At 63.3% G+C, this 56488-nt stretch carries 55 protein-coding genes and 1 pseudogene (1 of these 56 cut by a window edge); 19 read left to right on the top strand and 37 right to left on the bottom strand.

Translation table 11 applies throughout. The features are described from left to right. The 4 genes and pseudogenes from HV796_RS27005 to HV796_RS26990 all read right to left on the bottom strand — a co-directional run. Positions 1 to 106, bottom strand: a pseudogene (locus HV796_RS27005) (carboxymuconolactone decarboxylase family protein); its annotated part reaches 131 nt to the left of the window's first position; the annotation flags it as partial. 125 nt (positions 107 to 231) lie between these two features. Then, on the bottom strand, positions 232 to 726 hold the full coding sequence (locus HV796_RS27000; protein ID WP_246356059.1) for a GNAT family N-acetyltransferase: 495 nt from the start codon (positions 724 to 726) through the stop codon (positions 232 to 234). 150 nt (positions 727 to 876) lie between these two features. After that, on the bottom strand, positions 877 to 1455 hold the full coding sequence (locus tag HV796_RS26995; RefSeq protein WP_175229553.1) for a TetR/AcrR family transcriptional regulator: 579 nt from the start codon (positions 1453 to 1455) through the stop codon (positions 877 to 879). Between the two features lie 115 nt (positions 1456 to 1570). After that, a complete protein-coding gene (locus HV796_RS26990; protein ID WP_175229552.1) occupies positions 1571 to 2146 on the bottom strand; it encodes a helix-turn-helix domain-containing protein in 576 nt (191 codons plus the stop codon). Between the two features lie 278 nt (positions 2147 to 2424). On the opposite strand from HV796_RS26990, the gene HV796_RS26985 reads away from it, so the two are divergent. Together HV796_RS26985 and HV796_RS26980 are read left to right on the top strand one after the other, a co-directional pair. Then, a complete protein-coding gene (locus tag HV796_RS26985) occupies positions 2425 to 3570 on the top strand; it encodes a trans-sulfuration enzyme family protein (RefSeq protein ID WP_175229551.1) in 1146 nt (381 codons plus the stop codon). 30 nt (positions 3571 to 3600) lie between these two features. Then, positions 3601 to 4845, top strand: a complete 1245-nt coding sequence (locus HV796_RS26980; protein WP_175229550.1) for an MFS transporter — start codon at positions 3601 to 3603, stop codon at positions 4843 to 4845. Between the two features lie 51 nt (positions 4846 to 4896). On the opposite strand, the gene HV796_RS26975 is transcribed toward HV796_RS26980, so the two are convergent. Together HV796_RS26975 and HV796_RS26970 are read right to left on the bottom strand one after the other, a co-directional pair. Then, positions 4897 to 5835, bottom strand: coding sequence for a homocysteine S-methyltransferase family protein (locus HV796_RS26975; RefSeq protein ID WP_175229549.1), 939 nt, complete (start codon positions 5833 to 5835; stop codon positions 4897 to 4899). A gap of 188 nt (positions 5836 to 6023) precedes the next feature. Beyond that, a complete protein-coding gene (locus HV796_RS26970) occupies positions 6024 to 6311 on the bottom strand; it encodes a DUF4148 domain-containing protein (protein ID WP_175229548.1) in 288 nt (95 codons plus the stop codon). Positions 6312 to 6713: 402 nt separating this feature from the next. Here HV796_RS26970 and HV796_RS26965 point away from each other — a divergent pair, with 402 nt between their 5' ends. Beyond that, positions 6714 to 6938, top strand: a complete 225-nt coding sequence (locus HV796_RS26965; RefSeq protein WP_175229547.1) for a DUF2798 domain-containing protein — start codon at positions 6714 to 6716, stop codon at positions 6936 to 6938. A gap of 141 nt (positions 6939 to 7079) precedes the next feature. On the opposite strand, the gene HV796_RS26960 is transcribed toward HV796_RS26965, so the two are convergent. From HV796_RS26960 to HV796_RS26940, 5 genes are all read right to left on the bottom strand, one after another. Then, positions 7080 to 7511 (bottom strand): hypothetical protein, encoded by a 432-nt coding sequence (locus tag HV796_RS26960; protein WP_175229546.1) that lies wholly within the window; start codon positions 7509 to 7511, stop codon positions 7080 to 7082. Between the two features lie 607 nt (positions 7512 to 8118). Beyond that, positions 8119 to 8931, bottom strand: coding sequence for an isocitrate lyase/PEP mutase family protein (locus HV796_RS26955; RefSeq protein ID WP_246356058.1), 813 nt, complete (start codon positions 8929 to 8931; stop codon positions 8119 to 8121). Positions 8932 to 8994: 63 nt separating this feature from the next. Then, the gene (locus tag HV796_RS26950; RefSeq protein WP_175229544.1) at positions 8995 to 9519 is read right to left on the bottom strand and encodes a 3-isopropylmalate dehydratase small subunit; all 525 of its coding nucleotides are present in this window, start codon (positions 9517 to 9519) and stop codon (positions 8995 to 8997) included. 7 nt (positions 9520 to 9526) lie between these two features. Beyond that, positions 9527 to 10783, bottom strand: coding sequence for a 3-isopropylmalate dehydratase large subunit (locus tag HV796_RS26945; protein WP_175229543.1), 1257 nt, complete (start codon positions 10781 to 10783; stop codon positions 9527 to 9529). Between the two features lie 223 nt (positions 10784 to 11006). Further along, entirely contained in the window at positions 11007 to 11903 is an 897-nt protein-coding gene (locus HV796_RS26940; protein WP_175229542.1) for a LysR substrate-binding domain-containing protein, read from the bottom strand. Positions 11904 to 12058: 155 nt separating this feature from the next. Here HV796_RS26940 and HV796_RS26935 point away from each other — a divergent pair, with 155 nt between their 5' ends. Together HV796_RS26935 and HV796_RS26930 are read left to right on the top strand one after the other, a co-directional pair. Beyond that, positions 12059 to 12475 carry an ester cyclase gene (locus tag HV796_RS26935; protein WP_175229541.1) on the top strand — a complete coding sequence of 139 codons (417 nt, stop codon included), beginning with the start codon at positions 12059 to 12061 and terminating at the stop codon, positions 12473 to 12475. 174 nt (positions 12476 to 12649) lie between these two features. Then, entirely contained in the window at positions 12650 to 13507 is an 858-nt protein-coding gene (locus HV796_RS26930; RefSeq protein ID WP_175229540.1) for an SMP-30/gluconolactonase/LRE family protein, read from the top strand. Between the two features lie 192 nt (positions 13508 to 13699). Here the strand turns inward: HV796_RS26930 and HV796_RS26925 are convergent, their stop codons facing one another. Continuing rightward, positions 13700 to 14602 (bottom strand): SDR family NAD(P)-dependent oxidoreductase, encoded by a 903-nt coding sequence (locus HV796_RS26925; protein ID WP_175229539.1) that lies wholly within the window; start codon positions 14600 to 14602, stop codon positions 13700 to 13702. Between the two features lie 250 nt (positions 14603 to 14852). On the opposite strand from HV796_RS26925, the gene HV796_RS26920 reads away from it, so the two are divergent. After that, positions 14853 to 15134, top strand: coding sequence for a hypothetical protein (locus HV796_RS26920; protein WP_175229538.1), 282 nt, complete (start codon positions 14853 to 14855; stop codon positions 15132 to 15134). A 5-nt stretch (positions 15135 to 15139) separates the two neighbouring features. On the opposite strand, the gene HV796_RS26915 is transcribed toward HV796_RS26920, so the two are convergent. Then, on the bottom strand, positions 15140 to 15580 hold the full coding sequence (locus tag HV796_RS26915; protein ID WP_217478005.1) for an MAPEG family protein: 441 nt from the start codon (positions 15578 to 15580) through the stop codon (positions 15140 to 15142). Between the two features lie 326 nt (positions 15581 to 15906). Beyond that, complete coding sequence (locus tag HV796_RS26910) at positions 15907 to 16839, bottom strand: LysR family transcriptional regulator (protein ID WP_175229537.1); 933 nt, start codon at positions 16837 to 16839, stop codon at positions 15907 to 15909. Positions 16840 to 17222: 383 nt separating this feature from the next. Here HV796_RS26910 and HV796_RS26905 point away from each other — a divergent pair, with 383 nt between their 5' ends. The 6 genes from HV796_RS26905 (at position 17223) to HV796_RS26880 (ending at position 23532) form a co-directional block, all read left to right on the top strand. Further along, positions 17223 to 18659 (top strand): NAD-dependent succinate-semialdehyde dehydrogenase, encoded by a 1437-nt coding sequence (locus HV796_RS26905; protein WP_175229536.1) that lies wholly within the window; start codon positions 17223 to 17225, stop codon positions 18657 to 18659. 9 nt (positions 18660 to 18668) lie between these two features. Next, a complete protein-coding gene (locus HV796_RS44275) occupies positions 18669 to 19055 on the top strand; it encodes a carboxymuconolactone decarboxylase family protein (protein WP_343052987.1) in 387 nt (128 codons plus the stop codon). Next, a complete protein-coding gene (locus HV796_RS26895) occupies positions 19052 to 20065 on the top strand; it encodes an NAD(P)H-quinone oxidoreductase (protein WP_175229535.1) in 1014 nt (337 codons plus the stop codon). The genes HV796_RS44275 and HV796_RS26895 overlap by 4 nt, the downstream gene beginning before the upstream one ends. A gap of 137 nt (positions 20066 to 20202) precedes the next feature. Further along, positions 20203 to 21087 carry a 2-hydroxy-3-oxopropionate reductase gene (locus HV796_RS26890; RefSeq protein WP_175229534.1) on the top strand — a complete coding sequence of 295 codons (885 nt, stop codon included), beginning with the start codon at positions 20203 to 20205 and terminating at the stop codon, positions 21085 to 21087. A gap of 222 nt (positions 21088 to 21309) precedes the next feature. Then, positions 21310 to 22686 carry a GntT/GntP/DsdX family permease gene (locus HV796_RS26885; RefSeq protein WP_175229533.1) on the top strand — a complete coding sequence of 459 codons (1377 nt, stop codon included), beginning with the start codon at positions 21310 to 21312 and terminating at the stop codon, positions 22684 to 22686. Between the two features lie 228 nt (positions 22687 to 22914). Then, complete coding sequence (locus tag HV796_RS26880; protein ID WP_175229532.1) at positions 22915 to 23532, top strand: MORN repeat-containing protein; 618 nt, start codon at positions 22915 to 22917, stop codon at positions 23530 to 23532. Positions 23533 to 23587: 55 nt separating this feature from the next. On the opposite strand, the gene HV796_RS26875 is transcribed toward HV796_RS26880, so the two are convergent. The 3 genes from HV796_RS26875 to nthA are packed head-to-tail and all read right to left on the bottom strand — an operon-like array spanning position 23588 to position 25342. Beyond that, entirely contained in the window at positions 23588 to 23965 is a 378-nt protein-coding gene (locus HV796_RS26875) for a nitrile hydratase accessory protein (protein WP_175229531.1), read from the bottom strand. 16 nt (positions 23966 to 23981) lie between these two features. Beyond that, on the bottom strand, positions 23982 to 24647 hold the full coding sequence (nthB, locus tag HV796_RS26870) for a nitrile hydratase subunit beta (protein WP_175229530.1): 666 nt from the start codon (positions 24645 to 24647) through the stop codon (positions 23982 to 23984). Continuing rightward, positions 24644 to 25342, bottom strand: coding sequence for a nitrile hydratase subunit alpha (gene nthA / locus HV796_RS26865; protein ID WP_175229529.1), 699 nt, complete (start codon positions 25340 to 25342; stop codon positions 24644 to 24646). The genes nthB and nthA overlap by 4 nt, the downstream gene beginning before the upstream one ends. Before the next feature lie 625 nt (positions 25343 to 25967). On the opposite strand from nthA, the gene HV796_RS26860 reads away from it, so the two are divergent. The 3 genes from HV796_RS26860 (at position 25968) to HV796_RS26850 (ending at position 31125) form a co-directional block, all read left to right on the top strand. Then, a complete protein-coding gene (locus HV796_RS26860) occupies positions 25968 to 27908 on the top strand; it encodes an ABC transporter ATP-binding protein (RefSeq protein WP_175229528.1) in 1941 nt (646 codons plus the stop codon). A 264-nt stretch (positions 27909 to 28172) separates the two neighbouring features. After that, positions 28173 to 29558 (top strand): FAD-dependent oxidoreductase, encoded by a 1386-nt coding sequence (locus HV796_RS26855; RefSeq protein ID WP_175229527.1) that lies wholly within the window; start codon positions 28173 to 28175, stop codon positions 29556 to 29558. Between the two features lie 148 nt (positions 29559 to 29706). Beyond that, a complete protein-coding gene (locus tag HV796_RS26850; RefSeq protein ID WP_246356056.1) occupies positions 29707 to 31125 on the top strand; it encodes an MFS transporter in 1419 nt (472 codons plus the stop codon). 39 nt (positions 31126 to 31164) lie between these two features. Here HV796_RS26850 and HV796_RS26845 read toward each other — a convergent pair whose 3' ends face one another. From HV796_RS26845 to HV796_RS26780, 14 genes are all read right to left on the bottom strand, one after another. Further along, complete coding sequence (locus HV796_RS26845; RefSeq protein WP_175229526.1) at positions 31165 to 31836, bottom strand: HAD family hydrolase; 672 nt, start codon at positions 31834 to 31836, stop codon at positions 31165 to 31167. Then, positions 31833 to 33092 carry an MFS transporter gene (locus tag HV796_RS26840; protein WP_246356055.1) on the bottom strand — a complete coding sequence of 420 codons (1260 nt, stop codon included), beginning with the start codon at positions 33090 to 33092 and terminating at the stop codon, positions 31833 to 31835. The genes HV796_RS26845 and HV796_RS26840 overlap by 4 nt, the downstream gene beginning before the upstream one ends. Next, positions 33076 to 33993: an ABC transporter substrate-binding protein gene (locus HV796_RS26835; protein ID WP_175229525.1), complete on the bottom strand. Its 918-nt coding sequence runs from the start codon at positions 33991 to 33993 to the stop codon at positions 33076 to 33078. Before HV796_RS26835 ends, HV796_RS26840 begins: the two co-directional genes overlap by 17 nt. Before the next feature lie 5 nt (positions 33994 to 33998). Beyond that, positions 33999 to 34595 carry a GDP-mannose pyrophosphatase NudK gene (gene nudK / locus HV796_RS26830; protein ID WP_175229524.1) on the bottom strand — a complete coding sequence of 199 codons (597 nt, stop codon included), beginning with the start codon at positions 34593 to 34595 and terminating at the stop codon, positions 33999 to 34001. After that, the gene (gene mtnP / locus HV796_RS26825; RefSeq protein WP_246356054.1) at positions 34592 to 35515 is read right to left on the bottom strand and encodes an S-methyl-5'-thioadenosine phosphorylase; all 924 of its coding nucleotides are present in this window, start codon (positions 35513 to 35515) and stop codon (positions 34592 to 34594) included. Before mtnP ends, nudK begins: the two co-directional genes overlap by 4 nt. Continuing rightward, positions 35512 to 36627: a fatty acid desaturase family protein gene (locus HV796_RS26820; RefSeq protein ID WP_175229523.1), complete on the bottom strand. Its 1116-nt coding sequence runs from the start codon at positions 36625 to 36627 to the stop codon at positions 35512 to 35514. The genes mtnP and HV796_RS26820 overlap by 4 nt, the downstream gene beginning before the upstream one ends. Continuing rightward, the gene (locus HV796_RS26815) at positions 36620 to 37339 is read right to left on the bottom strand and encodes an HAD family hydrolase (protein WP_175229522.1); all 720 of its coding nucleotides are present in this window, start codon (positions 37337 to 37339) and stop codon (positions 36620 to 36622) included. The genes HV796_RS26820 and HV796_RS26815 overlap by 8 nt, the downstream gene beginning before the upstream one ends. After that, a complete protein-coding gene (locus HV796_RS26810; protein ID WP_217478003.1) occupies positions 37336 to 38709 on the bottom strand; it encodes an NAD(P)/FAD-dependent oxidoreductase in 1374 nt (457 codons plus the stop codon). The genes HV796_RS26815 and HV796_RS26810 overlap by 4 nt, the downstream gene beginning before the upstream one ends. After that, the gene (locus HV796_RS26805; RefSeq protein ID WP_217478001.1) at positions 38690 to 39796 is read right to left on the bottom strand and encodes a DegT/DnrJ/EryC1/StrS family aminotransferase; all 1107 of its coding nucleotides are present in this window, start codon (positions 39794 to 39796) and stop codon (positions 38690 to 38692) included. Before HV796_RS26805 ends, HV796_RS26810 begins: the two co-directional genes overlap by 20 nt. Then, positions 39793 to 40305, bottom strand: a complete 513-nt coding sequence (locus HV796_RS26800; protein ID WP_217478000.1) for an NUDIX hydrolase — start codon at positions 40303 to 40305, stop codon at positions 39793 to 39795. The genes HV796_RS26805 and HV796_RS26800 overlap by 4 nt, the downstream gene beginning before the upstream one ends. Positions 40306 to 40307: 2 nt before the next feature. Beyond that, positions 40308 to 41429: a DegT/DnrJ/EryC1/StrS family aminotransferase gene (locus tag HV796_RS26795; RefSeq protein WP_175229521.1), complete on the bottom strand. Its 1122-nt coding sequence runs from the start codon at positions 41427 to 41429 to the stop codon at positions 40308 to 40310. Next, positions 41419 to 42519: a Gfo/Idh/MocA family protein gene (locus tag HV796_RS26790; RefSeq protein WP_175229520.1), complete on the bottom strand. Its 1101-nt coding sequence runs from the start codon at positions 42517 to 42519 to the stop codon at positions 41419 to 41421. Before HV796_RS26790 ends, HV796_RS26795 begins: the two co-directional genes overlap by 11 nt. A gap of 808 nt (positions 42520 to 43327) precedes the next feature. Beyond that, positions 43328 to 45298: an ABC transporter ATP-binding protein/permease gene (locus HV796_RS26785; RefSeq protein WP_175229519.1), complete on the bottom strand. Its 1971-nt coding sequence runs from the start codon at positions 45296 to 45298 to the stop codon at positions 43328 to 43330. 144 nt (positions 45299 to 45442) lie between these two features. Next, complete coding sequence (locus tag HV796_RS26780) at positions 45443 to 46321, bottom strand: extracellular solute-binding protein (RefSeq protein ID WP_175229518.1); 879 nt, start codon at positions 46319 to 46321, stop codon at positions 45443 to 45445. A gap of 255 nt (positions 46322 to 46576) precedes the next feature. Here HV796_RS26780 and HV796_RS26775 point away from each other — a divergent pair, with 255 nt between their 5' ends. Next, complete coding sequence (locus tag HV796_RS26775) at positions 46577 to 47005, top strand: TOBE domain-containing protein (protein ID WP_175229517.1); 429 nt, start codon at positions 46577 to 46579, stop codon at positions 47003 to 47005. A gap of 25 nt (positions 47006 to 47030) precedes the next feature. On the opposite strand, the gene HV796_RS26770 is transcribed toward HV796_RS26775, so the two are convergent. Next, positions 47031 to 48041: an NHL repeat-containing protein gene (locus HV796_RS26770; protein ID WP_175229516.1), complete on the bottom strand. Its 1011-nt coding sequence runs from the start codon at positions 48039 to 48041 to the stop codon at positions 47031 to 47033. Between the two features lie 299 nt (positions 48042 to 48340). On the opposite strand from HV796_RS26770, the gene HV796_RS26765 reads away from it, so the two are divergent. Beyond that, positions 48341 to 48862 carry a molybdopterin-dependent oxidoreductase gene (locus HV796_RS26765; protein WP_175229515.1) on the top strand — a complete coding sequence of 174 codons (522 nt, stop codon included), beginning with the start codon at positions 48341 to 48343 and terminating at the stop codon, positions 48860 to 48862. Positions 48863 to 48897: 35 nt separating this feature from the next. Here the strand turns inward: HV796_RS26765 and HV796_RS26760 are convergent, their stop codons facing one another. Then, positions 48898 to 50079 carry a porin gene (locus HV796_RS26760; RefSeq protein WP_175229514.1) on the bottom strand — a complete coding sequence of 394 codons (1182 nt, stop codon included), beginning with the start codon at positions 50077 to 50079 and terminating at the stop codon, positions 48898 to 48900. 34 nt (positions 50080 to 50113) lie between these two features. Between HV796_RS26760 and HV796_RS26755 the strand changes: the two genes are divergently transcribed. Beyond that, a complete protein-coding gene (locus tag HV796_RS26755) occupies positions 50114 to 50332 on the top strand; it encodes a hypothetical protein (RefSeq protein ID WP_175229513.1) in 219 nt (72 codons plus the stop codon). 342 nt (positions 50333 to 50674) lie between these two features. After that, positions 50675 to 51040: a winged helix-turn-helix domain-containing protein gene (locus HV796_RS26750; protein ID WP_246356053.1), complete on the top strand. Its 366-nt coding sequence runs from the start codon at positions 50675 to 50677 to the stop codon at positions 51038 to 51040. Positions 51041 to 51073: 33 nt separating this feature from the next. On the opposite strand, the gene HV796_RS26745 is transcribed toward HV796_RS26750, so the two are convergent. The 4 genes from HV796_RS26745 to HV796_RS26730 form a co-directional block, all read right to left on the bottom strand. Continuing rightward, on the bottom strand, positions 51074 to 52408 hold the full coding sequence (locus HV796_RS26745) for a DUF2325 domain-containing protein (RefSeq protein ID WP_175229512.1): 1335 nt from the start codon (positions 52406 to 52408) through the stop codon (positions 51074 to 51076). Between the two features lie 153 nt (positions 52409 to 52561). Continuing rightward, positions 52562 to 53131 (bottom strand): hypothetical protein, encoded by a 570-nt coding sequence (locus HV796_RS26740; RefSeq protein ID WP_175229511.1) that lies wholly within the window; start codon positions 53129 to 53131, stop codon positions 52562 to 52564. Between the two features lie 171 nt (positions 53132 to 53302). Further along, the gene (locus tag HV796_RS26735) at positions 53303 to 53761 is read right to left on the bottom strand and encodes a (2Fe-2S)-binding protein (protein ID WP_175229510.1); all 459 of its coding nucleotides are present in this window, start codon (positions 53759 to 53761) and stop codon (positions 53303 to 53305) included. 113 nt (positions 53762 to 53874) lie between these two features. Continuing rightward, the gene (locus HV796_RS26730; protein ID WP_175229509.1) at positions 53875 to 56181 is read right to left on the bottom strand and encodes a xanthine dehydrogenase family protein molybdopterin-binding subunit; all 2307 of its coding nucleotides are present in this window, start codon (positions 56179 to 56181) and stop codon (positions 53875 to 53877) included. Positions 56182 to 56488: the final 307 nt, after the last annotated feature.

Raw genomic sequence — 56488 nt, 5'->3', positions numbered from 1 at the left:
TGACCTCTGCTGCGTCGATGGTGCCGCTTGTTTTGATCAGCGTGCGCACGAAGCGCACCAATGCGTCACGTTTGGCATCGCCGGTCGGGTCGCCCGCGCGGATTTTACGCATGGTTTCCGGCGTGAGGCCGACCATCTGGGGTTGCACTCGAAGCTTCGTCAGCGGCGGGAGCGTTGCAATGAAGCGAAACGACACGGCGACGAGTCCGCAAGGAACAAACTCGCGGACTGTCAGACCAGTCGCTTTTCGAACCAGTGATCGGCATAGGGTTCTGCGTTAAACGCATCGACTTCAACGTATCCAGCCTGGCGGTAGAGAGAAATCGCCTCGCGTAGCGCTCGATTTGTTTCCAGGTGAATAATGCGCACTTTGCTCTGCCGAGCACGCTTCTCAGCCTCCACGATCAACCGGCGGCCTACACCCATACCGCGCGCAGAAGGACTCACCCACATCCTTTTGAGCTCGGCTGGTGACTTCTTATGAAACTTCAGCGCGACGCATCCGATCGCGCGTCCATGGAGTCTCGCGACGATCAACGCGCCCGCCGGCGCCCTGAGTTCATCGGCATCTGCCGACAGGCTGATCGACGGGTCGAATCCTGCTTCAAAGCGCTCATCAAGTTCACCGAAATACTGTTCGAAGCAGCACCGCGCGTCATCGCTGTCCGGATCCTCCAGTGCGAAGTTCACCAGGGATGGTCGTAGCAAGCGCTCGACTTCAGACATGGCTGCGACCAGTCTCCGACGTTGCTCATCGCCTAGCGGTTCGAGTACACGTGCAGCGACCGCGTCAGAGAGCCGTTCTCGAAGTAAGGTCGAAGCGCCGCAGCATGCCTACCGCCCGGACAGGGCCGCCGGGCCGGTGGGGCATTTTCCTCACACGCGCAGCAGCGCATTGACCAGGGCCGAAGCCGTGCGCCGCAGCGTTTTCCTGTCGGTGTATACGCGTTCGAGTACACCGAGCGCCCGTGTCGTGGCGACAATCAGACTCGTTGCCTCTTCCGGAGATACATTGAGCTGCGACTTGCGTTCCTCGGTATCAAGCGCCGCCAGAACAATGGCCGCCAATTCGTCGAGCATTGCTTTCAGCGCCTGCGCGACACGTGGCGACGCGGCATCGAGGTCGAACGCCGTCCTGGTAGACAGGCATCCTCGCTGAGGCGTCCCTTTTGTGATCGTGCGAATGGACACGTCGAAGAAACTGGACAGCGCCTCCCTCAGATCGGGCCTCGCAAGCGCTTTGCCCGCATCGGCAAGAAAGGCCGACGCATAGCGCCCGAAAGCCTGCACGAACACCTCTTCCTTGTCGCCGTACGCGTGGTACAACGACCCGCGTTGCACACCCGTGGCCTGCGCCAGATCCAGCATCGTGGTTCCACGAAGACCTTTGAGCCAAAAAACTTCCAGTGCCTTCTCGAAGGCTTCCTCTTCATCGAATTCGCGAGTGCGTGCCATAGCGTGATGAAAGTGAAAATGACGATTTCGGCGGCTGCGCCTTTAATTTGTCTATCTTAGACGATAACGTCAACGATCGATTCGGATAGACGTCCGGCAATCGCAGCCCAGCGACCTATCGTTTCACCAGACCCAACACGTAAACGCAAGTCGCTTTAGTCTGGTTAGCGAATTCACATGGCACGGGCGGCCCCAGTTGCAAGCAATCCCCTTTATGCAGCACATGGGCGACATCGCCTTCCTTGAACGCCAAGGTTCCCGAGGTCACCCAGATCTGTTGATGCTGGAACGTGAAAGCCGACGGCGGATAAGCGACCCGCGCGCCCGCGGGTAAGCTCACCTCCACCAGTTCGAGTATCGAGCCGTTCAACGGTGACAACACACGCCGCGTATAGCCTGTTTCCGGATCCTGCCAGACGGGCTGTGTCTGCGCCCGGCTGATCCGCTGGCCGGCCTGCTCCGCCAGTGCGAGCAAGGTCGAAAGTTGCAGTCCGAAAGCCCCCGACAGCCGGCCGAGCACGCTGGCCGTCGGACTGGCTTCGTCGCGCTCGATCTTGCTGATCATGGCCTTCGAAACACCCGATCGCTCCGCAAGTTCAGCAAGGGACCAGTTGCGCGCGATACGTTCGGTCTTGATGCGCGCGGCGATGGCGTCGGTCGGATCGCTTGTCACTCGAACTCCTTTATGCATCAGACAATATCAAAGTGCCGCCAGACAAGCATCGCGCGTTGTCGCGCGAGCCGTTTCGACACGACGATGACACCCGATTTGCCGGGCGTCCGGCTGGCTTTGCAGGAAAGCGTCAAATAAAAGATCAACTTCATTTGTGGACGATCATCTACTATAGTAGATGAAAATCGGGACGCGTATGGCGTGCCATTTCGAGAGCCAGCCGTCCAGTCGTTCGATCCGCCCGGCGTCGTACGAATGATGCGCTGAGCGCGACCACTCATCAGGAGATCCTCGCTGTGAAAGCATCCAAACGCTATCGCTTTGAAACGCTGGCCGTTCATGCCGGCCACGAAGTCGATCCCGGCACCGGCGCGGTGATTGCGCCGATTCATCTGTCAACCACGTTCGAACGCGATGCGGACGGCAGCTATCCGCATGGCTTTATCTACTCGCGCAACCACAACCCGAATCGCAATGGCCTCGAAGCGGCGTTGGCCGCGCTCGAAGGCGGCGCGGTCAGCGCGGCGTTCGGTTCGGGGCTGGCAGCGGTCACGGCGATCATGCAGGGACTGCAGCCGGGCGACCATGTGATCGCGCCCGCGGACATTTACCACGGCACGGCGAACGTGCTGAAGCATTTGTTCGCGAAGTGGCAGGTCGGGACGAGTTTCGTCGATATGACGCGCATCGATACCGTCGCGCAGGCGATTCGTCCGAACACGCGCCTCGTGTGGATCGAAACGCCGTCGAATCCGCTGCTGCAATGCGTGGATATTGCCGCACTGGCCGAGCTTGCGCATCGCGCCGGCGCCCGCGCCATCGCCGACAATACCTTCGCGTCGCCGGTGCTGCAGCGCCCGCTGACGCTCGGATGCGACATGGTGATGCACGCGACCACCAAGTACCTCGGTGGCCGCAGCGACGTGCTCGGCGGTGCCGTCATCGCGTTGCACGACGATGACGCGTTTGCCCAGGTTCGGCAGGCACAACTGTTCGGCGGAGGCGTGCCGTCACCGTTCGACTGCTGGCTCGTGATGCGCAGCCTGCCGACCTTGCCGTACCGGATGCAGGCGCATTGCGCGAACGCGCGCAAGGTCGCGGCCTTTTTGCACGAACATCCGAAGGTGTCGGTGGTTCACTATCCCGGCCTGCCGGACAACCCGTTCCACGCGCTCGCATCCCGGCAGATGAGCGACTTCGGCGGCATGCTGTCGTTCGAAGTGGCCGGCGGTAAGGACGCTGCGATGACGGTCGCGGGCAAGGTCGATATCTTCACGCGCGCGACGAGTCTGGGCGGCACCGAAAGCCTGATCGAGCATCGTGCGTCGATCGAGGGGCCGGATAGCAAGACACCGCAAGGACTGCTGCGCGTGTCGATCGGCCTGGAGCATGCCGACGACCTGATCGACGACCTGACCCAGGCTTTGGAGCACGTGCAGTAGGCCTCGATTTTGACGACACGTAGACATCACATGGCTAGATCGGTGACCCAGGCGCGCGCGTTGCTCGTCGAGCGGATCGGACCCGTCGCGACGATCTCGCTCGCGCAGCTGTTCGGCACGTCCCTGTGGTTCAGCGCGAATAGTGCAGCCAATGACCTGATGCGCGCGTGGCATGCCAGTCCAGCCGACATTGGCTGGCTGACCAGCGCCGTGCAGGCCGGCTTCATCATCGGCGCGCTTGGCATATCGATCAGCGGCCTCGCGGACCGTTTTCGCGCGAGTTCGATCTTCGTGTGCTGCGCGATTGCAGGCGCGCTATTCAATGCATGCTTCGCGTGGTTCGCCGATGACGTTGCAAGCGGAATGGCATTCAGGTTTCTGGTCGGCGTGTGCCTCGCGGGCGTCTATCCGGTGGGTATGAAGCTGATCGTCGGCTGGGCGCCCGAAAGAACCGGGCCCGCGCTTGCGCAGCTCGTCGCGATGCTGACGCTCGGCACCGCGTTGCCTCATGCGTTGAAGGTGGCCGGAGCGGATCTGCCCTGGCAATGGGTCATTGACGCATCGTCAGTCCTCGCGCTGGTCGGCGCCTTGATGATCTACGTGCTTCGTGACGGTCCGCATTTGCCTGTCGAACCTCGTGCGGCACGCAGGTTGCCCGCGTCCACCGCAAAGCCGCCTCACGTACTCGATGCGTTTCGCCATCGTGGCTTTCGCGGTGCGGCGCTCGGTTACTTCGGCCACATGTGGGAGTTGTACGCGTTCTGGACGATAGTCCCACTTTTCGTTTCCCGCGCTTCGCTCGCCACCTCCATTCATGCCGGAGGCGTCCCCGGGTTATCGTTCTGCATCATTGCTATCGGTGCGCCGGCGTGCTGGTTCGGTGGCGCGCTGTCGCGCCGCATCGGCAGCGCGAAGGTGGCAGCCGGCGCGCTCGCGATGTCGGGTGCATGCTGTTTGATCTTTGCACTTGGTTGGCGGAACTTGCCGCCCGTTGCATTGTTCGTTGTTCTGATCGTGTGGGGTGCATCGGTGATCGCCGACTCGCCACAATTTTCGGCGTTATCGGCGCAAGCGTGTCCGCGGGAACTGGTCGGCAGTGCATTGGCGATTCAGAATTCCATCGGCTTTGCCGTCACGGTCGTGTCGATCTCGGCGATGACACATCTGTTCGAGCTCATCGGGCTCGACGCCGCCTGGCTGCTCTTGCCGGGCCCCATGTTGGGCCTGATCGGCTTCGCGCCCGTTCTACGGCGTTCGGACGTTGCGCGGCGCTGAGCCGCGGTCGATTGGAGCGCGTGAAGGCGTAGCGGCCAAGCGCCGCTCGCCTTATTCGGTTCCCGCGGCAAGCCGGCGCGCCAAGGCGCGGATATGGGCTTCACTTGTCCCGCAACAGCCGCCCAGAATTTTAGCGCCACGTCGATGGAGGATTGTCATGTGCTGCGCGAAGACTTCAGGATCGTCGCCCGCAGCGTGCGATAGTTTCTCCAGTTCCTCGGGCGGCAAAGCTGACGCGTTGGCCTGCAAACCCAGCACTCTCGAAGAGTCCGGCCAGGTCGTATGGGTCGAAGCATCGAGGTAGTGACCTGGGTGCACACAGCCCACCTGATAATGCAGCGGCGGCCGCGCAACACTGGCATCGATGCGCGTAACCGCATCCGCGAGCGAGACACCGTCCGGCAAATAACCGTCTGCGTTGATGACCGGCGCAAGCACGTAAGGCAGCGTCGTCGCGGCGCAAGCCCGGGAAAGGCCGACTAACTCCTCGGTACTGGCGAAGGTTGGCGCGTACAGAACGTCGACCCCACTCCCGGCGAGGACCTCGGTCTGTGCCGCATGGTAGGCATAGGCATCGTCAGCGTCGGGCGCTCCAGCTGCATCATAGCCGTCGATCCGGGGGCCGATCACGCCCGCGACATAGACCGTCCCCTCGAGCCGCAGTGAGCGGCGCAGGTCCTGCAGAAAGACAACCGCTTCCTCATTCACCGTCTTCAAATCGTTGGGGGCCACGAAGCCCTGCTTGACCAGACCACCCGGATGGGCTCGCCATGTTGCCGTGCCTACCTGCATCGGAATGTCGTATTGCGCAGCTATTGCCATGTAGCTCTTATAGACGGCCGTTAGCGCGCGGCGGCCATCGTCTTGAAACAGCTGCACAAAGCTCGCCGAATCAGGCACAGACAAGCCGAATTCATAGACGAGGCGTGTCACGATTGCGCCTTCCGTCAGGATTGCCGGCGCTGTTTTCACTCGCTCCAGAAAGTCCATCTATCCACTCCCAGTGTGCTGCAGGTTCGTCGATCACTTTCCCACTCGATTTTGCCCGAAAGATACCGTTACGCCATAAAGCGCGCGGATTTCATCGTCGGCAACGTGGGGGCAAACAGTATTTCATAGCAGTCTGGACGGCCTTCCGTAGATCTGCCGCCGAAATAGATCGTCGGCAAACCGGGAATCTACTTCGACCTTCCGGGTACAGGCTTGCCGGACTCGGACGTACCTGCGGCACTACTCTCGTCACCGCGCGCCTTCGATGCCTGTGCGGTCCGTTCGGCAACACGACTTTCGGCTTCCTGGATATTCGCCGGGTAGTATGCCTGTGTATCGCCGCGATATCCGACCTGCTGAAGCTCGATCAGCTCGGCGCGAACCTGGTCACGCGTGACGGTGCTTTGTGATTGGGCAAACGTCATGGCCGGAGCCAGCGCGAGTGCCACAAGGGAAACGACGAGTTTGTTTTTCATGAAGGACACCTGTCCAAAAGTTGATTGCCGACGTTGGGCGATCAGATTGCCCCTCGGGATGACCTTCAGTTTAAGTACCTGTGCGCCGACATTTCAGGAATGCGGCAGACATTCACTCTTTCATCCGGTACAGGTAATCAGGAATTGAGACGCCTGACGTGTAACAGGTCGCATTGCATTGTTGACAGCACCGTCAAATATCGGCAGTATCTGGACATGCTGGATGATTTCCGGCGTTCGGCAGGGGCGTCTCTTATGGGCACCATTCGGAATATGCGCATGTTCGTTCGCGTGGTTGAAGCCGGCACGTTCGCGGCGGTCGTGGACGGTTTCCACGTCTCGCTGACGCGTGCGATGCGACGTCACCGAACATGCGACGCAAAGACTCTCTAGGTACGACTCATGCGCAAAATTCCCAGGCGCTATGGCCACTTCGTATTCGGAACGATTCAGTCCGGCATAACGTGTGCAGTCGCGTCCGCCATCGCAAACGCGCACTTCGTCACGGACGGAACGTTCGCGTCACACTGGCTGCGCTCGTACCTTTTTTCGTGGCTGGTGATGCTGCCTGTCGTCGTATTTGCGGCCCCGTTTATCCGTCGACTTGCCGACGGCATGACACGTTGATCGCGGATGGCGCTGTGCGTTAGCAGCGCAGATGACCCCAAACCTCGAATCCGAACCGCTGAACACATTCAATGCAATGCGCCGACGACTCGAGATTTCCTCACAATGTTTCGCGCATCCTCGCGCGTCGGCGAGAACGCCTCATTCATTCGCGTCAGACCGCGTACCCACTGTCGGTGGGTCGGTGCACCCGGGAGCGACCTTGCCGCACGCCATCGCAAGGGCATTGATGATGCCGGGATGGTGCAAGTGGGCCTGCTCGAAGATATTGAGGAATAGCGCGCTTTGGTCAAGATACGGCGAGAAGGTGACCACGTCGACGTCCCCGGGCTGCTGGCTGATGTACGTGTAGACGTCGCTTGACGTCAGATTTGTTTTCTCCTTGAACTTCGGCGACAGAAAGCCATACCAACAATTTTCTTCGAGCGGTGTTTGCGTCAGGTACTGGCGCATCGGCCAGTATTCGCGCCAGTCCGGTCGCTGACCCGTGTTGTCGAGGGGAATAAAATCCCGGATCCAGCCTTTGGCGCGTCTCTTCGGAATAATATATCTGGAAGACAAAAATCGACGCAACGCTGGTCAAACCCTGAACCGACACCCCGGGTTTCCCCGCATGCATAGGCATGCTAACGATATCAGGCATAATTTTAAAATAGCCTAAAATATTTCAACTCGAAGCTGATCTTTCTATTGCGCCTCAGTCGCAACCTCCAGAGCGCTCCCGAACCGGACCTAAGCTCCGCAGGTCTGCGCAAACGACAAGGAATTGATCACCATAACGATGCTCAAATTCGCTTCATTTCCTGACAACATATATTTTTAAACGATATCATGTCGCACAGATGTGGCAAATATTAAATTTTTACTTTGAAAGAAACCGAGGTTGGCATTCACGTGCCATAGGCCGCTCTGTCCGCATTAGACACGAATTAGACACTGGCGTGGCTCGTGAGGAGCAATCGTTGCAGGACGTCTCACCGAAGGAATTCCAACGATCATCGGCGCCGTCGCAATTCCCTCTTTACACCGCTTTTCATCGCGGTCAGCGTGGCGACAACAAATACACGCCATCTGCCTGCGAGGATTGCTACATCGATGACGATGCGCCGTGCCGGCAAGCCACGGTCAGATGCCCTCTCGCCGAGGCTTGCCGGACGACGACCGAAAGGATGCACCGGTACTAAGCGTACCGGTTGGAGCGTGCCGTGAAGGTGTCGTAACCCAACCTTGCCTCGAATTGATCCGCGGGTTCGAGGAGCGCGTCTGTCGCGTCTGACCTTGAAGTGGTCCGGTAGATGGACAGTGCGGACGTCAAACATCGGGCGACGGCTTGCAGGCAGAACCCGTAATCGAGAACGATGTCTGCCGCACCGTCCCATTCGGCCCGGTCGCGCACGGAAGGCAGGTTGATGGTCACATATTTCGCGGGTACGACTTTGCGAATCTCCCGCAATCTGTCGGGCGTCGCCCCATTCGCGAAAATGTACTCGATGCCGATGTCCGCAAAAGCCTTCACTCTGCGCATCGCTTCTTCCTCGTCTTGCGTGGCCCAGATCGCATCGGTTCGCGCCATAACGATGAAATCCGCGGATGAACGCGCATCGAGAGCGGCCCGCAGTTTTGCCAGCATGCTGTCGAGCGGAATCAGGCGCTGGGGAAGGTTAGTATGCTTTCCACCAGCGTGATCTTCGATGTGAATGGCGGCAACGCCCGCTTTCTCGAATTCGCGAACGGTACGCCACATGTTGCCGGGCTCGAAGAATCCGCCCTCTGCGTCCGCGATGACGGGAACAGAAACGGCGGAAGCGACCTTACCGGCGTGTTCAACCAGTTGGTCCAAGGTCGGACTGCCGACGTCCGGCATCGCATATCCCGCAGCGGCTGTCGCATAGCTGCCGACATAAACAGCGTTAAAGCCTGCCTGCTCGACCAGCTTTGCGCTAAACGCATCGTAGGCTCCGGGTATGACGAGGCTGCGCCCGTCAACCACCACTTGCGTGAGTGTCTTGCGCGCACTGCCTGACTCGACTGAAGCTAAGGAAGGTTTCATTTTCGATTACAGTGATGAGGCTTGACGGGGTAAAACTGACTGCAGATATTTGACCAACCCACCCGCGCTGATAATTTCGAGTTCGGATCGACCTGGCTTCTCGAAAGGAAGCGACTTCCCGGTAGTGAGATTCAGGATAGTTCCTTCCTCCCAGATAACTTCGATCTCGTCCCATCGGTTGACTAACGTGAGGATTCCCGGGCAGGCAACCTGAGGGAAGCCTTCGGCAATTTCGCCCCACCAGTAACCGGGCGAAAACGAATCAGCGATCACACAGGAAATCCCCAGGCTCCGCATGGCCGTCATCGGGGGATAGTGAGGATGACCGTATCCGAAGTTGGTTCCGCCGACCAGCATGTCGCCCGGTCGAACGGTATTGACGAAATCAGGATCGATCGACTTCATCACGATTCGCTTCAATTCGTCGAGGTCCTGAATACGGATATTCTTGACCCCAACAATCTGATCGACATCGAAGTCGTCATCCGTAAACGCAAAAGCGACACGGCCGCGCAGGTTTTCCAGTTTCATGGTGCTCTCAGAGGTACTTGCGCGGATCGGCGATGCACCCTTCAATGGCTGATGCGGCAACCGCGGCGGCGTTGCAAAGATAGATTTCCGCGTCGGGGCTGCCCATGCGGCCCGGGACGTTTAGCGTGCCCGTCGAGACCGCGCGCTGACCCGCCGCGATCGTGCCAAGGCGGCCATAACAATAGTCACAGCTGGGAGATGACAGGAATGCACCGGCTTCGACCAGTGCAGTGAGGAGGCCTTCACGTGACGCCTCGAGCATGATCTTCTGGCTGGTCGGGACGATATTCAGGCCAAAACCTTCGGCGACATGCCGGCCGCGTAGCACGTCAGCTGCCGCCCGGAGATCTTCGAGTCGACCGGAAGCACACGATCCAAGGTAACCCGCTTGTACCGGCAAGCCGATAAATTCCTGCAAGGACCGGGTATTCGCAGGACTCGGCGGCACCACCACGATGGGCTCGATCGTGCTCAAGTCAATCTCATGGATTGCTGCATAGCTCGCGTCTTCGTCGCTGGATAGTGGCTCGATCTGCTTTTTAGCGAGCGGCAAGGCGTAAGCGAGTCGCTCCGCATTCGGGTTGACGATCGCAGAGAGCGCACCGGTGAACATGGCCAGTCCGGTGATCGTTTGAAGGCCTTCGATGGAAATCGAGTGTAATCCGGGCCCTGCAAGTTCCAGTACCTTAAACCGGCAGCCACCGGAGCCAAGCTGACGCACGATGTGGTGAAAGACGTCTCGGGCCATGACGCCGGGCCGCAGACTGCCCTTCAGGTCGACGCGCACTGAATGCGGCACGCGCAACGAGATGTGATCGCGGGAGAATGCCTCGAGCATATTTCGATGAATGCCAAAGGCCAGCGTGCCGAATGTTCCCAACTGGCTCACGTGCGGGTCGAAATGAACAACCAGCGCGCCCGGAACGGCATATCCGACCTCAGCGGCGACCTGGTGACCAATGCCCTTCCGCTCGAACAATGGCACTGAGTTTTGCGCGGTCCATTGCCGGGTTTCGATATGAAACGCCTCTTCCTCCGTAGTGGCCGCGGGCACCATGTGATCGATAAAAATACCGAACCGGTCCGGCTCTTCCACCCTCGCGATTCCGAGCTCCTGCTTCATCTGCCGGAAGTACACGTTCGTGTACCCAGGAAAATCGTAAGCCAGCACATAGTCCGGTTTGACCATGACTTCGTCGCCCGCCTTGACTGCCGCCCTACCTGACGCGCGCGCCATGATCTTCTCTGTGATCGTGAAGCCCATGATCTTCTCCTGAATGACGCTAACTGCGATGTGCGCGAACGTCTGTCGTCAATTATGGAGATGAGGATCACGAAGTAGAAGCGCGAAATATGAATCGCTGCCAGAAGCGTGGCGACTGAACGCCGTGGTAAAGCGCGTTGATGTTTGTACGTGACGCACCGTTGCTCGCCTGCTTTTTATCGTCATACGCGCTGCTTACCGTTTCCGCACCCTACCGCCGGAACTATCTGCCGCCCGGAGTTGCGTCCAGCGTGGCCATGGAACTCTCCGTCAAGATCTCCACAAACAGGGAGATCAGTGGCCGCATGATGTCTTGTGCCACAGAATCTTCGCCGATGACGGCAACTTCCGACGTGGGTAGCGCAGGCCATTGCGCCGATGTCGGCAGTATCTTCATACCGTTTTGCAGGAAAGACTTACCCAGCACGGTCACACCCAAACCGCCCGCCACCGCGGCCTGAACGCCGACCAGATTGCTGGCGGTACAGACCGTCGTCCATTCCCGATGGGCCGCGTCCAGTGTTTCTGTCATGACCTCGCGATACCCGCAGGGCGGGCGCATCATAACCAGCCGCGCGGGACGGCCCGGATCATTGCGAAATTCGCTTCCCGCCAACCAGACGAGCGGTTCTCTCCAGATGACCCTGCCACGATGAGGCGACCCCTCCCGTTTCCTCTTCGCCAATACCACGTCCAGCAGTCCGGCTTCGTGATTCACGATCAGATCCTGGCTCGACCCGGTGGTCAACTCGAGCTGCAGATGCGGATACCGCTCGCGGACCCGCGAGAGCAGCAGAGGCAACTGCGTCTGGACCAGATTTTCAGAGACGCCCAGGCGCAAGCTCGCGAGTTGCGGCGGCTTGCGCAGATCCCGCATGAAGGTGTCGTACTGCTCCAGCAGACGCCGGCCCGCCACAAGCACCCGCTCGCCATCCGGTGTGATGCTCAGGGAGCGGCTTGTCCGCTCCATTAGCCGGAGGCCGAGGAATTCCTCCAGCCGCAGGACTTTCTGGCTGACGGCCGATTGCGAGCGGCCGACGACATCCGCGGCTGCCGTAAAGCTGCCCACTTCAGCAACGGTGATAAAGGCACGCAGCAAGTCGAGGTCGAGGGTCGCCATGGGTTTATCCATAAGTAAAACAGCTAGGTTGAATAAATATTAGTCGCTTGTCTTCTTGCTGGCAAGCATCGACAATGAATTCATAGAGTTCAACGTACGAAACAAAACGTCAGGACACCGCATTATTTATCTGATCGGACATATGGAGCATGAACATGGAGAAGAGAGATTCTGTCTCAATCGTCGAGAACTTCTGGCACGAGGTATGGAAATCGCGCAACCCTGACGCGGTGGACAGGCTGGTCGCCGAGGACTTTGTCATTACATCGGGTGGAGTGGAAATCCGCTCCCGCGGTGATTTCAAGAAGTGGATCGCCGCATTCCTCGCGAGCATCGACGACTTCAAGTTTCAGGTGATTGAGACGTTTCAGAATGAAACCGGTGATCGGGTAGTGAGTCGCTGGCGTGTGACAGGCAGAAACAACGGATTCATGGGCTCAGAGCCGTGCCAATCCCCGATCGATATGACCGGAACGGCGGTACTGCATGTCCGCGAGGATGGACTCCTGCAGCACAACTGGGTTGAGCGGAGTGCCCTCGAGGTACATCGCAGCCTGCAGGCAACGAAGTGAAGTATTTGGCCAACGCAGATCGGGATACGAGCGATCGCACGGACGCTCGTTGAGATGCGGGCCTTGAGACCGACGTGTGTGAACTGCTTTGAACCGCAGACGAATTGCCGTTGGGGTAATGGCGTCAGGTAGGACTTTGCGATTGCGGCCGCCCGGCCATGAAGGAATCTTCGCGTGAAAACACATCGACCACAGTTACTTGTAGACGACTTCGCCTTTCTTGAAGGGCCTCGCTGGTATCGCCGCCATCTATGGGTTTCAGATATTACCGACCGGAAACTCTACCGCATCGCACCGGACGGTCAGCGCGAAGTCGTTTGCGAGGTTCCGGATCGCCCATCCGGCATCGGCTTTCTTCCCGACGGTACGCCGATTGTCGTATCCATGGTGGATCGCAAGTTAATGCGGATCGTCAACGGCGAACGGGTGCTGTACGCGGATCTATCGTCGCTCGCGCCTGCAGATCTCAACGATCTCGTCGCGGACGAGCACGGTCGGATTTATGTCGGCAACTTTGGCTATGACCTGTTTGGCGGTGCTGCCAAGGAGCCCGCGGATCTTTTCGTGGTCGAGCCGGATGGCACCGCGCGCGTGGCCGCGGGAGGACTGGATTTTCCCAACGGCATGGTTCTGAAAGACGGAGGTCGGACGCTGGTCGTCGCGGAGTCGTGGTCCAATCGGCTAACTAGCTTCAATCGTGATGAAAACGGAAATCTGTCGGGCCGCCGGGTATACGCCGATCTGGGGAACAGGCAACCCGACGGAATCTGTGTTGATCGGGAAGGCGGCATCTGGGTTCCGTGCTTCAACACAGGCGAAATTCTTCGCGTGCTGGATGGAGGTGAAGTGACAGACCGGATTTCTCTCGATAACAAGCGCGCGGTCGCTTGCCAGCTTGGTGGCAGTGATGGGCGAACGCTCTTCTGCTGCACTTTTGACGGCCCACCCGAAGACCTGATGAGTGGCAAGCGCGTCGCGGCGATCTATACCGCACGTGTGGATATTCCGGGGTATGGAGACAACATCGCATAGCGCCAGATGCATCAGGCAACCATGCGATGCGAACGGACAGCACGGTTGCGACTGAATGCGCCCGATCAGCGTTGCCGCGTTGCTGTCCGCGTCTGGTCTGCTCGTGATCGGTTCCGCCGATGGTCTTGCTCGTCGATTTCATCGCGCACGGTCTCGAACGCGGTATCACCACCGGCTCCGCCCTTATCCGCGTTACTTCTTGATCACGCGCGGCTTGAGCAGATCCGACAGGCCGACGCGGTGCAGCATCTCGGCACGCACCCGGTCGAGCACCGCGAAGCCGACGTCGGCGCCGTCTTCGGTCGGGTCGATGTGCACGCGGAAAGGACGCGCGCCAAACGGTGTGTCGACGATCCTGACGATCGCTTCGGCGACGAGACCGACGTCTGCACTCGGCGGCACGATCGCAGCGAACGCCTTCTGCACCTGTTCACCGAAACCCGCATACGGGCCGGCCTCGTAGTCGGCCGCGCGCGCGGTGTCGGCTGGCGTGCCCGCGTTCGCGAAATGGTTCGTGCCGCTGGTGAACGCGCCTGGCACGACGATCGACGTCTCGATGCCCCAGCGCGACAGCTCCCGCGCGTACTGCACCGCGAGCGCATCCATCGCCGCCTTGGCCGCGAAATACGGCGCCAGGTACGGCGGCGTGCCGCCGGCGGAACTGCTGCTCGACACCCACAGCAACAGGCCCTCGCCCTGGCGACGCATATACGGCACTAGCGCGCGGTTTACACGCTGCGCGCTGAGCACGTTCACGTCGTAGAGATGCGCGTACTGCTCGGCGGTAAAGGATTCGGCCGGGCCGAACGCCATGTGGCCTGCGTTGTGCACCAGCACGTCAATGCGTCCGGCTTCTGCGATCACCTGGCGTGCAGCGGCATCGGCGGATTCCTGCAACTGGACGTCCAGCTCGACGGTGCGCAGATCCATGTTGTTGCGCTTCGAGAATTCCGCCATTTGCGCAACGACCGGCGCATTGCGCCCGACGGTATCGCGCATCGACGCATAGACGGTATGGCCGGCTTTGGCCAGCGCTTCAGCCGAAAGGCGGCCGAAGCCGCTCGAAGCGCCGGTGATCAGAACGATCTTTTTCATGATGTTTTCCTTCGCGTGCGTGGCGATCATCAAGTGCCGCATGGCACAGAACGATGCGCTTTCCCTGGACCAGGCAATCGGGTAGCAATCCACATTATTGTTTCGCAGGTGTGAGTCAATCTGATGAATATCGTTCGGACGGTTGTGCTGCACCACTTATCGCGATCAGCACGTAGATCGGCATCCGATTCAACGACTGCATTCGCTCGAATAGCGCAAGACGAGGGGCGATCGCGAAGCCTCGGGGCAGATGCCGCTGCAGCCCATCCAGAAAGGCGGGCAGCCCGTGCGTTTGGATGCGTCAGATGGCGCTGGCATATCACAATTAACGTTGACATACGTGTCAAACCAATCTACTTTATCGGTTCATATTGACATTGGTGTCAAACATGTGATCTATTTGCACGATCCTGATGGCTACGTCATCAAGTTGACGGCCCAGGTGAAAGGAGACGGGAAAGCATTGAGGATCGCTTACTCGAACGCCGAGGAATACTTGATCGGTGGCAACGCGCCAGCTACGCGTCGCTGAAACCACTAGATTCCCCCGCGCCCCTCCGCGTGAATGGCCAGGCAGATGGCCCAGACCGCTAGAGCGAGCAGCACCAGCCACGTTACCAACGCACCGATGAACTGCATCGTGAATTTCGGCCGCTCCATACCGAAGGCGTGCACGACGCGCGCCACGATATAGGCGGCGCCGAGTCCCTGCAGCCATGCCCGCGATCCGCCTGCATATTCAAGCAGCACCATCAGAATCAACACAAAAGGCGTGTATTCGACGAAGTTGGCATGAGCACGCATTCGAGCCAGCAACTCGGGGATGCCGAGGTCCCCCACTCCGCCCGGCCCGTTCACGCGAATTCGCACGCAACGGTAGGCGAGCCAAAGATTGAGCAGCGCGAACGCGCCGGCAAAGCCGAGTGAGGTAGGCAATGGCATGGCGAGAGCTTCCTGATGAGATCGCGGCGCAAGCATGGGAATGGCGCCCGATGCTGGTTGATAAGGACGCGCCCCGCGCCAGCGAAGCGCGCGTCACCTGAATGTGCATATGCATATTAAGTATCAAGAGTACAGCATAGTTGGCCATCGTGCACGCATAGGGCCGCCGAGCGAGCCGGCGGCGCAGATAGCGATACGGCTCGACACTGTTGCCCGCGCGAGGCTCGATCGTCGAATACGCGTTCTCCTATGTTCTCCAACGCCGAGTCCCTGAATGCACCACACGTGGTTAAGAAAACCGCCGGCGATATCGTGCGTTGTTGCTGTGATCCGCACTCGTCGTGGAATGCTGAACGCTGACGCTAGACATGAATCGCCAGCTCCTTGGCATAGGCGTTCAACCGGTCACCGACATGCAGCTTCAACGCGTCAATAAACCGCCTGGTTTTGGCATCGACAAATTGCCGCGATGGGTGCACCGCGTACACATTTCGCTGATGGGTGTGGTATTGCGGCAGCACGCGCACGAGCGCCCCCCTCCTGAGATCGTCGATCGCCGAAAACGCCGCGAGCAGCCCGATTCCCGCACCGTCACGCAGCAAAACCGACATTGCGTCCATGTCGTTGACGTCAAGGTGCGGGCCTGTCGGGCGGTGAATGACTCTTCCAGCCGCACTTTCCAGGTGCCATTCGTCCGGCGCGTAGTCGACGGTGCTAATCAGCAGGCAGTGGTGATCGGCAAGATCATTGGGGTGCTCCGGCGCCGGGTGTTGCGCCAGATACCCGGGCGAGGCCGCCAGAATGCAATGACTGACGCCGATCTTCTGACTCACGTAGGCCGAGTCAGGTAGCGAGCGCGCAATCACCACCGCGAGATCGAGTTGCTCTTCGAGCAGGTTGGGCAAGCGCTGCGAAAGCAGAAGATCGACCGAAACATCGGGATAGGACTCGCGATACGCGAGCGCCGCTCGCGCGACGAGGCAACGTCCAAGACCGGGCACGGCGTGGACGCGCAGGAGACCGCGCGGTTCAAGCAGCGTGTCCCGGGCTTCCGCTTCGGCGTGCTCGATGTCGGCCAGGATCGCGAGACTGCGTTCGTAGAAGCGGCGGCCCGCATCCGTGACGGCGAGCCGCCTCGTCGAACGCTGCAGCAAGCGGGTGTCGAGTGCCTCTTCGAGCGCCGAGACCGCACGCGAAATGTTGCCGACGGTGGTGTCGAGATGATTGGCGACGGCCGTGAAGCTGCCCATCTCCACCACTTTTGCGAACACTGACATGTTGTAAAGCTTGTCCATGACGGCAATTCCTGGCTTGTCCTTTCAATCGGTTGAACGCGCACCCATCGTCGCGTGCCAATACCCGATTTCCGCGTAGTCCCGGCATGATGGGCGGCTCACCTGCCTGAAAGGTGAAAGCTGTGACAGGCGATGCGACGTCCCAAGCACGTTCGTTCGCACTGACTCACCTGCGCGCAATGCCGATTTTCCCTCCAGACACAACATTCATTCTTTCGGGCTCGGCTAAATCATCGAACGCTTCAGGCCTAGACTTTGTTCCACAGTCAGCCAAACGCTGCATCACCCAATCGGGTTGCCCCAGCAAGCCGGTCGCCGCTCGAAGCTGGGCTGGCGAGTCAGTTCGGATTGCATACGACCCATCCATACCGGAGGTCTCCGCCATGAACGCCACCTACGACGCCCTTTACCTCTTCATCGACGGCGAATGGATCGCGGCGAGCGAACGCGCGACCGCACCGGTCGTCAATCCCGCTACGCGACGGGAACTGGGCCGCGTGCCACTCGCCACGGCGGTCGATCTGGACCATGCGCTGCGGGCCACGCAACGCGCGTTCGACGTCTGGCGCAACACGGTGCCGATCGAACGCGCCCGCATTTTGAAAGGCGCTGCCGATCTGATGCGCGAGCGCGCCGAACATATCGCGACGCTCATGACGCTAGAGGAAGGCAAGCCGCTCGCCGAAAGCTGGGACGAAGTGTTGCGCGCCGCCGATTACTTCGAATGGTTCGCGCAAGAGGCGCGCCGCATCGACGGCCGTGTCGTGCCATCGAACCGTCCGGGCGTGCAGCAGTTCGTCAGGAAGCAGGCCATCGGGCCCGTTGCCGCGTTCACGCCGTGGAATTTCCCGGCGATCACGCCGGCGCGCAAGCTTTCCGCGGCGCTCGCGGCGGGCTGCAGCGTGATCATCAAGCCGGGCGAGGAAAGTCCCGCGACGGCGTTGGCGCTTGCTCGCGCACTCGACGATGCGGGACTGCCAAAGGGCGTATTGCAGGTCGTATTCGGCGTACCGGATCACGTCTCGAAGCAGTTGATCGCGTCGCCGGTGATCCGCAAGGTCACGTTCACCGGCTCGGTGCGGGTCGGCCGCCTGCTGTCGGCACGCGCCGCGCAAGGGGTCAAGCCGATCACGCTCGAACTCGGTGGGCACGGTCCGGTGCTCGTGTTCGACGACGCCGACCTCGAAAAGGCCGCCGTGGAAGGCGCGGCGAACCGCTTTCGCGGGACCGGCCAGATTTGCATTTCCTCGACGCGCTTCCTGATCCAGCGCAACGTCTACGACGCCTTCGTCGGGCACTTCGTGCGCGCGGCGAAGGCGCTCAAAGTGGGTGACGGCATGGATCCGCAGACGCAGGTCGGCCCGCTCGCCAATGCGCGTCAGCTGGCCAAAATGGAAGAGCTCGTCGCCGATGCGGTGGCGCGCGGTGCGAAGGTGCTCGCGGGCGGTAAGCGTATCGACGCGGAGGGTTACTTCTACGAGCCGACCGTGCTCGCCGATGTGCCAATGGACGCACGCGTGATGCACGAAGAACCGTTCGGTCCGATCGCCGTGTTGCTGCGCTTCGACACGCTCGCCAATGGCCTCGCCGAAGCCAACCGTCTGCCCTACGGCTTGTCGGCCTACGCGTTCACGAACCTAGCGCGCACGGCAATCGACGTGGCCGATGGCCTCGAAGCCGGCATGATCGGCATTAACCAGTACCGCATCGTTGCGACGGAGCTGCCGTTCGGCGGGGTGAAGGAGAGTGGCCACGGGTCGGAAGGCGGCGTCGAAGGCATCGGGCACTACCTCACGCACAAGTTTGTCAGCCAGGCTTGAGGGGGCGACATGGTGTCCGATGCGAATTGCAGCAGTCCGCGCGAAGCGGCGCACGCCTTCATGCGGAGAATCTCGGCCTGCGCCGATAACACGCGATGTCCAGAGGCGCGCAAAGGTCGCGCACTCTCGCGCCGGGACCGCAGCCTCGTGACCGTCGCGGCGCTGTTCGCGGCCGGCCATCTCGACGCGTTGCCGGCGCACCTGCACCGCGCGCTGAACCACGGCGTGACGCGCGGTCAGCTCGCCGCCGTGATCACGCATCTGGCGTTTTGCGCAGAGCTGCTGGCGGACAGTCCGGCTCCGGCCTCGGCGCCCGCGCAGTTTACGCGCGGCCCGCAGGCGCAACGCACGGGTCAAGCAAACGCGCGATCCACGACACTGGAGAACGAGCCATGAAAGCGATTACGTTCGAAGAATTCGGCGAAGCCGATGTCCTCCGGCTCGTCGACGTCCCCGCGCCCGAGATAAGGCCAGACGATCTGCTCGTCCGGGTGCACGCGGCCGGCGTGAACCGCGCCGATCTATTGCACCGTCGCGGCAGCTATGGCCGCCCGGACTTCGGTGACTCGACCCTCATGGGACTGGAAATCGCGGGTGAGGTTCTCGAAGTCGGCCACGCCGCGCAGGGCTACGAAGTCGGTGACCGTGTGATGGGCGTGGTGGGCGGTGGCGCTTATGCGGAGATCGCGCGCATCGACTGGCGCATGGCGATGCCGGTTCCGGCCTCGCTCGACTACGTCCATGCGGCCGCCATTCCCGAGGTGTTCGTGACCGCGCACGAAGCGCTGCTGCATCTCGGGCGGGTCGAGCTCGGCGACTCGGTGCTTATCCACGCGGCAGCGGGCGGCGTGGGTTCGGCGGCGGTGCAGCTTGCCTACGCAACGGGCGCAACCGTGTTCGCGACCGCCGACGCATCGAAGCTCGAGCGCGTCGTGCAACTGGGCGCGGACTATGTGATCGACTATCGCACGCAGGACTTCGTGGAGATCGTCGCGAGCAAGACCGGCAAGCGCGGCGTGGACGTTGTGATCGACTTCGTGGGCGCGCCTTATCTCGCGCGAAACATCGCCTCGCTGGCGAATGGAGGGCGGCTCGTGCAGGTCGGCATGCTGGGCGGCGGCGGCAAAGTTGGCGTCGAGCTGGCGCAAATCCTGTATCGCCATCTGCAGATTATCGGCACGGTGATGAAATCGCGCCCGCAAGCCGACAAGCATGCGATGGTCCAGCGCTTTCGCGAGCGCTGGCTTGACCGCTTCGCAGCGGGGGCGTGCCTTGAGCCTGTCGTGGACAGCACTTTTCCGCTCGCACGGGCGACCGACGCGCACCGACGCATGGAGTCGTCGGCGAATGTCGGCAAGATCATCCTGACGATGATGCCTTCGGGCCGCGAAGCGGGCGCGTTCTGACCGGTCACTGTCTGATGAAAAACACGGTCCGTATCGCGCTCGCCCGGTCCGACTTCGCAACTCCTGGTACCATCGGGTAATCTGCCCCACCCAACGAACCTGATCCCCTCACCCACTACCCTACTCAAGAGGACACCATGGCAAAAGCTGGCTTTATCGGACTGGGCATCATGGGCACGCCAATGGCGGCCAATCTGATCAAAGGCGGTCACACGCTCTTTCTGCACAGCCGTTCCGGCGTGCCCGACGAACTCGTCAAGCAAGGTGGCAAGGCCTGCGCAACCCCCGCCGACGTGGCGCGCGAAGCGGACATCGTGTTCCTGATGGTGCCGGACACGCCGCACGTCGAGGCCGTGCTGTTCGGCGAGAACGGTGTCGCGTCCACGCTTGGCAAAGGCAAAACCGTCGTGGACATGAGCTCGATCTCGCCGATCGCCACCAAAGGGTTCGCAAAGCGCATCAACGATCTCGGCAGCCACTATCTCGACGCGCCGGTCTCGGGCGGCGAAGTCGGCGCGAAGGCCGCGACGCTGACCATCATGATCGGCGGCCCGCAGCCGGTGTTCGACACGATCAGGCCGATGTTCGAACTGATGGGCAAGAACATCACGCTGGTCGGCAACAACGGCGACGGCCAGACCGCGAAGGTCGCCAATCAGATCATCGTCGCGCTGAATATTCAGGCGGTCGCCGAAGCGCTGCTGTTCGCATCGAAGGCCGGCGCGGACCCGGCGAAGGTGCGCGAAGCCCTGATGGGCGGCTTCGCGTCATCACGCGTGCTCGAAGTGCACGGCGAACGGATGGTCAAGCGGACCTTCAATCCAGGCTTTCGCATCAACCTGCATCAGAAGGACATCGGCCTCGCGAACGAAGGCGCGAAAGCGCTCGGCGTGTCGCTGCCGAACACCGGCGCGATGCAGCAGCTGATAAACGCGTGCGTCGCGCTCGGTCTCGGCGATCTCGATCACTCAGCACTCTGTCAGGCAATCGAAACGTTGTCCGCGCATCGAATCGCGGGTTGATCCGCCCCGCCTGAGCTCACGTGATCGGAGCGCATCGGCTTGCGCTACGATCACGCTTCGATCGCGCGACTCGGCTTAAGCAAACCGTGCCGCGATAACCAGCGGTCATTTCACTCGCCTCTGCTGTTCAGCAGCCGCTACAATCGCCGGTGAGCGACGGGCGGCGTCTCGTGTACCACATCGACACTGCTCCGGCCGCCCTCTTACGACCCCGGAGACGCAGTGCACCTTACAGCCACCTTGACCCCCTGGTCTGCTCACGACACGCGCCTGATTCTTTCCTGTGCGCTCGGTCTCGCACTCATCATCGTTCTGATCAGTGCGCTGAAAATCGCGCCGTTCCTGTCCATTCTGGTTGGCACGTTCGCTGCGGGCTTTACCGCGGGTCTGCCGCTTGAAGCCGTGGCCAGCGCGTTCAGCAAGGGCGCCGGCGCGCTGCTCGGCGACGTCGGCATCATCATCGCGCTCGGGGCGATGCTCGGGGCGCTAATGGCCGACTCCGGCGCAGCCGATCGCCTCGTCACGACGATCCTCGACCATGCGACGCCGCGCCGCTTGCCGTGGATGATGGCGCTTGTCGCGATCATCATCGGCTTGCCGCTGTTCTTCGAAGTGGGCCTCGTGATGATGGTGCCGATCATCTTCGTGATGGCGCGTCGCTCGCAGCAGCCCATCCTGCGCATCGCAATTCCCGCGCTGGCCGGCATGACGACGCTGCACGCACTGCTGCCGCCGCACCCGGGTCCATTGATCGCCGTCAGCGCGTTGCACGCCGACCTCGGCATCACGCTCGGGCTCGGTCTGATCGTCGCGATTCCCGCGGTGATTCTCGCCGGGCCGATCTATGGCGGCATGCTTTCAAAACGCATGCAGATTGCGGAACCCGAAGAGATGGGCAAGCTGTTCCGCTCCGAGACGCCACAAAGCGAACTGCCCGGATTTGCGGTCTCGCTCATTACGATTTTGCTGCCGGTCGTGCTGATGCTGGGCCGCACGGTCGCCAAGCTGCTGCTCGAGCCGAAGACGCTGGCCTACGACACGCTCGACTTCCTCGGCGAGCCGCTGGTCGCCCTCGGCCTGACTGTGTTGTTTGCGATAGTCGCGCTCGGCTGGGCGCGTGGCATGCCGCGCGAGCGGGTCGGCGGCATTCTGCGCAAGAGCCTGCCGCCGATCGCCGCGCTGCTGCTGACAATCGGCGCGGGCGGCGGCCTGAAGCAGATGCTCGTCGTCGCCGGCATCAGCGCGACGATCGGCAAGATCGCGGTCGGCGCGCATCTGCCGCTGATCGTCCTTGCGTGGCTGATCGCCGTCGCGCTGCGTCAGGCGACCGGCTCCGCGACCGTTGCGACCACCACGACCGCCGGCATCGTCGCACCGGTGGTCGCCGGTTTGCCGGCCACGCACAATTCGCTGCTTGCACTCGCCATCGGCGCAGGGTCGGTGTTCTTCTGTCACGTCAACGATGCGGGCTTCTGGATGGTGCGCGAGTACTTCGGACTCCAGTTGAAGCAGACCGTTTTCGTCTGGTCGATTCTGCAGACCATCGTATCGGTGGTGGGCCTTGTGCTGACACTGCTGTTGTGGGCCGTGCTGACCTGACTCGTCCGATCGGCGCGCGCTCATGCGGCGCGTTCGCTTGCGCGGCTTCACTGCATATCAAATGACGAACCGGCGCACCTTGATCTGTTCTTCTTGTGACGTGAAGAGCGCATGTGCTCAATCGCACACATGAGTGCAACAGCCTATTGTCTTTGAAAGGTGGACGGACTAGTTTTCTTGGCTGACACGGCTTCTACCTCGAGCAGGACGACTTCAAAGGAGACCACCGTGCTGTCCGCAAACTGGCCACTCCCGACACCGCTCGCCGCCTTGACGATTGCGGCCGCATCGATGTTTCTGACCGTGCCGGTTACGGCATCGGCCGACGACAGCAATCCCGCGGCAAGCGGCACTCAAGTCAATGCCAATTCGCTGAGCGTTCAGCCTGCCGCCAGCGATTCCGCTGCGGATACCCAGGCCGCCGCGCCGTCCGCGAGTTCGGCCGCGGCGATCAACCCAGCCGACCCGAATCCGCCGGACATCCCGGGGCAAGTGATACTCGGCGACGGATTCGTCTATCAAGGCGGTCTGCGGGCAGGCATGTTCGACGGCAAAGGCGTGAAACGCTGGCCGACCGGAGACTGGGTGTACGGCGATTTCGTGCAGGGCAAGCTCGACGGCGACGCGATCATTCATCATGCGGACGGTGGCACGCTGACCGGCACCTTCAGGCACAACGCGCCGTGGGATGCCGTCGAAAAAGACACGAACGGCAATGTGGTCGCGACCTATCAAGGCGGTGTGATGCGGGCCGTCACGCAAGTCGCGGCGCCGGCCGGGCAAGGCGGCGGCGTGACACCCGCGGCGCAGCAGGTCCATTCGGGAACACCTGTTTCCAATCAGTAACGGTGTTTGCGCGTATCCCCTTACGATGCGCCGACGCAAGCGCACGCGTCGCGCTTCAAAGCCCGATCGGCTGTCCGTGCGGCGTACGGCGCGCGGCCCGATCCCACGCGTCGCGCCGTTCCAGCAAGCTTTCGATCGTTACGCAGCCTTTCGCCGCGGCGATCCGCTCGAGCGCGGTCAGCCAGTGACGATAGTACGTGTCGCCACGATCCGGGTCGCCCGCTGCCTGTGCGTCACGGATCGCGTCATGCAGCGTCGCGGCCCACTCGGCCCACGTAAACACACCGCGCCGATGGAGCGCGAGCGTCATCGCAAACGCCGCCGCCTCCCATGGCGCACTGAATACCGGCGCGTTGCCATCGCGAGGCAATGTCGGCAAGTGAGCGAGCCATTCTGGTGATTCGTCCGATACGTTTGACGTGAGTGTTGTCATGGTTCGATCGCCTGGTTCAGGGTGCATCCGCAGGTTCGAGATACGGCTCCCAGCAATCGACACAGACCGACGCGGCGGTCGTATCGTCGCCCCACAGTTCCGTGGCCGCGAAGCGCACCGTGTATAGCCAGCGCGGCTGTTCACCCTGCCCGACCGCGTTCGTATCGGGAAACACATGCGCGCCGCGCAGCGCGACAATTTCGCCGCGTTTGCCGCGGCAATAGCGCGGCAAACGCGTGTGCGTCGATGGGTTCAGCAGACGGGTCCGCACCGCTTCGCCGACGAGGAAACGCGCCGGATAGCCCATCGCCCTATCGTACGGAAAGCCCTTCAGTAAGGCTGCCGGTACGTCGGCCGCCTGAAACACGCGCGCGACAGGAGCCGCCGGTTGCATTGAATGACCGGCCTGGATTTCGTCCGCCGTCGCGAGACCATGTTCGATCAGCAGCTTGCATAGGCCTTCGTACCAGATCTGGTAGTACGTGCTCGTCCAGTATTGCGCGGGCGGCAGGCTTTCGCGCGCGGCGCGCGACTTGTCGATGTTCCATGTACCGGTCGCGCCCATAGCCAGCGTCAGCGCAAGCACGCGCGGCTCCCAGCCCGCGTGGAACGCGCGTTCGTCCGCTGCGGGCCGCACCGGGCCGAATGTCTGCATGCCGCCCATGTCCTGTGCGCCGTTCATGGCCGGGCTCCTTGCGCGGTATCCGGTGAGCGCGGCAAGCCGGTGCCGATCATCGAATCGCGCGTGACAAGCTCGGCGAGCGCGTCTTCGCTCCAGTCGCCGGTGCCTTCCGGACGCATCGGCAGCACCAGATAGCGCATTTCGGAGGTCGAGTCCCAGACACGAAACTCGACGTGATCGGGCAACTCGAAGCCAAATTCCTTGAGTACGCCACGCGGATCGATCACCGCGCGCGAGCGGTACGGCGCCGACTTGTACCAGCTGGGCGGCAAGCCGAGCACCGGCCACGGATAGCACGAACACAGCGTGCAGACCACCATGTTGTGCACGTGCGGCGTATTCGCCAGCACGACCATATGTTCGCCGCCACGGCCTGAATAGCCGAGCGATGCAATCGCGGCCGTCGCATCCTCGAGCAACCACGCACGGTACGCGGGATCGTGCCACGCACGCGCGACGACGCGTGCGCCGTTGCGCGGCCCGACCTGGTGCTCGTAGGTGTCGATCAGCACATCGAGTGCCTGCGGGTCGACATAGCCTTTCTCGACGAGCAGCGATTCCAGCGCGCGCACGCGCAGGTCCATCTCGGACAACGCGCTGCCTTCGTGGCCGTGTTCGTGGCCGTGTTCGTGGCCGCGGCCGGGTTCATGCCCGTGATGGTCGTCGTGATGCGGGTCGTGACTTTCGTGGCTCATCTCGATCTCTTTCAAGGATGGAAAACGCATCGCAGGCGGTTAACCGTGTGAGACGCCCAGTATCCTTTGCCGAATCGCTGAATGCAAATTCAGGCGAAGAGCAGCGATTCGTCTGCGGCAGCTCGCCCCCGGCTATGCAGCCCGGACGCACCGGCCCACCCATTGCACACCGCGCGCACGGGTCGAACGATGCGCGACGTGCGTCGCATGGCGGGTGCGGCGCCGGTGCACATCGTGCAGAATCACTTCATACCGCATGAAGGCCGCAGCCCTGTTCGAAGCGGCAACGACGCGCAATACTGCGGCTACGCCGCGCTTCGGTCTACCGATCGAGACAGGTTGATGCGGCGCGCAACGGCGTCGCGCGAGCGGTACAATGCGCGTTTCATCGAATGGGTCAGTCTTCGCGAGACCGCTTGCCGGCACTCGCTCCGCGGCGCGAATCCTGGACGCGGACGGAACGCGGAACGGATCGACCCGGACCAACCCGGATACACCCGACAACCCGACCATTCAGGCGCAGTGCGTCATGCGGCGAGCCACCCAGCGGCCGCCGCGCGATGTGCACCCACCACCGGTTTTTCACGAGGTAGCCGCGCGGCCCTTCGAACGCGCGCTGTGGCATATGGCTGACAAGCAATCCAATCGCGGCACGCAGGCGTTTCGCAGCGTACTCGCCTTCGTTTTCGCCCATTGGTTCAAGCAGCCGGTGCGCGTGTCGGTGATCGCGGCGCTCGCCCTGTGCGGCGCGCTCGCCGATGTGATGACGCCGCTCTTCGCGGGGCGGCTCGTCGATGCGCTGTCTGCCGGCGCGACCGACGCCGCCGCGAAGGCGCACGCGTGGGCCGCCGCCTCGTCGGCGTTCGGCGCGCTAATCGCGCTTGGTCTCACCGGCATGCTGCTGCGTCAGGCGGTGTACCGCAACATCATTTCGATGACGCTGCGCATGATGAGCGAAATCGCCGCGAGCGGCTTTCACCGCGTGCAGCGCTTCTCGACCGACTGGCACGCGAACAGCTTCGCCGGCTCGACGGTGCGCAAGATTACGCGCGGCATGTGGGCGCTCGATCTGCTAAACGACACGCTGCTGATCACGCTGCTGCCCTCGTGCGTGATGCTGATCGGCACCACTGCGGTGCTCAGTTCTCGCTGGCCGGTGATGGGCGTGATCGTCGGCGCCGGTTCGCTGCTCTATATCGCGGTAACGGGCACGCTATCGCTGCGCTACGTCGCGCCGACCGCCCGCCTCGCCAATATGTGGGACACGCGTGTCGGCGGTGCGCTCGCCGATGCGGTCAGTTGCAATGCGGTGGTCAAGGCATTTGGCGCTGAGCATCGCGAAGAAGCGCGGCTTGCGCGCGTGATCGCGAAGTGGCGCAAGCGCACGCGCCGCACCTGGGCGCGCGGCACGACCAACGGCGGCGTGCAAAGCACGATGCTCGTGCTGATGCAGGCGGCCATCGTCGGCACCGCGCTATGGTTATGGACGCACGACAAGGCGAGCGTCGGCGACATCACCTTCTCGCTGACGACGTTCTTCATGCTGCAAGGCTATCTGCGCGACATTGGCCTGCATGTGCGCAATCTGCAGCGCTCGGTCAACGACATGGAAGAACTGGTCGCGCTCGAGGATGAGTCGCTTGGCATCGAGGACCGGCCGGGCGCCCGCGAGATCGACATCCGGCGTGGCGAGATCCGCTTCGAGCACATCACGTTCCGCTACGGCGCGTTGCACACGCCGCTTTATCAGGACCTGTCGCTGCGCATCGCGCCGGGCGAGCGGATCGGACTGGTCGGCCACTCGGGCTCCGGCAAGACCACGTTCGTCAAGCTGATCCAGCGCCTCTACGATCTCGATTCGGGCCGCATCACGATCGACGGTCAGGATATTGCGCAGGTGCAGCAAGCGTCGCTGCGCCGGCAGATTGCGATCGTCCAGCAGGAGCCGGTGCTCTTTCACCGCTCGCTTGCGGAAAACATCGCGTACGCACGGCCTGGCGCAAGCCACGCGGAGATCGAACGGGCCGCGCGGCTTGCCAGCGCGCACGAATTCATCGCCGCATTGCCGCACGGTTACGACACGCTGGTTGGCGAGCGCGGCATCAAGCTGTCGGGCGGCGAGCGGCAACGTATCGCGATCGCTCGCGCGTTTCTTGCCGATGCGCCGCTGCTGATTTTCGACGAAGCGACGTCGAGTCTCGACAGCGAAAGCGAAGTGCTCATCCAGCAATCGATGGAGCGGCTGATGGCGGGCCGCACGACACTGGTCGTCGCGCACCGGCTGTCGACCGTGCGCTCGCTCGACCGGCTGCTGGTGCTCGAGAAGGGCCGCGTCGTCGAGGAAGGCTCGCACGACCAGCTGATCGAACGCGAAAACGGTCTGTACCGCCGGCTCTTTACGCGTCAGGCAATTGAACTCGCGAAAGGCATGCTCGATGACGGCGGTCACCACGAAATCGCCACCGCCGATGACGCGATCGACGACATCGACCGCAATCCGGCCGTCGACTTCCCCCGCCGTCCCGGCACGGCCCACGATCTCGGGCCGGTCAACGCCGACCGCTAGCCGCCAGACGGCCGAGCGAACGCCACATCGCCCGGTCGCCTCCGTCCCCAGGATCGTCGCCTCGGTCTTCGCCTGTGCCGTCACGGGTACGCACAATCGTTGCGGCCGCAACGGCGATTGATCCGCAAACGGCCCCCATTTGAACCGTCCGAGCATGGCGTTGAGCCGATCGATCATATCGCCCGCGTGGCGCGTGACCTACGATTCGTAGCGTTCGGGCGCGACCTCGCGTCCTGCGATGAAAACATCACGGAGGGTAAAGCGATGGCAACGGTCGAACGGTTTGACTATGTGTTTCTCGGCGGCGGCAAAGGCGGCAAGACGCTCGCGATCGAACTGGCGAAAGCCGGCAAGCGGGTCGCGCTGGTGGAACGAGGAATGATCGGCGGGTCGTGCATCAACGTGGCCTGTATTCCGACCAAATCGCTGATCCAGACCGCCCGGCTGATGCACGCGGCGCGCGAAGCGGAAAAACTCGGCGCCGCGCCGCAAACGGGCGGTCTCGACATGAAGCGCGTCTATCAGCGCGTGCGTGCCGTGGTCGACGGAATGGTCGACATCAATATGACCGCGTTCCAGACGTCGGGCATGGACCTGCTGATCGGCAACGGCCGCTTCATTGCGCCGCGGACCCTTGAAGTCACGCTTGCGAACGGCGCGCGCCGCATCGTCGAAGGCGAGCACGCGTTCATCAACACCGGCACGACCGCGACCGTTCCGGATATCGACGGACTGCGTGCCGCCGCGCCGCTCACCCACGTCGAAGCGCTCGAACTCGACACGCTGCCCGACCATCTGATCGTGTTCGGCGGCGGCTATATCGGCCTCGAGATGGCACAGGCATTTCGCCGGCTGGGCAGCCGCGTGACTGTGCTGCAGGAAGCGCCGCGCGTCGCGATGCGCGAAGACCCGGACGTCGCCGCGGCCCTCACCGCAGCCCTCCAGCAGGACGGCATCGACGTACGCGTCAATACGCGAGCGGTCAAGGTGCAAGGCCGCTCAGGGCAAAACGTGCATATCACGCTGACCGACGGCAGCGCGCTCGACGGCACGCACCTGCTGGTCGCGGCCGGCCGTACGCCGAATACGCATGGCATCGGCCTTGAAGAGGCCGGCGTGAAACGGGACGCGCGCGGGTTTATCGTCACCGACGCGCGGCTCGCGACGTCCGCGCCGAATACGTGGGCGATCGGCGAGGTGGCCGGCACGCCGATGTTCACGCATGCGTCGTTCGACGACTATCGCGTGCTGAAGTCGAGCCTGGCTGGCGGCACCTACACCACGGCGCAACGGGTGATTCCTTATGCGCTTTTCATCGAACCCGAACTGGCGCGCATCGGCCTGAATGAGACCGAGGCCGCCGCGCAGGGCATCAAGGTACGCGTCGCGACGCTGCCGATGGCCGCGGTGCCGCGCGCACGCACAAACCAGGAAACAACGGGCTTCATGAAGGCGCTGGTCGCCGCGGACTCCGATCAGATCCTCGGCTTCACGATGCTCGGCACGCAAGCGGGCGAAGTGGTGTCCGCGGTGCAGATGGCGATGCTCGGCAAGCTGCCGTACACGGCGGTGCGCGATGCGATTCTGAGCCACCCGACGATCGGCGAAGGGTTGAACCTGCTGTTCGCCAAGGTGCCGCCCAGCGCTTGAAGCGGAACGCATCAGAACGACGTGAATCCGGCGGGACGGGTGCCGCCAGTTTTTCTGGCGGCACACAAAATCGCGCAGTACATGCTTAAAAAGAGCCCGGCTATGCAATAATCGCGGCTTCTCCTTCGCCTCATCGCGTTCGCCGCTCATGTCGTCGTCTGACCAGAAAGGTCTTATTGCTCCGATCATCGTCGCGTTCGCGATGTTCATGGAGACAGTCGACGCGAACGTGATCGTCACCGCGCTGCCCCAGATGGCGCGCACCTTCGGCCGCGATCCGGTCACGCTGAAGATCGCGGTGACGAGTTACGTGCTCGGGTTGGGCGTCTTCATTCCGGTTTGCGGCTGGCTCGCCGATCGCTTCGGTGCACGTACGGTATTTCGCACCGCGATCGGCATTTTCGTTGCGGGTTCGATAGCGTGCGCGGCGTCGACGTCGCTCGGAGTGTTCACCGTCGCGCGTTTCGTGCAGGGCATCGGCGGCGCGATGATGGTGCCGGTCGGCCGCATCATCATTTTTCGCAGCGTCGAGCGCTCGGACTTTATCCGCGCGATGAACTATCTAAGCCTCACGTCGCTGCTCGGCCCGGCCGCCGGCCCGCTGCTGGGCGGCTTTATCACGACCTACCTGCACTGGCGGCTGATCTTCCTGATCAATATCCCGGTCGGTATCGCCGGCGTTTATCTGACGAACAAATACATCGCGAACACACGCGAGCCGCATCCGGGACCGCTCGACTGGGTTGGCTTCGTGCTGTCGGCGGGTGGTGCGTCGGCCTTTATGCTCGGGCTCGCGCTGGTCGGCAGTGAGCTCGTGACCGATTCGACCGCGTGGACGATGACGCTGGCCGGCGCGGTCGCGCTAGTTCTCTATGTGTTCTATGCGCGGTACGCGAAGCGGCCGTTGCTCGACCTGCGCTTTTTTCGGGTGCCGACTTTTCAGGCCAGCGTAATGGGCGGATCGCTATTCCGCATCGGCCTCGGCGCGGTCCCGTTCCTGTTGCCGCTCGTGCTGCAAGAGGGGCTCGGGATGAGCGCGTTCGAATCGGGGCTGATCACCTGCGCGTCCGCGGTGGGCGGGCTCTTTATGCGTACGCTCGCGTCGCGCACGCTGCATCGCTGGGGTTTCCGCACGGTGCTGATGTACAACGCGGCGTTTTCCGGCATCGCGATCGCCGCGTGCGGCGCGTTCTTCCCCGGCACGCCGGTCTGGCTGATCTGGGTCATCGTGCTGCTCGGTGGCTTCTTCCCTGCGCTGCAATTCACGAGCCTCAATTCGATGACCTACGCCGAAATCGAAAGCCGCGACGTCGGCCGTGCAACGAGTCTCGGCAGCGTGGTCCAGCAGATGTCGTTGGGGCTGGGCGTCACGATCGCCGGTATCGTCGTGCAACTGACGCGCGCGTGGCACGGTCACGCGCATATCGAATGGTCCGATTTCTGGCCCGCGTTTGTGACGGTGGGTTTGTGCTCGTTCGCGTCGATTGGCATCACGCGCCGGCTCGCACCGAATGCCGGCGATGAGATTGCGCGTGGCAAGCGCGTTGAGGTTCCGGCGAAGCGTTGAGCGAGACGACCTCGCTCCTCCGATTTGCACCGGAACCCTTCAACCGCCCATCGCTGCGCCAACACACAATTGCCTGCGCAATTCCGCATCTCGGAAATCGGCGATCGTAGCAAACGCGCCCGCCTCGCGCAGTTGCGCGTCCGACAACGATGTTCGTACGCCGAAAGTGCGGATGCCGGCGCTCGACGCAGCGCGTACCCCGGATCGGGAGTCCTCAAAGGCAAAGGCACGCGTTGCGCTGGCACCGAGCAGTTGCAAGGCGGTCAGGTACGGCAGCGGATGCGGCTTGCCGTACGCAAGCTCTTCGCCATAGACGATCGTCTTGAATCGCTCAGCCATGCCCAACCCGGTCAGCAGCAGGCCCGCGTTTTCCCGTGGCGCGTTGGTCACGACCGCCATCGCGCAGCCGATGCTTTCGGCGTATCGAAAAAAATTCAGAAGCCCGGGCAAAGGCGCGAGTTCGCGATTGAAAAGCCCGCGCACCAGACGTTCCTTCTCATCCGCGTATTCGCGCTTTTCCGCCTGGCTTGCGTCGGGAAACATCGCGTCCATGATCCGCTCGCTGTCGAAGCCCATCACATGGTTCTTGTAGTAATCCACGTCGATGCTGCGGGCGAAGCGTTCAAGCAGAAGGTTGTAGGCCTGTAGATGCAACGCGTCGGTATCGACCAAGGTGCCGTCCAGGTCGAATAGCAAGGCGAATGAAGTCATTTGGCGGATGCTCCTTTCGAGGTACGGCCCTGTCGTGTGGTTGAAACGCCGCGCAGTCCCAGCATGACCGGCAGCATCAGCGCCGGATACGCGATCAACGTGGCGAACGCTGAACGCATGCCGACCCGTTCGGACAGCATCCCGAGGAGGAACGGCGCGATCAGCAACGCAACGCCGACCGCCTGCGACGCCCGTGCGCTCAGCGTCGAGCCCGCGTAAGGCGCGACGCGCATCGCGGCGCCGAGGATCAACGGGAAGAAGTTGCCGAGACACGCGCCAAGCAGCACAGCCAGGCCGGCCACGATGGAAACATGGTTGCTTGCTTGCAGCGCGGCAAACGTCGCAATCGCGCCGAGCGCGACCGCGACGAGAAGCGCGCGCGGCGGTATCGTTCGCAACAGGCGGCTGCTCACGATGCGCCCGCACACGGTGCCGCCGAAGTAGACGCTCATCAACGTCGCGGCGGTCGACGCGCTGCAGGCGAGACTGTCCTTCATGTATTCGGCGCCCCAGAAGCCGACGCCCCATTCGGCTGAAATGCCAAGGATCACCAGCGCCCCCAGGCTAATCTGCAAAGCGAGCGGCAAGCGCTCGGCCTCGCAGTCGACCTGCCGCGCGCCCGTGACCCGTAGTGCGGCCTCGTCGCGACGATAGGTCCTCGACGGAACCGCGGCGAACAGCGCGGCTGCGAGTGCGACCGCGGCGGGCGCGATGCGCCAGGACCCACCGGCCCACGTCGCGCCGCCAATCAGCAGCGCACCGCCCAGTACGCACACACCGGCAACGACGTGCGCCTCGGCGAGCTTCGGCGCCGCATACGCGCGATAGCGCGCGCCGAGTTTCGCCTGGCCGGTCACGAGAACAAGGCCGCCCGACAAGCCCGCCGCCGCCGCCGCGAGCAAGGTGAGCGGCAGCGTGCCCGACAAGGCGAACAGACCGCTTGAAACGACGATCGACAGGATGGAAATCTGACCGATGCCGGTCGGCAACTGGCGGTGCGTGAGCCAGCGGTACGGGAAGCCGATCAACGCCAGCCCGAGCGCATAGGCGGCGAAATGCAGGCCCACCGTGCGCAGATCGAGCCCGAGTTCCGCGCGCACGAACGGCATCGCGGGCCCGAGCATGCCCTGTTGCACGCCATACAGGCCGAACATCAGGTAGATCGCCCACGGGCGGCCGGTGTCGGGCATGCCGGTGTCCGCCGACGGATCGGCGGCGTTCGTTTCGTTGGAAAGAGATTCAGTTGCAATTCGCATGGTTGGAAAACAGGGTGTGCCAATGGGCGGTGCGACCGGGTTTCAAGCAGCCCGCGTCGAGTACGTTCAACGCGCTCAGTGCGTACGGCAATGCGTCTGCAGCAGTCGCGTCGCCGAGGACGATTTTTCCGTAACGCCTGCTGATCGCCGCCGCGTCGGGCGACAGCATCCATGCCAGCGCGCGTTGAGCATCCACGAGGTTGGGCGATCCGCCGCGGCAGCCGAACACTTCGTATTCGTAACGGCGCGCATCGTCCGGCACGTGCCAGCGCAGCGCCGGATGCGCGCGCGCCGCGCGGGTTGCCGCAGTCGATACCGTCGCGGCGACCCACGCCCGGCCGGCCGCCACCTCGTCGATCGGCGCAGTGGACGAACCGCTGATCGACGGCTGGAGCCGCGCGATGGCCGCCAGCGTCTGCCACGCGGCTTCGCCGTGATGCTCGAGAAGCGCGCTCAGATGCAGATAGCCGGCACCGGAGCGCGACGGATCGGGCAGCGCGATACGTTCGCGCCAGTCGGGTGACGCCAGCGCGTCCCAGGATGCCGGTGCGGCAAATCCACGCTCGGCGAGCGCCGTCAGGTCGTAGCAGAACACCGGTACGAACCCGGACGGACTGAACCAGCGGCCGTCCGGGGCAACCGCGTCTGGCGGAAATCCCGCAAAATCGATCCGGTCGAGCGGCGCGAGCCGCTCGACGATCGCCGGATCGTGCAGCACCGTGGCGGCCGTGCCGAGCAAGATATCCCACGGGCCCGCATCAGCGCGGCGCAGGCGGTCGGCGAGTTCCGCGGTCGACCAGCGCGAAAGCCGGATCGGCACACCGATAAGCACCGACATCCCGTCGATAAACTCGGCGAGTTCCGCATGCTCCATCGAGCTGACGGCGATCAATTTATTCATGCGCGTCAACCGACGAGGCCATGCAGCTTCGCGTACTGGAGCAGCATGATGGTCTTGCCGTCGGCGATGTCGCCGGATTCGATCATCGCCAGCGCCCGGTCGAGCGGCAATTCGAGCACCTCGATCTCCTCGCCGTCGGACTCGACGCCACCGCCGTCGCCGACGCGGTCCTTGTCGAAGTATTCACCGACGAAGAAGTACAGGCGCTCGGTCACGGAACCCGGACTCATAAACGCCTCGAATACCTTGCGCACATGCGCGACCCGGTAGCCGGTTTCCTCTTCAGTTTCTTTGCGGATGCACGTCAACGGATCGTCGCGGTCGAGCAGCCCCGCGCAAGTCTCAATCAGCATGCCGTCGTGCCCGCTCACGAACACGGGGAAACGGAACTGCCGCGTCAGGATCACGGTTTGCCGCGCGCGGTTGTACAACAGGATCGTCGCACCGTTGCCGCGGTCGTATGTCTCGCGCGACTGGCGTTGCCACGTGCCGTCGCGCCGCCGATAGTCGAACGTCGTCTTGCGCAGCACATACCAGTCATCGGACAACACTTCGACCTGTTTGATTCTTACGCGGTCCCTGGTGGTCAGCGCATCGCTCAAGATTCGATCTCCGAACGTTTGGAAAAGAAGCTCGCCGCCCGCGGCGAGACGGCCGCGAGGCGTTCTACCATCGCGGCATCGCGATGCTCCGGCGCGGTCATCACGGCGCTGTCGAGTGCGCGATCGCAGCCGCACGGACAACGGCCGCGATGCACGCCGAGCCGCGTGATCGCCTCGGCCGCGAGCCGGTACGTAGTCGCGCTGAGGTCACCCATCCGCTGCGCGACGAGCGCAGCGTTGACTGCATCGTGCGAATCATGCCAGCAATCAAAATCGGTCGGAATCGCGACGAGCGCATAGCACAGTTCGGCCTCGCGCGCGAGCTTGGCTTCGGGCATCGCGGTCATGCCGATCACTGTGCCGCCCCATTGGCGGTACAGGTTCGATTCGGCGCGCGTCGAGAACTGCGGACCTTCCATTACGACGTAGGTGCCCCCGTTGCGCGCACGCGCGTCAGCGGCGGCCGCGCTTTCGACGAGCGTCGCGCGCATCCGTGCACAGACCGGATCGCCGAACGGCACGTGGCCGACGAGACCAGGCCCGAAAAAAGTCTTGTCTCGCTGGATCGTGCGGTCAATGAACTGGTCGATCAGCACGAACGTCCCGGGCGGCGCATCGTGTGTCAGGCTGCCGACCGCGCTGACCGACAGCAGCTGCGTGCAGCCGACGCCGCGCAGCGCCGCGATATTCGCGCGGACGTTGATGAACGACGGCGGAATCGTATGCCCCAGGCCATGGCGCTGAACGAATGCGACCGGCACGCCGCGCAGCGTCCCGAGCGTAACGGGCGAAGACGGTTTGCCGAACGGCGTGTCCCGCTCGACGGTTTCCACGTTCTGCAGGCCCGCCAGATTCCGGAAGCCGCTGCCGCCGATGACGCCGACGCGCGGGGCTTGCTGCATTGAGATCGAGTGCGTCACGTACCACCTTCCGTTTCGAGTATCGAGGTTTTATGCCGGCGGCGTACCTGGCGGTCATACAGCTCGGACAGCGCTGTCGGTGCGTTGCCCCGGCGCATTATCAAGCCTTCGCTCGCGTTTTCGGTATAGCGAGGCTCCTGGATTTTCAGATAACGGTCGATCGCGGGCAGATAGTTCCATCGCACGCCGGGATAGAGCGAGTGGGCGAGGTGGTATGCATCGGAGGTCGGCGCGATGAACACCCGCACGAGCCACCCGGTCAACCCGATGTAGTCAGTCGGCCGGCCAGCCAGATACTCGATATCGAGCCGGTCATGCGCGAGGCCGTCGATGAACCAACGATGTTCGGTCAGCAGCGAGACCCAGGCGAACACTGGATACGACGTAACGAGCGGCACGAACCAGCCGAACAGCACGCCCTTCCAGCCGCCCGCCCAGTACAGCACCGCGGCGGCGGCGGCGACTGCGATCCAGCGCGCAAAGGCCGTCGCGCGAGAATGGTTCAGCAGGCTGTTGCGCGCCATCATCGCGAGATTGGCCCAAGCGCCCTTCGGCGTTAGCGGATACAGGAGTCGCAGGTAGAATTCGACCGGCGACAAGTCGCGCCCGTACCCGCCCGCATAGACGCGGGCGCGATTCGGATCGAGTTCCGGATGATTCGGATGGCGATGATGCTCGACAGTATGCGTTTGATAGCGGCTGTGCATATCGCGCTTGAACACCGGGAACTGATAGAACAGGTCGCTCAGCCACCATTGCCACGTGTGGGACCGGCATAACGCGAAATGCACCGCGTTGTGACCGAACTCCTGAAGCGCGCGCATGCGTCCACCACTCCATAGCACGACGGCAAGCCACGCGAGCGGCGATGGATAGTGCGCGGCCAGCAATACGCCGGCCAGGATGTCAAGCCAGGTCCAGATGAACGGCAACGGCGCGAGCCACGCGTCGAACCGGCGGTAGTAGGTTTCCCTGCCGCCCGGCAGCTGCGGCTGCAGGCGCAGGACGCGCAGCACGCGCGAGCCGTCGCGGTGGTAGAACGCGACGACCGCGCGCAGCACTAGCGCGGCCGCGATCACGACGGCCGCCGGATCGGCAACGCCACTAGTCATGGTCGCCCCTCCTGTCGTCGTTGCGCATCGCCGAAACGGGTCCGAGATGCGCCAGCAGATCTGCGAGCCCCGCATAGACCGGCGCGCCGCTGCCGTGCAGGCGACGCGCATCCTGATGGCCGGTCGACACGAGTATCGGCCGCCAGCCGACCGAGTGCGCGACCTCGTAGTCGTGCAACGTATCGCCGACGTAGAGAGTTCGTTCGGCGGGCCGATTCAGCGTCTGCTGAAGCCGCGCCGCTTCGGCGCTCTTGCCGGCCGCCCGGTTGTCCGATAGTCCGACGACCTGTTCGAAGCGGCCGCTCAATCCTTTCGCGTCAAGCGTCTCGAGCAGGATGTCGCGGTGCGAGGCAGACAGGATCGACACGCCGACGCCCGCCGCGCGCGCGGCATCCAGCACGTCGAGGACGCCGTCGTGCAGCGCACACCGTGCGATGTTCGCGTCGAAGCATTCGAGATAGTGCTCGACAATCGTCGCGAACGGCGTACGTGAAAAATTGAAACCGAGCGCCGCGTAGAAATCGGCAATCGGGAAATCGAACAGCGCGCGGTAGCGGTCGTGCGTCACGTTATCGACACCGAAGCGCTCGCTGCATCGATTGACGGCGCGCACGGCGAGATCGATGTCGTCGATCAGTGTGCCATTCCAGTCGAACACGATGTGATCGACCTGTGGCGGAAGCGGGGACAAAGTATCGGGTGCGATGGTCATGGGCGTGGCAGAACGGAATCGAGCGCAATGCGCGAAAGAATCGCCGGCGTGTAGAGACGGCTCGGCGGCATCACGAGGTTGGTGACGCCGATCTGCGTTTCAAGCGCGCGGCGGTTGTAGGCGGACAGGCGACCGAGTCCCGCGCCGAACCAGTGATGGAAGCGGGTATGCCAGTCTCGTTCGCCGACCGTTTCCGGAAAGCGTAGATCCTCCGTCGTTGCCATGTGCCATGCACCGTCGACCACCTCGCACAGCATGCGCTGAAGATCGCGGAGCGGTAACGTCCGGTCGAGCGCCGCGTCGAGATGGCGTTCCACGCATTCGGCTTCGAGCGCGCAGATCGTCATCCCCTGGCTGTACAGCGGATTCATGCTGCTCAATGCGTCGCCGACAACGAGCAACCCTCCGGGCCAGGCCGCCATGCGGTCGTAGTGCGTGCGCCGGCTGCCGTGCATCCGGAACGTCGCGACCGTCGACAGCGGCTCGGCGTCGCGGATCACGTCATGGATGTCCGGTACCGGCAGCGCCGCGAGCGCGCGCAGGAACTCGTCCGGATCGCTGCCCGGGAAGTGGCCAAACCAGCCGCCCGTCGTCACCATCCAGCGGTCGCCCTCAATCGGGCTGATGACGCCCATTGCGCGCTGTCGCGGCACGCTGGGCAGCACCAGCAGTACCTGCCATTGCGCGGCCAGCGACGGAACGCGGCGATAGATGCGCGACGCGTAACCGAGTTCTGTCTTCACAATGCTGGTCTCGACGTCGCCGAACCCGGCGTCGAACAGCCATTCCGGCGTGCGCGTACCCCTGCCGCTGGCGTCAACGACCAGATCCGCCGGCACGAGGCGCTCGCCCGAATCGTGATCGGCGAGGTAGGCGCCTCTTACCGTGCACGCGGGTGCCACCCCGTCGAAATGGAGCTGCGTAACGCTTGCTCCCGACAGGATTTCGACGCCCGGCACCCGCGCGACATGATGGCGCAGCTGGTTGTCGATCAGCCGGCGACTGCAGTAGTGCGCGTGAATGCCGCTGCGATAGCGGTTCTTCCAGCGGCCGCCCTGATACCACTTCACGTCGTGGCCAAGATCGGCGACCTGCGCACCGCGCCTCTCCAGCGCGGCGAGAAAGCCGGGGAAAATGCCCTCGATGATCTGCTTGCCGCGCAGCAGCAGCAAATGGACGTGATGCTCCTGCGGTATGCTGCGGCGCGGGCCGGCTTCGTCAAAGAAATCGCCTTTCTCGACGATTGTCACGCGCTCGAAACGGCGCGCGAGGACCGCGGCTATCAGGCAGCCGGCCACACTGCCGCCGATCACAACCGCGCGGCGGCCCGAAACGGGCGCCTGCGCGCCGTCACGCAGGGACATAGTCATTGAGGACCCTCGCGATGTAGTCCAGTTCGTCGTCGCCCAGATCCGGGTGCAGCGGCACGGTCGTCAGCGAGCGCAACAGGTTCGCGGCGTTCGGGCAGGTGCGGCGATATGCCGCCAGCAGCGGCAGTTCGTACAGCGGCCGGTTGTCGTACTTGCCGATGTCGGACGGGATGCCGTGCCCTCGCTGATAATCGACGAGCCTGCGGCCGTCGTGGCCGACCGCTTGCAGCAGCAGCGCGTATCCGTTCGGCATGCCGCCTGGCGCGATCGGCAGTTCGCGAAACGCGGGGTTGACGAGCCGTGTGAGCAGGCGCTCGCGATTGCGCAGCCGCGCGTCGAGATGCGGCACCAGGCGGCGCGAACGGGCAAGACCGAGCGCCGCCTGCAGGCCGCCGAGCTTCAGATTGATGCCGACGGACTCGCCGGTCAGATTGCCGAAGCGCGTGTATCCGCGAATCCGCTCCGCGCGGGCGTCGTCGTCGGTCATCACGAAGCCGCCCTCGCCCGTCGAGATGAACTTGCAGTCATGTGTGCTGAAGCAGCTAATTTCGCTGTAGTGAGGCAGCCAGGTCTCATTGAGGCGTGTCAGATGAGCGTGCGCGAGATCCTGGATCAGCGGAATGCGGGTGCCCGGCAGCAGCGCTCGCGTGCGGTCCGGACGGTTCGGATAGCCCCACATCGGCACCTCGACGACCGCGCACGTGCGCTCGCCGATACAGGACCGCAGGTCGGTTTCGTCGAGGCCGAAGCTGTCCGCGGCGACGTCGCAGAACACGGGACGCAGGCCCAGCGACAGGATAGGCAGCACCGTGCAGATTGGACAGGTCGGCGCGACGATGACTTCGTCGCCGGAACGCCAGTTGACGCCCGACAGCGCAGCCGCCACCGCCGCCGCGCCGGACGACACGGCGATGACATGCCGCACGCCGTAAGTCGTGGCGAGCGCGGTCTCGTAATCGGCGACGATTCGGGCAGTGCCGGACAGCCCGGTTAGCAGCGCGCGCGAGAGCTGCGCGATGTCGTCCGGCGTGTCGTGCGAGCACGTCTCGGCGATCTGGCGTGGCGCAATACCGACGTTGTTAATCAAGCGATTACCCCTTCAGGGACAAGATCCCATGCCGACCTGTCCCGGTAGAGCCGGTGAACGAGCCGCCGGAAATTGGGAAACATTCGCAAGTCGTCCATCTGCTCGTAGGCGAAGAAGCGCGCCCGATCGTTTTCCCGTTGTGCGGGACACGCGCGCGCGCGCGTCCCGCACAGATAGACGAGATCCACGTGATAGTGCGGGCCACGCCTGTCGTCGATGTACTCGCACAGGATCTGGTACGGACGGTGCAGGACCGTCACGTCGGCCCCCCGGTCGGCGAGATCGTCGTCGCGTTCACCGAGCAGCGTCGCACGAATGCCCGTTTCCTCCTCGATCTCGCGCAAAACGGCCGCGTCGGGCGTTTCGGTCGACTCGATGTGGCCGCCTGGATAAAGCCACACATCGAGCTTGCGGTGATGCAGCAGAAGCAACTCGCGATACGGGTTCATCACGAGGCCCGATGCGGTGAAATGCCGTTCGAGCGGCGCGCGATCGTCGGGAAGCACCATCGTCACGCCGCGTCGTAACGGTTGATGCACGCCGCCATGTAGTCGAGTTCATCGGTCGAGACGCCCGGATGTACGGGAATCGTCGTCATGCCTCCGAGCAGCGCTTCCGCGTTCGGACACGCGGCGCGATAGCGGGCAAGCGCCGGAAACTCGTATAGCGCCTTGCATCCGTAGCGCTTGATGTCCGACGGGATGCCGTGGTCGTCGAGATAGTCGATGAATGCGCGATTGTCGGCGAAACGCAGTTGAAGGTTGAGGAAGTAGTAGTTCGGCTCGCCACCATCGATGATCGTCTTCTCGTTCACCCGCGAATGGTCGAGCCGGTGCAGGAAGTAGCGGGCGTTTTCACGACGCTTGCCGATTTGCTCGGCAAGGGACGCAAGCCGGCTCTTGCCGAGCGCGGCCGGCAGAGCGGCGAGTTTGTAGTTCAGGCCGAAATCCTTGCCGTTCAGGTTGCCGAAGCGGCTGTAATCGCGGCCGCGCTGCGCAAGCGCGTCATCGTCCGTGAGCAGGAAGCCACCCTCGCCCGTCGCGAGCGGCTTGCGCTCGTGCGTGCTGAAGCACGACACGTCGCCGAACCGGGACAGAGGCTGGCCGTGCAGGGTCGTGCCGTGCGAGTGTGCAAGGTCGAGGATCAGCTTGAGGCCGAGTTCGCGAGTGAGCGATTGCAACGTGTCGACTTCGGTTGGATAGCCCCACATTGGAATGTCGATCAGCGCGCGCGTGCGCGGCGTCCTGCGCTCGCGCACCGATACCGGATCGGCGCCGAAGCCATGCTCGCGGGTATCGATGAATATCGGCACCGCGCCGGCGGCGATGATCGGGTAGATCGTACACAGCGGGCAACTCGGCGTCAGCAGCACTTCGTCGCCCGGCCCGACGCCGCTCGCGTAGAGCGCGACGCTCAGCGCGGCACCGCCAGACGACAGCGCGACCGCATGTCGCGCGCCGAACCACGTGGCAAGATCCTGCTCATATTCAGTGACGACCTCGCTCGTGCCGGACAGTGGGCGCGCGAGTGTATTTCGCAGCGTGTCGACATCGCTTGCATGGACGACGCGATACTTATCGGATACAACGCGCCGGGCGGGGATGACCGTGTCGACGGAAAGTTCAGAGGACATTGGAACCGGTTTCCAGGTTGGCGTTGGACAGGAGGGAGTGGCTTTCGTGACGCGCGTGGCGTGCGGCCGATGCGGCAATCCCGAGTGGGATTTCAGAATTGTGAGGGTCGTTCGCGCAGATGTGCTCGATCACCCGGTAAGTCGGCAGCAGGCTCTCGAAGCTGGCTTCGAACGGCTTCTTCTGGCGGATCGCCTCGAAGAACCCGAACAACTCGCCGTAATAGCCGCTGCGCTCGTAGCCCGAATCGAGCGGCCCCGGCTGCCATGCGCCCCGCCAGCGCTTCGCCGCGCCGGTCGCGCGCGTGCCGTGCTCCGGTTCGTGCAGCGTGATGTTCCACAGGTTGTCGAGTTCGACCATCGTCGAGTTCGAACTAACGAGCTTCATGTCGAACTCGAAGTACGGGAACACTGTGCCGCACAGCACGCTCGCCGTTGTGCCCGACGAGAATACGAACTCGGCGTTGACGAGCAGCGAGTCTTCGTGGTGCTGCACGCGCGACTGGATGCCGGTCAGCTCGCCGCCGCCGAACGTGATGCCGAGGTCGATCGTATGGATCGCCTGCGCAAGCAGGAACGAGCGAAGCGTCGAGTCGAGGCCCCACATCGGCGTGCGCGGCTTGCTCGCGTAATGGTTGAGCTGGATGTGGAGCGTGTCGCCGAACGATTCGCTCAGGGTCATCTCGCGCAATTGCTGCACCGGTTTCGCGAACTTGAAGTTCATGCCAACCCCCGTTACGACGCGCGAGCTGCGATTCGCCTCGACGAGCATTGACAGCTCATCGAGCGTGAAGCACGGTGGTTTTTCGACAAATATGTGGATGCCCGCTTTCATCGCCTGCAACGCAAAGTCGCGATGCGCTTGCGGTGGGCACGCAAGCACGAGTGCGTCGGGCGACGCGAGCGACAGCATTTTATCGACGCTGTCCGTGATTGGCACTTCGGGAATGAAACGGTGAATCTGGGCCGCGCGCGAAGCGGAGAGATCACATACTGCAACAATGCGGACGTTAGGCATCTGCAGCAATGTAGGAAGCAGGTTTTCCTGCATCTGTACACCAAGGCCTACGATGCCGATATCAATTACAGTCATCCGCCGCCTCCACCAATATTATTTGCAATACGTCGAGATTATGGTTTTCGTATAACTCGACGTCTCGTTGACATCCCCAAACTCTACGATCCAAAATTGTCCGATTTGGATTTTATTTTAAAAAATGGACGTTAAATAATTCCATCACCCGGATCTTTTTATACACTTTTCATAGTCTACCCGGCACGCGTAGATCATAATAGACTTTCGAAATAAATATCATCGAAATTGCCTGTCCGATCACGAAATACGGATGGTAACGCTTCATCACCTGAACGCATGTCCCTCCCTGAACCGCTTCGCAATTACGGAGCGGATTTTCAAATCCATTTCGCATGAGCACTTAGCCGGTCAGTCAGGCTAAATGTACCGATCAAATATTCTGATGTCAATGGATAATGTTATCGATTGATTAATAAGATAGACAATATTCGAATTTAATTATTATCGAGATAGTTACCAAGCATATCTAATTATTTATTTGTCCCTGAAAAATACAAATTCCATAGTGAAGCACGCCAAGGCAGAAATTGAAGGCAGCTGCGCGCGCACCAAGACAGCAAACAGACACAAGGGTGCAAACGCTTGATGCCGATCCGGGCGATTGCGCGTAACCAGTGCAGGTTATCGCCGACGCGCACAACGCCGCATGCGGGGCGGGCACAGCATGGCGTGCAACTCATCGCCACGCCGGCCCCGCGAGGCGGGCAACTGAACCTCGCAGGCACCCAGCTAGCCGCCTGCCGCAAAATTGCACGGAACAACAAGCAACGCACGTTCAGATTGGCAATGAACGGACGTGAACGATTCAGCCGGACTTTTTCCGACTCGCTGCCCCGATGACGGCCGCCTCGCTTTCACCGCCCGATCTCCCATTCGACGCCGCCACCGCCCACACCGACACCCCGCGCGAGTCGATCTGAACCTGCCGCTCGCGGCGCGCATCGTGATCCACCGCTTCGTCTTCATCGCCGACATCGAACCGATGGCCGCCGATATCGAGCACCGCATAGCGATCGCCGTGACGCAGCTCGATGCCTTTGAGCGTGCCGCGATACGTGCGGGTCGCGCCGCTGCCGTCATCCACCTGACGATCACGCGCTGGCGCATGCTTCGTCGCGATGGCCGTCGCCGGCACCACTGAAACCGCCCGCGGCGACACGCGCCACATCACCGGCTGCCCAGCCGCGATCGACCGTTCCGCGGTATCGATCACAAGACCCAGCGACGTCTCGATAAACCCGTCGGCGCGCATCACCCCCACGCCGACGTTATGCAACCCAAGCAGTTCGGCAACACGCAGCGACGCCGGCCGTTCGAATACGTCGCCGATCGTGCCCGTCTGCAATACACGTCCATGTTCGATCACCAGCAGTTCATCCGCCAGCAACGCGGCTTCGTCGGGATCATGTGTGACCAGCACCGTCACCGCCGCGATTTCGCGCTGCAATTCGCGCAACGACTGTTGCAGACGGCGCCGGCGTGGCGTATCGAGCGCCGAGAACGGCTCATCGAACAGCAGCAACGGGCTGTGCCGCGTCAACGCGCGCGCAAGCGCGACCCGCTGGCGCTGCCCGAACGACAACTGATGCGGTAGCCGCGCGGTCAACCCGGCCAGCCCCAGATGATCGAGCCAATAGCGCGCGCTCGCCGCATCCGCATCGACCGGAAACGACAGCTGCCGTGCGACCGTCATGTGCGGAAAAAGTCCATAGTCCTGCGGCATATAGCCAATCTGACGCTGCTCCGGAGCGAGCGGCGCGAGGTCGCGTTCGCCGAGCGTCACGATGCAGCCGTCGTTGCGCTCGAGCCCGGCGACCATCCGCAGCGCGAGCGATTTGCCCGAACCGGATGGTCCGATAATCGCGAGGCGCCGCGTCGTCGGCGCCCATGTGACGTCGAGGTTGAATGCGCCGAGATCGCGGCGCAACGTGAACGACAGGCGCGCATTCGGCATCGGCGGCACGCTCGCGGCCGAGACGGCCGTGGACTCATCGCCGTTTTCGTGCGGCGCGACCGCCAGCGTCGCGGCGCCGCGTCGGTAGACCGAGATCACCGCGCATAGCACCGCGATCGCAAGGGTCGGCAGCAGCAGCGGCATCATCGCGGGCAAGCCCTGCCCGCCGAACAGCACATACGTATAGACCGGCAACGAATACGGGTGGTACGCGACCATCACGGTCGCGCCAAACTCGCCGAACGCGCGCAACCACGCGAGCGCGAGACCCGCGCGAATGGCCGGCCACGCGATCGGCAGCGTCACGCGAAAGAAGCGGCTGGCCGCGTGGTGGCCCAGTGTCGCGGCCACGTCGTCGTAGACCGGATCGACCGCCGCGAACGCCGAGCGCGCGGCGACGATCAGAAACGGCGCGGCGACAAAGGTCTCGGCGAGCACGATGCCGGTGAACGAATCGGTCAGCATGCCGCCGGTCAATTGCCCTGCCCAGCTATACGGCCCGAGCAGAAACAGCAGCAAGATCCCGCTCGTCAACGGCGGCAGCGCCAACGGCAACTGCACGACAAAGCCGAGCACCGCCATCGCGCGCGACGATGAACGTGCAAGCGCGTAGCCGAGCGGCACACCGCCGACGAGAATGATCAGCGCGGCGACACTCGCGCTCGCGATCGACACGCCGACCGCAAACCCCATCGTGTGCCAGTCGACGCCGGCCCAGTCCGCGTGGCCGATCTGGGGCAGCGCCGCGATAAACGGCGCGCACAGGTACAGGGCGAGCAGGCCGCCGAGCCATCGCAGCGGCCGCGCGGTGGGACGCGTCATCGTCGTCGACCGCACGTGTTAGCACGCCAGCGCCCGCACGACTGCGCGCGTTGCCGCGCGGACGGTGTGTGCCGTCTGCGCGGTGTCTGCCAGGTGGCGTTTGCAGGTGCGGTCGACATCGTCATGCGCTCATCTGCCAGCCGCTTACTGTGCCGCGTCGATGACCGCTTGAACCGACGGCGGAATCGACTGCGCGTTGCCCTCCACGACCGGCTTCACGATGTCGACGCCGTGCTGCTTGAGCAGCTCACGCCCTTTTTCGCTCATCAGGAAATTGACAAAGCGTGCGGCGCCGTTCGAATTCGGCGCGTCGCTGAGGATGGTCATCGTGTAGCTCGCCTTGGCCTTCAGTTCCGGCGCGGGTTGAATCGCGGGAATCTTCAGGTCCGACGTTTCGGTCGAATAGAAAAAGCCTGCGTCCAGCTGACCCGATTGCAGGCGGCCGACCAGTGTCTCTTCCGGCAGCACCTGCGCCGGGTTGTCAGGTGCGCCGAGCGTCTTTTGCACGAGGTCCGGCTCGTGATAAAGCTGCGCCGCCTTGTTCATCATGTCGACCGTGAACGCGCCCTTCGGGTCGAGCTTTGGATCGGTACGGCCGATGCGGATGCCCGGCTCCTGCAGCACCTCGTCCCAGCGCTTCGACTTGAACTGCGCGGCAAAGCGGCTTTGCGGGTTGTAGCCGATCATCAGCGGCGACTCGGCGAAGTTCACATACCACGTCACGTGGTCGCCATTGGCCGCCCCCATCAGACTCGTATTGACCTTCGGGCTCGCGCTGATAAACACGTCGCCGCGGCGCAGCTTGCCTTTGATCTCATTGGCGATCTTGTTCGAACCCGCCGCATAGCCCTGGAAGCGCAGCCCGGTTTCCTTCTCGAACGCGGGGCCGACGCTACGCTCCATCAGATTCACGAGCGAACCCGCGTACAGCACGTTGACCGTGCCCTCTTCCGCCGACGCCCCCTGCGCGCCGAGCATGCCCGCTGCGACTACCACAACCGATGCGACCAGCTTTCGAATCATGTCATTCCCCGTACCGTTGTTAAGGCGACTATATTACGACGACTCGCTGCAACGCCGCATCGAACCTGATGAGGGATGTGCGGCCTTTTCCCTTCCCCTGAGTGATCGCTTGCCGTTAGACTCGCGTGAGTTCTGCAACCGTGCCGGCGTTGCGATGTCGAAACGTCGAACCGTCGACATTTCGCATCCGTGCAGGTTGCGCCACAGACACGTCTGCACGCGTTCACGATCCCTTTCACGCTCAAGGAGAACACCATGCGCACCAGCGCCCGTAACCAGTTTGCCGGTACCGTCGCCGACGTGAAGGCCGGCGCGGTCAACGACGAAGTCACGCTGCGCACTCAGGACGGCCTCGACATTGCCGCGATCATCACGCATGACAGCGCCGCCGCGCTCGGACTCGCGGCCGGCAAACCGGCGTTCGCGCTGGTCAAGGCGTCGTCGGTGCTGATCATGGTCGACACGGATGCGAGCAAGGTGTCCGCGCGCAACTGCATCGCAGGAACGGTCGCATCGGTCACCAAAGGCGCGGTCAATGCGGAAGTCGTGATTGCCGCACAGGGCGGCGCGAAGATCGCCGCGATCATCACCAACGACAGTGTCGACCGTCTCGGCCTCGCGAACGGCAAGGCCGCGAGCGCGATTTTCAAGGCGTCGAGTGTGATTGTCGGCGTCGATCAATAAACCCGCTGGCCGGCCGCGCGCACGATCAATGAAGCGGCAGCACGCGCACTTCGCTCGTGCCGCTGGCTGGAGCGTCTTTTGGGCCGCTTATGTCTTTGCGGCCGCTTACGTCTTTGGGGCCCGTTACGTCGTTTGCCTGTTTCGCGCGGTCAATCACATACAGCAGGTGACGCGTTTCATCGAGCGCGACGCCGCGCGCATCGTGAAAATCATTCGCGATCTGCGTCACCGCGCCATCCGCGGCAATCTTGCAGAAACCGGTCTTGCCGCACTTCGTGTACAGCGTGCCGTCGTGCGTCACGGCAAGCAGATCCGGGCCATCGATCCGGGCGACGACCGTGGCCATCGATACCGGCTGTGGCGCCGCCGCGCGCAACGCATCGATGCGCGCCTTCAGAATCCGGTTGCCCGCTTCGTCGCTGACGTAGACCTCACCGTTCGCCACGGCGACACCGACTGGCTTGACGAGGCCCGTGATCCAGTCCTGTTCGGTCGCGCGTCCGGTTGCCGCGTCGTAGGTCAGCAGGCTCAGTCCGCCATATTGCGGCGTGTTGCCGTGCTTCACGAACCACGTCGACAAGACCTGACCGGGTCCGAGCACCGCGAGCCCGAGCCTGCGACGCGCGGTATCGGGTCCGCTAAATGCAGTGATCCGCTCACTGTTTCCATCGCCTGCGGCAATACCGACGAGCGCCCCCCCGGTGCCAAAGCCGAAGCGCGCGACCAGTAACAGGTGCGGGTCCGCGACGACCAGCTGACTCAGGCTGTTGCGATCCTGACCCGCGACCGGGGGTAGCGTCGCGTCACGTGTGAACCGTTGGCCATCGACCGCGGCCAGTACGCTGTTGGTCGCATCGTCGGTGATGAATACCGCACCGTCGCCCACGCGCACCGCGATGCCGTTCGGCCGCGCATCGACCGCGATCCGCTGCGGCGCGGCCGGCCCGGCACCCGCCGCACAGCCGGCGAGTGTGCCCGCCAGCAGCCACGCGCCGAATACGACGCACACGCGCTTGCATCTCGCCGACAGCACCATTCATGCTCCTGTTCAAACACGCGAAACGGCTGTGCCGATCGCACTGCCGCCCGCGCCAGAGCCGGGCACAAGCACGCGCGAAAGCACACACAAAGCGCACACAAAAGCACAGCCGGACGCGCACGTCCCAACCCCACGCCATGCCTGATAAGCGCAACGATATGACCGATATCGTTCGATTGCTTGCAGCACTCTTGCCGCACGCAGCGTAATATACCTACCGATATATCGGCGGGCAAGCTCGAATGGCAAACGCGGAGCGTCATCAGGCGCGCCCGTTCGGCAACCGGAGACCGGCAATGGAGCATTCAGGCACGGCGGCAGCGCCGCATGCGAACGACACAGCGCAACGGGAACACGAGTTGCGCGCGCAGGACGCGACCATTTCACTGACAGGCGACTTTCAGCGTCCGTTAACGTTGACGCTAAACCAGTTGCGAGCGCACGCGAGCGTGCGCGCCGACCCGTTCGACCTGCGCTGCTTCACCACGAACCGCTTTATCCGCAAGGTGGACAGCTACCGCGGGGTGCTGCTGAAAGATCTGATCGAAGTCGCCGGCCTGCGCAACGACCGGCCCGGTGACTTCAAGCGGACCATTTTTATTGCCGTCGCGCACGACGGCTACGCGGTAACCTTCTCGTGGCATGAGCTGTTCAACACGCCGATCGGCGAACGCGTGCTGGTGGCGTTCGAACGCGGCGATATGCCCCTGTCGATCGACGACGGCGCACCGCTGCTCTTTTCCGCTGCCGATATCCTGCCCGCGCCCCGACACGTGAAGCGGCTCGCGGGCATCGTCGCGCGAGTCGTCGCACCGTAGCGTGAGCTTGCGCGGCGTGCGAACACCCGCGAGGCCTAGAACCGGTGCCGCAATCCGACGCGCGTCGCCACCTGATGGTTCGCGCCCACGCCCGACATGCCGAGCATGCCCGGCGTGGTTCCGATCTGCGCCTGCACGGGCACGCTGCGCCCAGCCACCGTATTGCTGCCCGACGCGATCTGATAAACCGCGAGCAGATACACGTCGGTGCGCTTGGACAGCGCGTAGTCGAGCGCGCCGGTCACCTGATGCCACTTGCCGCTAAAGCGGTCATCCAGTTCCGAGAACGTATAACCGAGGCCCGCCGCGAATGCCGGCGTGAAGCCATAGCGGCCGCCGATCTCATAGTTATTCAGGCGCGACGCGTCGCCGGCAAGCGGCTTGAAGGTCGTATGCGTCCAGTTGCCCCACACGAGCGCCGCACCGAGCGCAACACGCGCGCCGACACCGTAGGTCTCGAGGTCGCGCAGCCCGCCCGTATTCACGTTCGCGATGCTGACGCTAAAGGGCGGCGTCGCGCCGTTCGGATAGCGAATATTCGTGTACGCGGCGCCGATGCCGAACGGCCCCTGCGCATAGTTCGCACCGAAGCTGTACGCACTTGATGCGCCCTGTCGCGTCGTGCCGCCCGCCGTGACGGTCGGCGCGCCCGCGAACGCGCCGGCCTGGTTCGAAAAACCGTACATCGCGCCGAATGTCAGGCCCGCGAAGTTCGTGCTGCTGAACTTGACCGCATTGTTGATACGGCTTGCGCTCAGCTGGTCAACGTCGTTGATGTGCCAGCCGTAGTTGCCGGCCGGCGTCTGGCTGCCGGTCGTATAGTTCGCGCCGAGGTAGTCGGTCGAGAACGAGTACTGGCGGCCAAACGCGAGCGTGCCGACGCCGTCTTTCGACACACCGACATACGCCTGCCGGCCGAACAGCGCACCGCCCTGCCCAAGCGTGCCGTCGGCACTGCTGAAGCCGCTTTCGAGCACGAATACCGTCTTCAGCCCGCCGCCGAGATCTTCGGTGCCACGCACGCCCCAGCGGCTGCCGGACGCGACGCCATCCCCATACTTGATGAGGCTCGCGTGCCCGGTGGGCGTCGCCGAGTTCGATACGTAGCTGATACCGGCATCGATAATGCCGTATAGCGTGACGCTGCTTTGCGCATGCGCGGCGGTGGTCGCGCCGAAACTGCCGAGTGCCGCCGCGGCGATCAAGGTTTTTTTCATTTAGTCATCCTTTATATCAGGTTGCGCATCGTGCATGACGCAGTTGCGCAGTGTGGTTCGTGTGGTGGTTCACGCGGAGATCGCCGTCTTCGCTGGCCGCGCCGCGCCGACACGCGAAACGATGCGCGCCGGCCAGACAAAGCGGTCAGAGTGGGGCGAAACGATAGGGAGCACGACGGTCACGCTCAACCCGGGCGCAAACCACGCGCAGACGGCAGCGCACGCCGTGCGCGGCGCGAGCCGGGCATGGTGATGCGGCGATGCCGTTCGGGAAGAGAGTTTGTCGGCCTTTGTCGCTCGGTTCGAGCGGCCCGCGCTTAGACCAGGGTATGGCGCCCACGCGGTGCGTTGTGTGTCCGGCAATGTAGCGCGGGGTTATGTCTCAATAAAGGGCTGCATGCGATGTGTATCGTTTTAAACACAGCGGTTTTGCACACAGCGAGTTAGCACACAGCGCGTGCTTCGCTTGCGAAAACGGCCGCAAGCGTCACCCGATCATGCTGTGCCACGTGCACAGCGGCGCGGACGCGTCGTGTATGCTTTGGCTGATATCCAATCGGCAAAAGAACGCGGCACGCCACCGCAACCAACAACGATGAAGACTTCGACAAGCGTGAGACCAGAGGTCAGGTTCCGCATGCGCATCCAGCAGGCCGGCACGATCGCCCTCGGTCCCGGCAAGGTTGCCTTGCTGGAAGCGGTCAAGGAACACGGCTCGATCTCGGCCGCGGCGCGTAGCATGAACATGTCATACCGGCGCGCGTGGCTGCTGATGGACGAACTGAACCGCTCGCTGAAGTCGCCGGCCACGGTCGCCGAGCACGGCGGACAGAGCGGCGGCGGTTGCGCGCTGACATCGGTCGGCGAGGAAATCATCCGGCTGTACCGCGGCATCGAGACGCAAGCCTATGCGGCATGCGCGGACGACATTTCGGCCTTGACGCGCCTGATCAAGCGGTAAGCGAACGCCGCGGCGCCCGGTGCGGTTAGCGCGTTACCCGTGCCGCAAACAGAAGCGCGACGCACGTTGCGCCGCCGGCGCATCGGCGGCCGCGAGCCGCGCGATCAATTCGACGAAGCTCGCGACACTCGCGGTCCGCAGCGGATAGTACGCAACCTGGCTGCGCTCGCACACGCGCTTTAGCATGTTCATCGAATCATGGTCGATGCAATCCACCGGGAACACGACCATGTCCGCGTTCGGCAGCGCCGCCGCGAGCAGGCCTTTGCGGTCTTCGATGCCGCCGTCGTGCACGGTCACTTCGCCGCCCGCCGATTCGACGAGTCGCCTGACTGCGCTATTGGACCCCGGCCGCCCGCCGACATACACAATGCGCTTGCCCTGCAACGTATCGAGCGCGCCGCTTCTTGCGGCCGACGTATCGCTAACCGCCTGCATCGCGCGTTCGAGCGCGTTCGCCTCGTCCTGAAGCACCTTGAGCAGCGCGAGCGCGTCGTCGAGTCCCGCGCGCAGCAGACGCCCGTTCTCCTGCTCCGCGACGACGCGCTGTTCGGCCGCATCGCAGCGGCTTGTCTGTATCGCGAGACGTGCGTCGCGCGCGGCCAGCGCGTCGCGCAGCCGGTCCATTTCCGCGTGCCGTTCGGCTTCATCGCTTGCGGCGGAACGGGCGGCAAGCCGCGCAAGCCGCCTGTTCAGTTCATCGACGGTGCGTGCGTTCGCGTCCCGCTCGAGCGCCATGTCGCGCAGCCGCTGCTGCTGCCGCTCGACCTTCGCGTACAGCTCGGCGTTCTCCTCTTCCAGCGCGACGAGCCGGCGAATATCCGCACGGTTCGCGGCGCCGACCAGATGCGACAGCATGTGTAATTCGCCGAATGCCGCTTGCCGGATCGGCAGCGTAGCCTGCGGATGCGTCATCAGCGCCCAGTACGCGGGCGGAATGTCGCCGCTCTTGAGCGCGTCGTTCCATAACACGAGCAGCGCATCGGCGTCTTTCGCGTTGTCGAAGCGGCGCAGCGCGCCTGCATAGCGTTCGTCGAGCGCTTTGTGCAGCGCCTTGCCGCCTGCGCCGCCCTCGATCGCGAGTTCGACCGCGGCATGATGAATCTCGAGATCCGTCGCCTTTTGCCGGTCAAGGCGCGCGAACTTCGGGACCAGTTTGCGCAATTCGTGCGTGGTCAGGCACGTGCCGATAATCGAGCAATGTAGATGCGCATCGAGTTCGGACAGACGGGTGCGGCGCTTCAGGCTGTGCAGTTGCCCTTGCGAAGGCGCACAGCACGCGTCGGGCGCGCGCAGGCGTTCGCCAATGTAAGCGTCGGTTCGCTCGGCGCCGCGCAGCGCGGCAAGGCGAAACGGAGGAGCTTGCATGATGGCCTCGTGTCGGGTTCGGGTGGTGACGCACCCATACGGTCGAAATATACCATTGAATATAACGAGGGGTGGACCGATGCCATGGGCATTGTCGTGGCAGGTGTGCGCAGTGGCGGCATGAAGGACGAAAACGCGCCGCGCGAGGGCGCGTTAACGTCCTGAGACCGATACCTCGTCGGATAAGGCCTGCGCGACCGCATGAGCGGGCCGCGCATGGACCACCGCGGCTACGCGCGCCGCATCGACCGGTGTTGCCAGTTGCCGTTCGAGGACATGCTCGACGCACAGACCCACGAGAATCGCGTCGACGCGTTCGAGTTCCGCGGCGGCGCCGCGCAGCGCCACCGCGTTGTTGCTGAACGACTCGGAAAAGACCGCGTCACGCGTTTTTTCGAGCGCGCGCGCATCGCGGATGGTGCGCTTCAGTTCGCGCATCCGGTCGAATTGGGCCGCGTGCGCCGCGTTGGCGAGCACCGTCAGCAACCTCGGCAGCGGCGCCGCACTGTATTCGTCACGCCGCGACGCGTCTTCGCTGCCGACAAACAACAGCACGAAGCGCAATGCGCTGTTACGCAGACGCATCAGCCCGTCCACGACGTCCCGGATCAATTCCGCGCGGTCATCACCGCCGGCTGGCTTCAGCGTGCTGATGTGCGTGGCCAGTGCGCCGACCGGCGGCGTCTGCCCCACACGCTGCTGCCCGAACTGACGACTGCTCACGCCACCCTCTCCCATTCGATTCCGATATCTATGCGGTCATGCACGGTGAGACGCGTGTTGATACACACACAGCGACCCCCACCATCGATATATTTTACTGTATATATCGATACTATATCGAAACCTGAATGGAAGCGAAGGGTTTCGCGAGGCGTGCGCGACGGCACGCCATCATCGTCGAGTCTGGCCGCTCGCTTCGTAGATCGCGTCGCGAATCCGCGGATAGGTGCCGCAGCGGCAGACCACCGGCGTCATCGCCTGATCGATATCCGCAGGGCCGGGTTTGTGATTGTGCTTGAGCAGCGCGGACGCCGCCATCAGCTGCGCGCTCTGACAGTACCCGCATTGCACGACATCGATGCGTGTCCACGCGGCCTTCAGCGCGCGGGCTTCCGCGCCTTCGAGCCCTTCGATGGTGGTGATTTTCACGCCGTGCAATTGGGCAACCGGCTTCGTGCAGCAGGTCTGCGCGGCACCGTCGATGTGCAGCGTGCACGCGCCGCACACGCCGATGCCGCAGCCGAACTTGGTGCCCGTCAGTTTCAGCTCGCAGCGCAGCACCCACAGCAGCGGCGTCGCCGGATCGGAACGGATCTCGGTGTCGCGGCCGTTGATGTTCAGAGACAGCATGGTCGTCTCCCGTGCCCGCCAGTCCGGGCTGAATGGCGCACGATCGGTGCGCCGCGTGTACGTCGCTTCTACGTCGCCGGTACGTCACTTTCTCGCGCTGACGCGCTCGATGCTCACGCGAGCTTGAGCGGCAGCGTCCGTATCCGCTGGCCGGTCAGCGCGAAAATCGCATTCGCAACCGCCGGCGCGACCGGTGGGGTCGCCGCCTCGCCGACGCCTTGCGGATGCTCGCGGCTCGACATGATGTCGGTCAGGATGCGCGGGCACTGCTCCATCCGCACCACCGGATAGTCGCTGAAGTACTGCTGCTGCACACTGCCCCCTTCGAGTGTGATCTCCTCATACAGCGCAGCGGACAGGCCAAACACAATCGCGCCCTCGAGCTGCTGAGCGATCAGGTTCGGATTCACCGGCAAGCCGCAATCGATTACACACACCACCCGGTTCACATGGATCGTCCTGGCCTTGTCCGCTTCAACCGACACCTCGACCACCTGACCGACGACGCTGCCGAATGCCTCATGCAGCGCGACGCCGCGCGCCTGCGCAAGGCCGCGCTCATCGTTGTCGAGCGGCGCATGCCAGCCCGCAAGCTGCGCGACGCGGCGCAGCACCGCAAGATGACGCGGATGATGCGCGAGCATCGCCGCGCGATACGAGATCGGGTCCTTGCGCGCGGCGGCCGCGAGTTCATCGATAAAACTCTCGACAAAGAACGCCTGATGCGAATGGCCAACCGAACGCCAGAAGCCGACCGGCACCGGCAGCGCGACGGGCTTGTGTCCGACGTGCACGTTCAGCCATTCGTACGGCTGATCGAATGCGCCTTCGTCGTTGGTCTTGTCGAATGCGCGGCCGAGCGCGGCGGCAAACGATGGTACGCCATAGTTGCGCGCCAGCCAGCTGGTGACGAGCGACTGACTCGCCGAGATATTGCGCCACGCGATCACCGCGCCCGCATCGTTCAGGCCCGCGCTGAAACGCGACACGCAGGCGGGCCGGTAGAAGTCGTGCATCATGTCCTGCGGACGGGTCCAGACGGTCTGTACCGGCGTGCCGCGCACCGTGTTCGCAATGGCGACTGCCTGCGCGATGAAGTCCATCTCGAGGCGCCGGCCGAACGCGCCGCCGATCAGATGCTGGCGCACCTCCACTTTGTCGTCGGGCAGACCGAGCAGCTGCGCGGTGATGCGGCGCGCGACGTCCGGCACCTGCGTGGCGGCCCAGACGATCGCCGCGCCGTCGTTCACCTGCGCGGTACAGTTGATCGGCTCGAGTGCCGCATGCGCGAGATACGGCACGCGATATTCGGCCTTGACGACGCGCGCGGCAATACCGAGCGCGGCATCGGCGTCGCCGCGCGCGTACCACGTGTGGCCGGCGCTATCGTCGAGCGCGTCGGCGAGGCGTTGCAGCACATCGGCGCTCGACACCCGCGCGTCGTCGTCGATATGCCATGCGCACTTCACGATCGCAGCGGCCTGCATCGCGGCGAACACATTATCGGCAATCACCGCGACACCGCCGGTGCCGCCGTGATACGGCGCCACCGCGAACACGCTGCGCACCCCCGGCTGCGCCGCCGCGGCCGCGCCGTCGAAATGGGCGACCGCGCCACCTAACACCGGACACATCGCGACGCTCGCGTACAGCAACCCGTCGGGCGCCGCATCGATGCCAAAGCGCGCGGAGCCATCCAGCTTCGACGGCGCTTCGATACGCAGCAGCGGCTTGCCGATCAGCCTGAACGCGGCCGGGTCTTTCAATTCGACCTTGCGCGGCAACGGCTGACTCGCGGCGAGCGGTGCGAGCTCGCCATAGGTTGCACTGCGGGTTGCACCCGATACGGGCCCGTCGAATACGCGGCCCGCTTCGGTATGGCACTGCTCGAGCGGCACGCCCCACTGCGTCGCGGCAGCCTCGATCAGCATCGCGCGCGCGGTCGCGCCGGCTTCGCGCATCGGCAGCCATGCATCGTTGAGCGACGTCGAACCGCCGGTCATCATCGCGCCGACGTCACGCGCGCCCTTGCGGGCGAGCCACGCGACGAGACCCTTGAGCGCGCTGTCGTCATCGGGGCGAAACGGCAGATCGCTGATCACGCTTTCCACGTTGTTGTAAATCCGGTCGACCGGCGCGGCCTCGACACCGACCCGCGACCAGTCCGCATCCAGTTCCTCCGCGACCAGCATCGCGAGGCCGGTGTGCACTCCCTGCCCCATCTCCGCGCGGCACACCATCACGGTGACGCGGTTGTCGGCGCCGATCTTGACCCAGCCGTTCAACGCGGTCTGCCCGGGCTGAACGCCAGGCGGCTGCGACGGCATCAGCCGCTGGCGCGGCGGCAGCGCGGACCAGCCGACGACCAGCGCACCGAGCGTCGCGGCCCCGCCGACGATAAACGTTCTACGCTTGACCATGGCACGCTTCGAAGCGGGTTATTGAAAATTGGAACCATCGATCGCCACGGCCCGCCCGGGCCCTGACCGGCGCCGTGCGTCATGGTGCGCGGACATCAGTAAAACGCGCCAGCGCGGGGCTGAATGAAACTGGTCCTTCCATGGCCTGGCTGCGGTCCGGCACCGGCTCGCCTGTGCAGTTGCGCTTCAAGCATATTATTGAGTTTCCCATAAAACATGACAACCGATTCGATGCTGGCGCGTTATATCTCTAACGGATTGAATGGAGATACGCGCCATGGCAAAGAAGCCGTTGGACGAGGCAACG

Source organism: Paraburkholderia humisilvae, assembly GCF_902859855.1.
In the GTDB taxonomy this organism is placed as follows: domain Bacteria; phylum Pseudomonadota; class Gammaproteobacteria; order Burkholderiales; family Burkholderiaceae; genus Paraburkholderia; species Paraburkholderia humisilvae.
Note: the sequence above shows the minus strand (reverse complement) of the source record. Positions and strands in the feature narration are given on the sequence as shown.

What these genes read in the sequence shown, in the direction of transcription:
- HV796_RS26815 (WP_175229522.1), bottom strand. Translation starts at nt 37,339, where the DNA reads ATGACCATCGCACCCGATACTTTGTCCCCGCTTCCGCCACAGGTCGAT.
- HV796_RS26800 (WP_217478000.1), bottom strand. Translation starts at nt 40,305, where the DNA reads ATGGTGCTTCCCGACGATCGCGCGCCGCTCGAACGGCATTTCACCGCA.
- HV796_RS26980 (WP_175229550.1), top strand. Translation starts at nt 3,601, where the DNA reads ATGGCTAGATCGGTGACCCAGGCGCGCGCGTTGCTCGTCGAGCGGATC.
- HV796_RS26920 (WP_175229538.1), top strand. Translation starts at nt 14,853, where the DNA reads ATGCCGCTGCAGCCCATCCAGAAAGGCGGGCAGCCCGTGCGTTTGGAT.
- HV796_RS27000 (WP_246356059.1), bottom strand. Translation starts at nt 726, where the DNA reads ATGTCTGAAGTCGAGCGCTTGCTACGACCATCCCTGGTGAACTTCGCA.
- HV796_RS26940 (WP_175229542.1), bottom strand. Translation starts at nt 11,903, where the DNA reads ATGGCGACCCTCGACCTCGACTTGCTGCGTGCCTTTATCACCGTTGCT.
- HV796_RS26840 (WP_246356055.1), bottom strand. Translation starts at nt 33,092, where the DNA reads ATGCGAATTGCAACTGAATCTCTTTCCAACGAAACGAACGCCGCCGAT.
- HV796_RS26755 (WP_175229513.1), top strand. Translation starts at nt 50,114, where the DNA reads ATGACGCAGTTGCGCAGTGTGGTTCGTGTGGTGGTTCACGCGGAGATC.
- HV796_RS26735 (WP_175229510.1), bottom strand. Translation starts at nt 53,761, where the DNA reads ATGCTGTCTCTGAACATCAACGGCCGCGACACCGAGATCCGTTCCGAT.
- HV796_RS26810 (WP_217478003.1), bottom strand. Translation starts at nt 38,709, where the DNA reads ATGACTATGTCCCTGCGTGACGGCGCGCAGGCGCCCGTTTCGGGCCGC.
- HV796_RS26775 (WP_175229517.1), top strand. Translation starts at nt 46,577, where the DNA reads ATGCGCACCAGCGCCCGTAACCAGTTTGCCGGTACCGTCGCCGACGTG.
- HV796_RS26970 (WP_175229548.1), bottom strand. Translation starts at nt 6,311, where the DNA reads ATGAAAAACAAACTCGTCGTTTCCCTTGTGGCACTCGCGCTGGCTCCG.
- HV796_RS26770 (WP_175229516.1), bottom strand. Translation starts at nt 48,041, where the DNA reads ATGGTGCTGTCGGCGAGATGCAAGCGCGTGTGCGTCGTATTCGGCGCG.
- HV796_RS26745 (WP_175229512.1), bottom strand. Translation starts at nt 52,408, where the DNA reads ATGCAAGCTCCTCCGTTTCGCCTTGCCGCGCTGCGCGGCGCCGAGCGA.
- HV796_RS26935 (WP_175229541.1), top strand. Translation starts at nt 12,059, where the DNA reads ATGGAGAAGAGAGATTCTGTCTCAATCGTCGAGAACTTCTGGCACGAG.
- HV796_RS26965 (WP_175229547.1), top strand. Translation starts at nt 6,714, where the DNA reads ATGCGCAAAATTCCCAGGCGCTATGGCCACTTCGTATTCGGAACGATT.
- HV796_RS26875 (WP_175229531.1), bottom strand. Translation starts at nt 23,965, where the DNA reads ATGACAACACTCACGTCAAACGTATCGGACGAATCACCAGAATGGCTC.
- HV796_RS26860 (WP_175229528.1), top strand. Translation starts at nt 25,968, where the DNA reads ATGGCTGACAAGCAATCCAATCGCGGCACGCAGGCGTTTCGCAGCGTA.
- HV796_RS26765 (WP_175229515.1), top strand. Translation starts at nt 48,341, where the DNA reads ATGGAGCATTCAGGCACGGCGGCAGCGCCGCATGCGAACGACACAGCG.
- HV796_RS26785 (WP_175229519.1), bottom strand. Translation starts at nt 45,298, where the DNA reads ATGACGCGTCCCACCGCGCGGCCGCTGCGATGGCTCGGCGGCCTGCTC.
- HV796_RS26950 (WP_175229544.1), bottom strand. Translation starts at nt 9,519, where the DNA reads ATGAAACTGGAAAACCTGCGCGGCCGTGTCGCTTTTGCGTTTACGGAT.
- HV796_RS26910 (WP_175229537.1), bottom strand. Translation starts at nt 16,839, where the DNA reads ATGGACAAGCTTTACAACATGTCAGTGTTCGCAAAAGTGGTGGAGATG.
- HV796_RS26890 (WP_175229534.1), top strand. Translation starts at nt 20,203, where the DNA reads ATGGCAAAAGCTGGCTTTATCGGACTGGGCATCATGGGCACGCCAATG.
- HV796_RS26780 (WP_175229518.1), bottom strand. Translation starts at nt 46,321, where the DNA reads ATGATTCGAAAGCTGGTCGCATCGGTTGTGGTAGTCGCAGCGGGCATG.
- HV796_RS26925 (WP_175229539.1), bottom strand. Translation starts at nt 14,602, where the DNA reads ATGAAAAAGATCGTTCTGATCACCGGCGCTTCGAGCGGCTTCGGCCGC.
- HV796_RS26855 (WP_175229527.1), top strand. Translation starts at nt 28,173, where the DNA reads ATGGCAACGGTCGAACGGTTTGACTATGTGTTTCTCGGCGGCGGCAAA.
- nthB (WP_175229530.1), bottom strand. Translation starts at nt 24,647, where the DNA reads ATGAACGGCGCACAGGACATGGGCGGCATGCAGACATTCGGCCCGGTG.
- HV796_RS44275 (WP_343052987.1), top strand. Translation starts at nt 18,669, where the DNA reads ATGGTGTCCGATGCGAATTGCAGCAGTCCGCGCGAAGCGGCGCACGCC.
- HV796_RS26820 (WP_175229523.1), bottom strand. Translation starts at nt 36,627, where the DNA reads ATGACTAGTGGCGTTGCCGATCCGGCGGCCGTCGTGATCGCGGCCGCG.
- HV796_RS26990 (WP_175229552.1), bottom strand. Translation starts at nt 2,146, where the DNA reads ATGCATAAAGGAGTTCGAGTGACAAGCGATCCGACCGACGCCATCGCC.
- HV796_RS26945 (WP_175229543.1), bottom strand. Translation starts at nt 10,783, where the DNA reads ATGGGCTTCACGATCACAGAGAAGATCATGGCGCGCGCGTCAGGTAGG.
- HV796_RS26850 (WP_246356056.1), top strand. Translation starts at nt 29,707, where the DNA reads ATGTCGTCGTCTGACCAGAAAGGTCTTATTGCTCCGATCATCGTCGCG.
- HV796_RS26995 (WP_175229553.1), bottom strand. Translation starts at nt 1,455, where the DNA reads ATGGCACGCACTCGCGAATTCGATGAAGAGGAAGCCTTCGAGAAGGCA.
- HV796_RS26835 (WP_175229525.1), bottom strand. Translation starts at nt 33,993, where the DNA reads ATGAATAAATTGATCGCCGTCAGCTCGATGGAGCATGCGGAACTCGCC.
- HV796_RS26845 (WP_175229526.1), bottom strand. Translation starts at nt 31,836, where the DNA reads ATGACTTCATTCGCCTTGCTATTCGACCTGGACGGCACCTTGGTCGAT.
- HV796_RS26905 (WP_175229536.1), top strand. Translation starts at nt 17,223, where the DNA reads ATGAACGCCACCTACGACGCCCTTTACCTCTTCATCGACGGCGAATGG.
- HV796_RS26895 (WP_175229535.1), top strand. Translation starts at nt 19,052, where the DNA reads ATGAAAGCGATTACGTTCGAAGAATTCGGCGAAGCCGATGTCCTCCGG.
- HV796_RS26790 (WP_175229520.1), bottom strand. Translation starts at nt 42,519, where the DNA reads ATGACTGTAATTGATATCGGCATCGTAGGCCTTGGTGTACAGATGCAG.
- HV796_RS26760 (WP_175229514.1), bottom strand. Translation starts at nt 50,079, where the DNA reads ATGAAAAAAACCTTGATCGCCGCGGCGGCACTCGGCAGTTTCGGCGCG.
- HV796_RS26975 (WP_175229549.1), bottom strand. Translation starts at nt 5,835, where the DNA reads ATGGACTTTCTGGAGCGAGTGAAAACAGCGCCGGCAATCCTGACGGAA.
- HV796_RS26730 (WP_175229509.1), bottom strand. Translation starts at nt 56,181, where the DNA reads ATGGTCAAGCGTAGAACGTTTATCGTCGGCGGGGCCGCGACGCTCGGT.
- HV796_RS26750 (WP_246356053.1), top strand. Translation starts at nt 50,675, where the DNA reads ATGAAGACTTCGACAAGCGTGAGACCAGAGGTCAGGTTCCGCATGCGC.
- HV796_RS26915 (WP_217478005.1), bottom strand. Translation starts at nt 15,580, where the DNA reads ATGCTTGCGCCGCGATCTCATCAGGAAGCTCTCGCCATGCCATTGCCT.
- HV796_RS26795 (WP_175229521.1), bottom strand. Translation starts at nt 41,429, where the DNA reads ATGTCCTCTGAACTTTCCGTCGACACGGTCATCCCCGCCCGGCGCGTT.
- nthA (WP_175229529.1), bottom strand. Translation starts at nt 25,342, where the DNA reads ATGAGCCACGAAAGTCACGACCCGCATCACGACGACCATCACGGGCAT.